Below are 41,719 nucleotides of genomic sequence, written 5' to 3'. Positions count from 1 at the left end.
CCGGCCCGACCGAACAACCAAGTGGAAAAGCTGGACAGACCAGCAGCCACGCCCTACCCGGTGAAAGCCAGCCACCGCCAACTCCACAACAAAGATCATCACATCACCGGGCCCACGGATCGAGGCTTAGGGTTGCCTGGAACCAGAACGCGGGGAGTGCCTGCCCACGGCGGGACGTGGCAGTACGGGGGGAAGTCACCATGGGTCCGGCGTCGTCGGCTCCTACGCCGGATCGCGCCGAGAGCCGCCGGTTGCGCGGAGTGCTCGCCGCGGCAGCGCTGGCGATGTTCTGCGTCCAGCTGGACTTCTTCGCACTCACCCTCGCCCTGCCGCGGATGGCCAGCGACCTGCGGGTGACGACGACCGACCTGCAGTGGGCGCTCAGCGGCTACATGCTCGCGCTCGGTGCCTTCCTCGTTCTCGGTGGGCGGCTCGGTGACATCTTCGGGCGGCGCCTCGTCCTCGTTGTCGGCCTCGGCGTCTTCGGCGCGGCGGCCGTACTCTGCGCGCTGGCACCGACGGCCGGGCTCCTGATCGCGTTCCGCATTCTGCAGGGCATCGGGGCCGCTCTCATCTTCCCGATGACGGTCTCGGTGTTGTCGAGCAGCTTTCCGGAGCAGTCCCGTGGCCGGGCAATCGGCCAGGTGTTCGGGCTCGCCGCCGTCGGGACCGCGCTGGGCCCGTTCGTCGGCGGCCTCCTGACCGCCGGACCCGGATGGCGATGGATCTTCTGGTTCCTGGTGCCCTTCGTGGTGGCGGCCGCTGTCGTCACTCTCGCGGCGACCCGTGAGTCACGCGACGAGTCGATGCCGCGTCGACTCGACCTCGTCGGCGCGATCGTTCTCAGCGCCGGGGTCGCGCTGGTCACCTATGCCGTCGACCGGATGCCGACCTCCGGGCTTGCCTCACCCCTTGTCTGGGCGACTGGTCTCGCCGGGCTGGCGCTGCTCGTGTCCTTCCCTCTGGTGGAGGGGCACGTCCGCCTGCCACTGATAGACATGGGCCTGTTCCGCAACATCGCCTTCGTTCTCGTCACCGCCGTCGGGACGATGGCAAACGTCGCCTACGCCGGAACCGTCTTCCTCGCCACCCTGTACCTGCAGGACGTCCGCGGCCTCGGCCCGCTCACGGCCGGCCTCGTCTTCCTCGGCCTGTCGGTCGCCACGGGTTTCGCGGGGCCGCTCGCCGGCTGGCTCGGCGTACGCTACTCGGCCCGGGTCGTGATGACGATCGCCAACAGCATCGGCGGGCTGAGCCTGCTCGCCCTGACCTTCAGCCGGGCCTGGGGTGCGTACGTCCCGGTCTTCTGCCTGTGTGGGCTGGGCTTCGGGCTCGGCTGGTCGTTCGCGAACATCGGCACCCAGCGGGTGGTGCGACCCGGACGCAGCGGCGAAGCCGCAGGCGTCACGCAGACCGTGCTCATCGTCATCGCCGGCATCGGGCTGGCCGCGACAGCGACCACGCTGGAGGCACTCCAGTCGGCTGGCCACGCGCCCTCGGCATCGATCGAGGTCATCCTCCGCGTCCTCGCAGGCGGGTTGCTGCTCTCGGCCGCCCTCCTCGGGGCGTTCGGCCGCCACGCCCGCTGACGCCGTCGCAGGTGTGGTCGCGGTCGTTGGCATGCTGAGGGCGTGCACGCCTTCCGCCTTCCTGCATACGCCTGTTGGATCCGCTATCTCGACCTGCCGGGCGGCCCGGACAAGCCGACGCCCGAACCGGTGTGCGTCTACCTCGCCGGGCTGGGTTCGGCTTCGACTGTGGACTTCCCGGAGATCGTCGCCCGTCCCCCGCTACGCGGGCGGCGGTCGTTGCTGGTGGACCTCGCCGGCACGGGCTGGAGTGACCCCGCCCCGGCGTCCTTCGGCTACACGATCGAGGAGCACGCGGACGTGGTCGCCGCGATGCTGGACGCAGCGCACCTGCGTGGATGCCACATCATCGGGCACAGCCTCGGTGGCTCGGTGGCGATCGCCCTGGCCGATCGCCGGCCGGACCTGGTCGCCCGGCTCGTGGTCGCCGAACCCAACCTCGACCCGGGCGTTGGCACGTTGAGCAGGCACGTCGCCGACCAGTCCGAGGACGCGTTCGTCACGCGCGGATACAGCGCTCTTCGTGCCGTCCTCGCGAGGGAGGAGGATGCCGCCGTCACCTCGGTGTTCCATGCGACGACGGGTCGCTGGTCGCCGGCCGCGATGTACCGGACCGCGGTCTCGCTGTTGGCCGAGCGCACACCGACGTTCCGCGACATGCTCGCGTCCGCCTCGATGCCGCGCGCGATCCTCGTCGGCGAGCGTTCCGAGGACGTCGACCTGGAAGGCCTCGCGGACTCAGGCGTGGCGGTTCACGTCGTGCAGGGTTCGGGACATGTCATGACCTACGACAACCCGGAGGTATTCGCCCGGACCATCGCAGCGGCACTTGACGGGCCTACCGACCGCCCTTGAGGCAGCCGGATCTCGAACGCGTCAGAGGGCGCCACCAGCCGCCGCCGGAGCGGCACTGGGCGTACCGCTGTCGCCCACCGTCTCGCGGGCCAGGAACTCCTCGACGTGGAACAACGTGTCGCCGGCCCGGTCCATCACCGTCAGCAGCGTGGACATGGACGAGACCTCCTCGACCTGCTCGTGCAGGAACCACTGCAGGAACTGCTCGCCGATGTAGTCATCTTCCGCACGCGCCGCCTTCGCGAGCGCGACGAACTGGTCGGTGACTTCCTTTTCCTGGGCGAGTGCGAGGGCCACCAGGTCGCGTGCGCTGGTGAAGTCGTTGCGTACGGGATCAACGCCTGGAATGACGACTTTGACGCCTTGGTCGAGGAGGTACCGCACAATCATCATTGCGTGGTTTCGCTCCTCCAACGCCTGCCGATAGAAGTACGCGGCGAGCCGAGGAAGATCTTCGGCGTCGAACCACACCGCCACAGCGATGTATTGCTGGTGGGCGTTGAACTCGTGGCGGATCTGGGCCTGCAGCAGCTCGAGGAACCGGGAGTCGCGTGCTGAGTTCTGCTGGGGATTCTGCTGGAGGACGGACATACCCGCATGCTAGCGCCGCCCACGGACGCGGCCACGCCGGCGAATTTCGCCGCCTCGTCAGCCGAGCCCGCGCCAGATCTCGCCGAGGCTTGATGCGGCTGCGACAAAGCGACCGTACGCGTCATTCAACACCGCCGTACGCGCTGCGACCGGGTGATAGCGGCGTGCAATTCTGCCGGTGTTCGCCGCCTCGTCCAGGTCGGAATACACACCGATTCCGAGACCGGCAAGAAGGGCGGCACCGAGGGCACCGGTCTCGGCGCAGTCGGGCACCTCGATCTCGACGTCGAGGGCATCGGCGAACATCTGCGACCAGACGCCACTGCGGGCTGCGCCACCGGTGAGCCGAACCGGTCCGGACAGGGCGAACCCCTCGCGCAGGGCGTCGACATGCACCCGATGCCCGAGCACGACTCCTTCCAGCACTGCGCGTACGACGTCGGCTCGGCGATGCCACCCCCGCAGACCGAGCAGCCCGGCGCTCGCCGTCTCGCCGTACGGAGAGCCGTACAGGAACGGGTGGTACAGCAGCGTGCTCGGACCATCGAGCGCCCCCGCGGCCTCGCGCTCGAGCAGGGAGTACGCCGACTCGTCCGCAGGCAGTCCGAAACTTGCTCGCCACCAGTCGAGGTTCGTCGCCGACGACGCTGACGTCGACATGTTGAGCCAGCGCCCAGGTTGGACGAAGCTGCGCGCCTGCCAGCGTTCGTCGAGGGCGACGTCGGCACTTACGACCTGGTTGATGCTGAACGTGCCGGCGGCCAGGCTGAGCATGCCCGGCCGGACCGCGCCCGTGCCGACCGCACTGCCGTCGACGTCATGGGCACCGGTGACGACCGGCGTGCCCGCGGCCAGGCCGGTCGCTGTCGCTGCGTCGGCGCTGACCTCCCCGGCGATCGCCTGGCTCGGACGAAGCGGCGGCAGCTTGCCCGCCACCATCGTCAGGCCGTAGAGGTTGAGTGCCTCGTCGGCGTAGTCCTGCGTCCGCACGGAGGTGAAGGCCGCGCTGGCCTCACTCGGGTCGGTCGCGATCGCGCTGGTGAGCCGGAACCGCAACCAGTCCTTGCAGAACAGCACCCACCGGGTGCGGTCGAGGGTCTCCGGGGCGTGCCGTGCGAACCACGCCAACAGGGTCGAGGGAGAACCCGCGAACGGCACCTGGCCGGTCACGTCGAGGACCCGTGCCCACATGGGCGTCGTACGCCATGTGTCGAGCACGTCGTGCGCACGGGTGTCCATCGCGGTGACCGCGGCACGCACGGGGTGGCCGGCATCGTCGACGAGGTAGAGACCGTCGTTGTGGCCGACGATGCCGACCGCTGCAATGCGGTCACCCGGTGTGCGTGCGTCGTCGAGGGCGGCGCGGATCGCCGCGGCGGTCGCCTGCCAGACCTCGTCCATGTCGCGTTCGACCCAGTGCGGGTGTGGACTGGCGACCTCGACGCGGGCGCTGCCCGAACCCCGCTCCTGACCCTCGCGATCGAAGACGCACGCCTTGGTGACGGTCTGGCCGGCGTCGACGCCGAGCAGGAGGGTCTCGTCCGGTCGGGCGGAATCAGTCACCGCTCACACCCTCCACCCGAGCGCGGCGGCGTTCACCGCCGTGGTGATCCGCCCGGTGCGGTCCAGCTCGGCGACCGCTTCCGCCACGAGGTGGGCGGACCGGGTGATCGTGGTGGTCGTGTCGCCGCCGAAGTGCGTGGTGATCGTCACGTTGTCGAGGCGACGCCACGGGCTGTCGGCCGGCAGCGGTTCGGTATCGAAGACGTCCAAGGCCGCGCCGGCGATCCGATTCGCCTTGCAGGCAAGGAGAAGAGCGGCGTAGTCGACGAGCCGGCTGCGTGAGGTGTTGACGAAGTAGGCCGTGGGCTTCATCGACGCGAAGTGCTCGGCGGTGATGAACCGCTCGGTCTGCGAGGTGAGCCGGGCCAGGACGTGGACGAAGTCGGACTCGCGGAACACCGTGTCAAGGCCGGCTTGCCTAGCGTCATGGGCGCGGAGGACGCCGGCGTCGACGAACGGGTCGTGGACCAGCAGTCGTACGTCGAAGCCACGAAGCTTCCGGGCGAGCTCGCGCCCGACGTGGCCGAAGCCCACCATTCCGACGGTGCTGCCACCGAGCTCGCGGCCGGGACCACCGAAGTCCTTGCGCCAGCCCCCGGATTTCACCGACGCGTCAGCACGGGCGATGTCACGTGCTTCGCTCAGCATCAGGCCGATCGCGAGTTCGGCGACGGCGGAGGCGTTGCGGCCGTGGACGGGGACGACCGCGACTCCCCGAGCCGTCGCCGCATCGATGTCGATGTTCTCCAGCCCTGTGCGGGCGACGACGACAGCTCGCAGGCTCTGGCCGGCGTCCAGCACCGACGCCGGAACGGGCGCGAAGTGCAGGGCGAGCACCTGTGCGTCGCCCACGGCATCGCGCACCTCCGCCGGCGCCGGAACCGCGTCCGGTCCCTTGTGTTCCATCTGCTGCTGCGCTGCGTGCTGGTCGGCCTTGCTGCCGGCCCAGTCGACGGTACGAATGCCCGCGGAGTCGATGCCGACGTCGCTCAGGGCATCGACGTAGTGCTCGGCCGGGATGAAGTGGTCACCGACCACCAGGACCCGCGTGGTCATGAGACCTCCTTGGTCGGTCCCATGACCGGGGTGCTGTACCTGTTCATGACTTCACTTCGTCCGGTCACGACAGCCTCCGGTCAGGATCGGGGGCGGTGTGCATGCGTACGCTCCTCCGGTCGGCGTCACCCACCCGCCGCCCGAGGCTGCCTTCGGACCGGACGGCGACCGAACCCCACGCCACTGCCTCGCGAAGTGCACCCGCTCTGCCAGCCCTGTCCCTCCTGTCAACTCGGGCTTGCGCCGCGGCACTGAGGTACCCAGCCAGGAAGTTGTCACCCGCACCCACCGAGCTTCGGACGGTCCCCACCGGCAGTTCGGCATGCAGGACTGGCCCGTCACCGTCGACCAGGACGCCACCATCGGTGCCCAGGCTCACCAGCACGACTCCCCCGGCCCGTTTCCGTACCGTCTCCGCCGCCGCGATCACCTCGCCGAGCGTCCGCAACGGCGTACCGACAAGTTCGGCGAGTTCGTCGCGGTTGGGCTTCACCAGGTCGGGCCAGGCCTCGAGACCTCGACGTAGCGCCTCGCCGCTGGAGTCGAGCGCGAACCTGGCGCCTGCCTGCCGGGCTCTGGTGACGAGCTCGGCGTAGAAATCGGCCGCCACGCCACCAGGCAGCGCTCCGGACCCGACCACCCAGTCGCCGCGTCCGACCACTCCCAAAACGCCGTCGGCAAGTGTCTCGGCGTCGGCCCACGTCAGTGTGGGACCGGGTTCGTTGATCTTCGTGACGATTCCGCCGGGACTACGAACCGAGATGTTGACTCGCACCGAGCCGGTGATCGGCAGGGCGACGTATGGCACGTCCTCGTCGTCGAGCAGGCCGGCGAGCTGGCTACCCTCCGGACCGCCGAGGGGAAGTACGGCCGTCGACCGGATCCCGTTACGCAGGAGGGCCCTGGTGACGTTGACACCCTTCCCGCTCGGCTCCACCTGCCGGCTCGCGGACCGGTTGACCTCGCCCAGCCTGAGTGCCGAGACCTCGAGGGTGCGGTCGATCGCGGGGTTGGGTGTGACCGTGATGATCACGCCCGGACCACCTTCGGGCCGCACGACTCCAACTCGGCCGCGGCGTCGTCGTCGACCTCGGTGCCGGTCACGATGACGTCGAGGTCCTCCACGCCGGCGAACTTGCAGAAGCTGTCCCGCGCCACCTTCGAGTGATCGGCCAGCAGGATCCGGCGCTTGCCGGCCTGCACCATCGCCGACTTGACGGCCGCCTCGGTGGGCAACGGAGTCGTGAGCCCGCGGGCCACGCTGAGCCCGTTGGTGCCGAGGAACGCCACCTCGACGGAGATCTCGGCGAGTTGCCGGCGGGCCCAGTCGTCGACGGCGCTGTGCGTACGTCCGCGAACGAGGCCGCCGAGGCACCAGACGGCGAGGTGGGACCGGTCGGCGAGGAGGGTCGCGATGGGGAGGGAGTTGGTGACGACGGTGAGTTCGCGGTCACGTGGGATCAGCCGCGCGAGTGCTTCGGGCGTCGAGCCGCTGTCGAAGAGCACCGCACCTTCCTCGGGCAGTTCCTCCAGCGCGGCCCGGGCGATGCGCAGCTTCTCCTCGGCGTACTGCTCCCGGCGGGTGGCGAGCTTGGGTTCGTAGTCCAGGCGTTCGACCGGGATCGCACCGCCGTGCACCCGCTTCAGCAGGCCGCGACGCACGAGCACGCTGAGGTCTCGCCGGACGGTCTCCTGAGTCACGTCCAGCGCGCCGGCGAGCCCGGCCACGTCGACCCGGCCGACCGCGCGTGCGCGGGACAGGATCTCGAGCTGCCGCTCTTCGGCGTACATGAGGTTGTGCCCGTTCGTCTGTGGCTCTGCCCGGTCGTGGTGTGTGCGTTGAGCATGACAGCGAAGTGAACGCGGACGCAAGCGGAACCTCACGTCAGTCCAATGTCTGTTCCCACCCGAATCTGCCCGAATCTCTTGACTTCGGTTTGAGTGCGGGTCCAGGCTGGAAATCTCCCACACGGAGGGTGCCTCCCCCATGACTCACTCGACCGTGACTCCCTCGAACCAGACCGCCATGCGCCCGCTGACCCGCCGCAGCGTGCTTGCCGGCTCTGTCGGCGCGGGCGCGGCGCTGCTGCTCGGTGGCTGCGGCAGCCGGCGCGACGTGACCAGGCGTACGACCGACGACCCGTGGCGGCAGTTTGCCGGCACCACGCTCAACTTCATCTCCGAGAACACCGCACCGACCGCCGCGATCGCCGCGGACCTCGCGCCGTTCACCGAGCTCACCGGCATCCGGGTCAACATCGTCACCCTCGAGCTCAGCGCGCTGGTGCAGAAGGTCGCCCTCGACCTCGCGTCCGGCCAGGCGCAGTACCAGATCGTCTACGCCGACCCCTACCAGGTGCTCGCACCGTATTCGAAGGGGCTCGTCGACCTGCGCGAGCTCGCCGACGATCCGTCCCTGCCCCGGCAGGAGGGCGGCTTCCGCGACTTCATCCCGACCCAGCTCGACGCCGCGGGGCGATTCGTCGACCAGGACAAGGTGTTCGCGCTCCCCTACGACTGCCCCACGATGATCTGGCAGTACCGCGCCGACCTGTTCGACAAGTACGGCGAACGCATGGCCGACGACCTCGGCTTCGACACCACGCCGAGCAACGACAGCACCTGGGCGCAGTACGCCGCGACCGCCCGGTGGTTCAACGACAACGCCGACGAGGTGCTCTTCGGCACCGGGCACCAGGCGAAGCAGCACGACTCGTTGATGTGCGACTTCTCCAACGTGTTGTGGGCGTACGGCGGTGACTACTTCGACGACGGCGACGCGGTGGGGCGGCTCGGCCGGGTCGATCCCGGACCGTGCCGGCTCGGCAGCGAGGAGGCGGTCGCGGCCGCGGAGTTCTACGCGGACCTGCTCGCGGTCGCCGACCCGGCGTCCCGCACGTGGGACTGGGACGGTGTGGGTGCGGCGTTCAGGGCCGGACGGATCGCGATGTGCCCCAACTGGCACGAGTTCGCGGCGAGTAACGAGCAGGCCCTTCCCGGCAAGGTTGGCTATGCACGTCTGCCGAAGGGCCCGGCACGCTCTGCCAACCACTACGGCGGCACGGGGATCGGCATCAGCGCCAACACCCTGCCCAACGAACGCAAGGCCGCCTGGCTGTTCCTGCTCTGGTCCACCGCACCGGACAGCCAGCTCGCGAACCTGGAGAGCAAGGCGGGCGGCGGCACGCCGACCCGCACGTCGGTCTATGAGCTGCCGGACGTGGTACGAGCCGAACGCCGGCCGTCGGCCATGCCCAACATGCTGACCGCGGGTGCCGTCCAGCAGGCATGGAGACCTGCCAACATCGGCCTGCGCCCGAAGATCCCGATGTGGAACGAATGCGACACGGCCATCTACACGCAGCTGTCCCGCATGCTCGTCGGTGACGCGACGCCGGCCGAGGCGATGCGCGAGACGGCCAGCCGGTTCGATCGGATCGTCGCGCGAGGGTGGGTGGGATAGATGAACGCGACCGTTGCCAAGACATCGCAGCCGGCGCCGACACGGCGGCGGGCCGCTCCCCGACGCAGGCTCGCCTTCGAGGGTCGCATGATGGTGCCCGGCGTGGTCATGCTGGCGGCTCTCTCGATCATCCCGTTCCTCGCCATCGTCTGGATGAGCTTCTCCCGCGTACGCCTGCTCGGCGGTGTCGCCGCGGACTGGGTGGGCTTCGCTAACTGGGGGCGCTTCTTCACCGACGCCGACCTGGCCTGGGCCTGGATCCGTACCGCCGTCTTCTTCGTCCTCACCGTCGGCCTGGAGATGGTCGGCGGCGTCGTCCTCGCGCTGTGCCTGTGGCGGGTGTTCCGCGGGCGCAACCTGCTGCTGAGCCTGCTCCTGCTGCCGATGTTCGTCGCGCCGGTCATCGTCGGGCTGCTCGGGCGCTTCCTCACCGACTCGACGTTCGGTCTGTACGCATGGATCCTGCGCCAGCTCGGCTACCAGGGCGACATCCTCGGCAGCACGTTCTCGGCATTCACCGCCGTCGTCCTCATGGACGTCTGGGAATGGACGCCGCTCATCGCGCTCATCACCCTCGCCGGCCTGTCGTCGGTGCCGCTGGCCGTGCGCGAGGCGGCCGCGATCGACGGTGCCGGCGGGTGGAAGGAGCTGCGATACATCGTCCTGCCGTCGATCTCGAGCATCCTCCTCGTGGCACTGCTGATCCGGTCGATGGACGCGATCCGCTACTTCGACATCATCTGGGTGACCACGAACGGTGGCCCGGCCGACGCTACGAAGACTGTGCCGGTGCGGCTCTATGAGACCGCGTTCCGGTTCTTCGACCTCGGCTACGCCGCCTCGATCGGGTTGGCGATGCTCGTCGTCTCGATCCTCATCGCCCGGGTCTTCGTCCGCCTCCTCGACCAGAAGGGACTCGCCCGATGAGCGCAGTGCCCTCGCCAACCCCCCGCGGGCTCCGCCCGCCTACGCCCGCCCCCACCGCCAACGCGTCGATGAGTCCGCTGGAGCGCGGCACCCGGCGGACGCGCATCCTCGCCTGGGCACTGCTCGGGGTCGGCCTGGTCTGGACCCTCGTGCCGCTGGTCTGGATGCTGGCGTCGTCGTTCAAGTCCGACGCCGATGTCACGGCCGCGACACCGCAGGTGTTCTTCGTACCGACGCTCGACAACTATCGGGGCCTGTTCAGCGGCGCGAACGACCTCACGCCGTATCTCTGGCACAGCATCCTCGCGGCAGGTCTCTCCGCGGTGCTGGCCGTCGCACTGGGAGCGCTCGCCGGCTACGGCCTCGCGCGGACGGCGATGCGCGGCAAGAAGCACATGTCGTTCTGGATCATCTCGACCCGGATGGCCCCGATCGCCGCCGTGGTGCTGCCGCTGTTCCTGATCTTCCGGCAACTGGGGCTGATCGACTCGATCCCGGGCCTGGTGCTGGCGTATCTCACGTTCGACCTGCCGTTCGCGATCTGGTTGATGAGTGCGTTCTTCGCCGACATCCCGCCGTCGCTGGAGGAGTCGGCACTCGTGGCGGGATGCTCGCGCTGGCAGGCGTTCTGGCAGGTCGTGCTGCCGCTCACCAAGGCGGGTCTGGTCACGACGTTCGTGCTGTGCCTGGTCTTCGCGTGGAACGACTACGCGTTCGCGCTGGTCTTCTCCGGGCCCAGCTCCCAGACGCTGCCGATCGCCGCGAGCCAGCTGGTGACCCAGACCGGCATCGACTGGGGACAGTTGTGCGCGATCGGTACGTTCGTGGTGGTCCCGATGATGCTCGCGGGGCTCGCCGTACGCCGGTGGCTCGTCACCGGCCTGACCCTCGGAGCAGTGACAGGTGAGTAAACCGGACACGATGCGGGCTGCCGTCCTGCGGGACGTGAAGGATCTCGTGCTCGAGGAGCAGCCGGTGCCGGAGCCGGGACCGCGGGAGGTGCTCATCCAGGTCACCTCCGTCGGCACCTGCGGCTCCGACATCCACTACTACGAGCACGGCCGGATCGGGGACTTCGTCGTCCGTTCGCCCCTGGTACTCGGGCACGAGGCGGGCGGCGTGGTGGTCGCCCGCGGGTCCGAGGCGCGGCGGCACGAGATCGGGCAGCGGGTGTCGATGGAGCCGGGAGTGCCCTGCTTCACCTGCGCGCAGTGCCGCGCCGGGCGCTACAACCTGTGCCCGGACATGCGGTTCTTCGCGACACCGCCGATCGACGGCGCCTTCTGCGAGTACGTCGTGCTGCACGAGGAGTTCGCCTACGCCGTTCCCGACTCCCTCTCCGACGACGCCGCGGCCCTGCTCGAACCCCTGTCGGTCGGTGTCTGGAGCGCCCGCAAGGCCCGGATCGCCCCTGGCACACGGGTGCTGATCACCGGCGCCGGACCGATCGGGCTGGTCGCGTTGCAGGCCGCGCGGGTGTTCGGTGCCAGCGAGGTCGTGATCTCCGACGTACGCCCGCAACGGCTGGAGATGGCCCGCGCCCTCGGTGGTACGCCGATCGACGTGAGCACGACCTCGCTCGCCGACGCGGGTGTGGAGGCCGAGGTCCTGATCGAGTGCTCGGGCTTCCCGCCGGCGATCGGCGAGGCGATCCGGCGGGTGGGCCGCGCCGGACGGGTGGTGCTGGTCGGCATGGGTGGCGACGAGATCCCGCTCCCGCTGGCGCACGTCCAGGGGTACGAGATCGAGGTCACGGGCACCTTCCGGTACGCCAACACCTGGCCGACCGCGCTGGCCCTCGCGACGTCCGGCGAGGTGGACCTCGACCGGCTGGCCACGCACCACTTCGGGCTCGCCGACACCGAGGCCGCGCTCACCGTCACCGCGAACGACCCGACCACCATCAAGCCCATGGTTCATCCTCAGCAGTGATACCTCAGCAAGGGAGTTCAGCGTGAAGGCTGCCGTCATCAGCGAACCCGGCAAGGTCAGCGTCGAGTCAGTGCCCGACCCGTCGCCAGGTCCGCGGGACGTCGTCGTCGCTGTCGCCGGCTGCGGGATCTGTGGAACCGACCTGCACATCCTCGAAGGCGAGTTCGCACCCACGCTGCCGGTCGTGCCGGGGCACGAGTTCGCCGGCGAGGTCGTCGCGGTCGGGCAGGACGTCACCGAGGTCGCGACGGGCGACCAGGTAGCTGTCAACCCGTCCTTGCACTGCGGCGAGTGCCACTACTGCCGCCGCGCCCGAGGCAACCTGTGCGAGAACTGGGCCGCGATCGGCGTGACGACAGCGGGCGGCGCCGCGGACTATGCCGTCGCACCGGTGAAAAACTGCTACCAGCTCCCCGAGGGGGTGGCGACCGCGGACGCCGCACTCATCGAGCCGCTGTCGTGTGCCGTTCGCGGTTTCGACGTACTCCCCCGCGTTCTCGCCGACCACTACCTCATCTACGGCGCCGGCACGATGGGGCTGATGATGATGGAGCTGGCGAAGCGTGCGGGTGCCGGCAGCGTCAGCGTCGTCGACATCAACCCGGCCCGCCTCGAAACCGCGCGGGAGCTCGGCTGCACCGCCACCGCGACAAGCGCCGACGAGCTGGCTCCGAGCCATCCGCGCGGCTGGGAGGTCGTCATCGACTGCACCGGTGTGGCCGCCGCGATCAGGGACGGGTTGGCGCGGGTCGACCGTGGCGGGACCTTCCTGCAGTTCGGCGTCTCGTCCTACGACGCACGGGTCGAGATCGAGCCGTACAAGATCTACAACCAGGAGATCACGATCACCGGGTCGATGGCGGTGCTGCACAGCTTCGAACGTGCGGGCGACCTGTTCGCGAGCGGTGTGCTGCGGCCAGACGTCATGATCAGCGACCGTCTCCCCCTCGCCGACTACGCCACCGCACTGGAGCAGTTCAAGGCCGGCGTGGGCCGCAAGATCCAGGTCGTTCCCACCGTGGAGCCGTGACCGCCGCTGGCCCGCGGGGCGCTACTCGTCCTCGGTGGTTGGACGGTGGTCGGCGTCATCCGCCGGCCGGGTTCCGGCCTCCCGCGCGACCTGGTGGCGGAGCCGCCGGCGGAACCGCCTGTCGGCCACGATCATCGGGTCGTTGCGCAGGTCACGGGCGAGGGCGACGCACAACCCGACCATGATCACGGCGAACGGTGCGCCCGCCAGGATCGTCAGTGTCTCCAGCCCGCTGAGAGCCTTCTCGCCTCCCAACAGCAACATCACGAAGGCGACCGCGCCGACCAGGACACCCCAGAACACCACCGCCCACCTCTGGGGCCGGTGGGTGCCGCGCTGGGAGAGCGTGCCGAGGACGAGGGAGGCGGCGTCGGCCCCGGAGACGAAGAAGATCGCCACCAGGATCACGACCAACGTGCTCGTCACGCCGGCCAGCGGGAACGTCCCCAGCAGCGCGAAGAGCTGGCCCTCCGGGTCCGCGACATCGGCAATGTCGCGACCGCCGCGTTGGGCGTCGATAGCCGCGCCGCCGAAGATCGCGAACCACGCCACGCTCACCAGACTGGGGACCGCGATCACTCCGAGGACGAACTGGCGGATGCTCCGACCGCGGCTGATCCGCGCGATGAACGTCCCGACGAAGGGCGCCCACGAGATCCACCACGCCCAGTAGAAGATCGTCCATGTGGTCAGCCATCGGGTCACGTCCTCCCCACCGGCCGGGGTGCGGGCGGACATCGCCGCGAAGTCGCGGAAGTAGTCGCCGACGGCGGCGGGTACCAGGTTGAGGACGAAGGCGACCGGCCCGACGACGAACACGAAGACGGCGAGCAGGATCGCCAGCACCATGTTGGTGTTGGACAGCCACTGGATTCCTTTGGCGACCCCGGAGACCGCCGACGCCACGAAGGCCACCGTCAGGACCGCGATCAGAGAGCCGAGGACGAGCGATCCCGCCGTGCCCAGCCAGCCCAGCTCGACCAGGCCGGCACCGATCTGGAGAGCGCCGAGGCCGAGCGAGGCGGCCGAGCCGAACAGCGTCGCGAAGATCGCCAGGATGTCGATCACCCGTCCCGCCGGCCCCGTCGCGCGGCGCTCGCCCAAGAGCGGCGCGAACGCCGCACTGATGAGCTGCGGCCGCCCTTTCCGGAACGTGCCGTAGGCCAGGGCGAGACCGACCACGGCGTAGATCGCCCACGGGTGCAGGGTCCAGTGGAACAGCGTGGTCGCCATCGCGGTCCCGGCGCCGGGACGGGCATCTGGTGGAGTCTCGACGAAGTGGGTCAGCGGCTCACTGACCCCGAAGAACATCAGGCCGATGCCCATGCCCGCACTGAACATCATGGCGACCCAGGAGATCGTCCGAAACTCCGACTTCTCCCCGTCCTGGCCGAGCGGAATCCGCCCGTATCGGCTGACTGCGAGCCAGACGGAGAAGACCACAAACCCCGTCGCCGCCACGACGAAGAACCACGCGAGGTTGTCGACGAGCCAGGTCAGCGATGCGTTCGCGGCTCTTGCGAGTGAGCCGGTGCCCCGAACACCCCAGGCGACGACGGCGACCGACACCGCGGCGGAGATTCCGAACACGACCCAGTCGGTAATGGGCGGTGGGCTCGTGACTGTCGGTGGTGGGCCGTCACCCTCGGGCTGGTGAGTCCGTTCCGGCTCAGGCTCCGCGTTGCTCTCCTGCTGATCGGACACGGGATCGCGACCCCTTTTTAACCTCGGCGCGGCTGGCCTCATCGGAAACCAGGTGCAGACTGTCGGAACCCACGTGCCCCGCCGGTCGGATTACAACCTTTCAGTGCATCTTCCGGACGTCCGACGCATTCAGGGTGCCTGTGCGGCCGGAACCTGTCCGTCGCCCGCGCTGCGGAGAACGGGAGCACCGGCGACTTCCTCACGAGTCACCTGGCGGGTCAGTCCTTCGATCAGGAAGGCGTGCGTCTCCCCTGGCAGCAACGTGACCAGCATGTCATCCACTCTCGCCGCTGGATCGAGCCGGTCGGCAAACAATGCCAGGTCACGGACGAAGGTCCGGGCTGCCACCCGCACCTGCGTGCCGCTGGGGTTCGGGACCACCTCAACGTCGAGCTCCGGCTGCGGGTAGGCGAGGTCCTTGTCCTCTGCGAAGTACCAGGTCGTACGCCGGTCTCCGGCCGTGACGACCAGCACCTCACTCGCCGCATCCACCGGTGTCGCGACGTCGGCAGGTATGCGGACCGCTGTCGTGTCTCGTGGATCGACCTCGAGCTTCGCCGTCCACTGCGCGTACACCTCGCCACCGAACGCACGACGCTCGACGACGACCTCGGCGTTCCACGCCTCCGCTCCGTCGTTGATCCCGATGATGTCGAGTCCGCCGTCGCGGGGCTGGACGGTCACCAGGCGAGGGTCATAGACCTTCCGCAAGGCGTACCACAACGGCTTGCGCCGGGCGTCACCGTCGACCGCGGCCCACGACGTCACCGGCCAACAGTCGTTGAGCTGCCAGATGACGGTGCCCATGCAGCGACCGCGATGCGAGCGGAAGTGCTCGATGCCGTACGTCAGCGCCCTCGCCTGGTTGAGCTGCGTGACCCAGTGCCAGTCGGCCACCGTCGTCGGCTCGTCGAAGTGCGGCGCCAGCCCGCGGGCGAGCTTGCCGTTGCCGTCGGTCGCCTTCTGGTGGCTCAACACCCCTGGCGAGTCGGACGCGAGCGGCTCGTCGTGCACGGCCCTTGTCAGCGTCGCCCAGGTCGGCGGGCCCTGCCAGCCGAACTCCGCCAGGAACCTCGGCACGTAATCGCGGTAGACCGCGTAGTCCTTCTGGTTCCAGGCGTCCCAGATGTGTGTGCAGCCGTGGTCGTCGGCGTTCGGATGGATGTCGAACGAACCGGAGTAGGGGCTGCCGGGCCAGTACGGCCGGGTCGGGTCGGTCTCGGCGACCACCCGGGCGAGCACGTCGAGGTAGTAACCCTTGCCCCAGGTCCGGCCGTCGAGCCTCGCCTGCCAACCCCAGTCGAAGTAACCCCAGATGTTCTCGTTGTTGCCGTTCCACAGGACGAGACTGGGGTGCGGCATCAGCCGGGCGACGTTCTCGCGGGCTTCGGCCTCGACCTCTTCCGCGATCGGCGACTCCTCCGGGTACGCCGCGCAGGCGAAGAGGAAGTCCTGCCAGACAAGGATGCCGAGCTCGTTAGCTGCGTCGTAGAACGCCTCCTGTTCGTAGATCCCGCCGCCCCAGACCCGCAGCAGGTCGATGTGGGCGTCCTTCGCCTGCTGCAGCCGCGCGCGGTAGCGCTCCGGACCGATCCGGCTGGGGAAGCAGTCGTCGGGGATCCAGTTGGCGCCGCGGGCGAAGATCGGCACCCCGTTCACGACGATGGTGAACGCCGAACCGGTCTCGTCCGGCGTGGTGTCAAGGCGTACGTGACGAAAGCCGATCCGGTGCGACCAGCTGTCCAACGCCGTACCGTCGCCCGCGGCCAGGGCGACATCGAGGTCATAGAGCGGCTGGTCGCCGTGGCCGTGCGGCCACCAGAGCCGGGGATCGGGGACTTCGAGCGCGACTGTTGCCGACGTCTCCCCGGGCGCGACGTCAACCCGCCCCCGCACCCCGGCCACCTCAGCGGTCAGCGTCAACGGTGCATTGACATCGGCCCGGTCCACCTCGACGACCGCCCGCACCTTGCCCACGCCGCCCTCGACCGTCACCAGCGGGCGTACCTTGGCCAGTCGTGCCGTCTGCCAGGAGTGCAGCCGGATCGGCTTCCAGATTCCGGCGGTGACGAGGATCGGTCCCCAGTCCCAACCGAAGTTGCAGGCCATCTTGCGGATGAAGTTGAACGGCTCGGGGGTGGCGGAGTTGGGTCCGGGCAGGTCACCGAGCTGGTCCTTGAGGTTCTCGGCGTACGCCTGGGCGGAGGTGAACGTCACCACCAACTCGTTCGCGCCCGGGCGGAGGTGCTGCCCGACATCGAACCGGTAGGACCGGTGCATGTTCTGCGTCGTGGCGACCGGCGACCCGTTGAGCTCGATCCTGGCCACCGTGTCGAGGCCGTCGCAGACCAGGTCCACCCGATCGGTGCCGCCCGGCTGCCAGTCGAAGGTCGTCGCATAGCGCCAGTCGGTCCGACCGATCCAGCGCAACTCGTGCTCGTTCCGGTCGAGGTACGGATCAGGGATGAGGCCGGCCGCCAGCAGGTCCGTGTGCACACAACCGGGCACGCTGGCGGGAACCGTCGCCGACGCCAGCGCCGCCGGGATCTTCGGTTCACCCCCGGTGCCGCCGGAAGCGACCGCGTTGAGCACCCAGTCCTGGTGCAGATCCCGCCACTCACCCATGTACGCCTCCTGTCGCAATGCCAGCTTGCTCCTCTACCCTCTCCCACGACCGACGGCCGGCCGCCTGCGCGGTGACCCGCACGCCGATTTCCGCCAACCGAAACTTTCGCCGCATCCGATCTCATGGGGGTTGCATGGCAAGGATCGCTGTCGACAGCGCAAGCCGAACGCCGCCCTGGCGGCAGGTACGCGACCAGATCCTCGCGCAGATCGACGAGGGGCACCTGGCAGTAGGCACCCGGCTCCCACCGATCCGCCAGCTCGCCGCCGACCTGGGAGTGGCGCCTGGCACGGTCGCACGTGCGTACAAGGAGCTCGAGGCCGAAGGGGTCCTGCACACCGCGCGCCGGCACGGCACGGTCGTCGCCGCGGCCCTACCGGGCCGCGACGATCCGCTCCGTACCGCCGCCGAGACCTACGCCGCAACCGCCCGCGAACTCGGCGTCGACGTGCGTACCGCCCTCGCCACCGTGCAGTTGGCGTTCGACCTCACCGCCGGGACTCCACCCAAGCGGCCAGCTCGGTGAGCTTGAGTCCCTCGCGGGTGCCTCATCTCTGCGCGCTCGGCGCCGAACTCACCGCGGTGCCGGGCACGGTTTCGGTCTGGTGCGGTCGCCCTGGCGCGGGTCCGGCGTACTCCCTGAACGCCGATCACACCCACTACGCCGCCAGCACGATGAAGGTCGCGGTCATGATCGCGGCGTACCAGCTGGCGGAGACAGGTGAGCTCGACCTCGACGCAGAGGTGGCCGTTCACGACGAGTTCGTCTCTGCGGCCGGGGGCGGGGCGACGTACCGGTCGACCGCCGACTACGACAGCGACCCTGAGCCGTGGCGGTTCCTCGGCGGGACCGCACCGCTGCGCTGGCTTGTCCGCCGGATGATCGTCAGGTCGAGCAACCTCGCCACCAACCTCGCCCTCGAACGCGTCGGCCTCGAGCCGGTCGCGGCGGCCTGGCGCGCCGCAGGTGCACGGCACGCAGTGGTCACCCGTGGCATCCAGGACGAGCCGGCCCAGCAGGCCGGCCTCGCCAATCTCGTCACGGCCAGCGACCTCGCCGGCCTGATGGGAGCGCTGGCCCTCGGCGCGGAGGCACGGACGCGGTGGGGCCACGTCTCCCCCGCCGGGTGCCGGGAGATGCTCGATGTGCTGCTCGCCCAGGAGATCACCGAAGACGTCGTACGCGGTCTTCCTCCCGGCACGCCGGTCGCGCACAAGAACGGCTGGGTCGACGGGATCCGGCACAGCGTGGCCCTCGTTCATCCTCCCGACGCGCCGGCGTACCTCCTGGTGAGCTGCACGACGGCGCCGCTCTCCCACGACGATGGTTGTGCGCTGGCCGCACGCGTGGCGGCCGCGAGTTGGGCCGACAGGTTCAGCCTCTGACCCTGGAAGCCAGGTGGCCCGGAGGGCCGGCGGGCCGTGATCGAATCGAGTCGGGATTCTGTCCCGTTTCGGTTGCGGAGATCATGCACTCTTGGTAGTCGTATGACCACCTAAAGTGCAAGATCGAGAGGGCGTGGGGTCAGTGCCACCGGTCAGACTCCGCGGAGACAACCTGACGAACCTGGTCTCGGAGCTGATCGTTCGCGTCTCAGGACGCGTCTGGCAGATCCGGGCCGGTCACCCGTTGCACTCCGCGCTGCCTGCCGACCGGCCGAGCGACCACCTGGTCGACCGCACAACCGACCACACGTCCGACCTGGTCGGTCCGCAGGACGGGGGCGGGGCCGCGGGTGGGACGCTGTACGTGTCCGCGACGCCTGAGTCGGTGCGGACCGTCTTCACGCGTGCCATCACCATCCTCGCCCGACGGCGGGTGCCCTTCTCGTTCGCGTCGACGGTCGAACGGGTGCGCTGGCTCGGACAACCCGACTGTCCCAAGGCCGACTTCGGCCGATGTCTTGCCGTCCACGCCCGCGACGACGCGGAGTTCGCCGACCTTGCAGAAGACCTGCACCTCACGACCGCCGGGCTCGCCGGACCGCGGATTCCGGGGGCTCGGCCCGTCCGGCCACGCAGCCTGGTGGCCGTCGCGGTCACCGCCGATGGCACAGGCGCCTGCGGTGGTTCGGGCGAGTCCACCGATCCCCGCCACCACGGCCTCGACGGCGCCATCGACGGCGGCATCGGCATCGGGCAACGCCTCGGCGCTCGGTACGTCGTGCACCGGACCCTTCGGTTCGATCCGACGGGTGGTGCGTACCTCGCGACCAACGAACGCCCGACAGCCGGCAGGTCCACCGTCGTGCTCACACATGCCCGCGCCCACGCCGACGTCGACGTCCACGGGCGCGACGCCCGCGCCCGACTCCTCCATGAGGTACGGCTCGCCGCTCGTGTCCACGGCAGCGTCCCGGTGCCGCTCCCCCTCGACCTCTTCGCGGCGGCGGGCGACCTGGTGAGTGTCCAGGAGCGCATGGCCGGCGTGCCCCTGCGTCAGTGGGTACGCCAGCACACAGGTGCCGGCGCGGGCCTGCCGGCCGAGCTGGCCCTCACCATGGCCCGCCGACTCCGCCTCCTCCTCGCCTCGGTGCACGAGGCCGGACTCGTCCTGCGTGACCTCAATCCCGACCGGCTCCTTGTCAGCCCCGGCGGGGAGCCGATGCTCCGCTACCTCGCCGGAGCGACCGACCGGGGATCGGTGCTGTTGCACCGAGGAACACCGGGCTACACCGCACCCGAGTCGCCTACCCGCCATCTGCCCCTTCCCGCGGCACCGTCGGAGGATCTCTACAGTCTGGGCGGGCTGCTGTTCTACCTGGCAACCGGAAACGATCCGGTGCTGGCCGCCGACGCACCGGCGCAGCGACCGGTCCGCGAACGACTGGCCAACTGGCTGGCTCTCGTCTCGCGCTACAACGACGCGGCCAGGGTCCTGCGGCCGGCGATCATGACCCTGCTGTCCGCGCAGCCGAGCGAACGCGGTGACCTGGCTCAGCTCGACCGGCTTCTCGCCGGCAGGTTGCCTGGTGGCGAGCTCGGGTCCGGAGACCGGGTCCTGCCTCGCGGTCAGGCACTGCCACCCGCCGAGGAACTGCTCGCCGATGGGCTCGACCACCTGACCGCCGCGATGTGTCCCGACGAAGAGACACTGTGGCCGCCTGGTCCGCACAGCGCACGCACGGATTCGGCGAGCATCCAACACGGAGCGGCGGGCGTCCTCGCGGTCCTGCTGCGTGCGCACAGCCAGGACGCGACCGACGACATCGCTCCGCTCGCGGTCGAGGCGGCTGCCCGCAAGGCCGCGTCCTGGCTGTCCGCCCGGTGCACACCCGCCGACACCCAACCTCCTGGTCTCCTCCACGGCCCCGCAGGAGTCGCATGGGTCCTCACGGACGCTTCAGCGGTCCTCGGCGAACCTCACCTGCACGCGCAGGCCGAACACATCGCGCTCACGCTGCCGACGAGTTGGCCCGACCCGGGACTTGCCGACGGGCTGGCAGGCGCTGCGTTGCTCCAGCTCCGCCTCGCCCGTCTCACCGGCCAGCGGCGTTGGCGGCGGGCAGGCGCCCATCCAGCCGGTCGAATGCGTCAGGACGGCGACAGCCGCTTCTGCGACCGCGCGGCCACTTATGCAGCGGCCCTCCGCGACACCGCCGTGCCGGGACCTGGTGGACCGACCTGGCCCGTCGGGTCAGGCACCCCACCCGACACCAACGGCACGCCGACCTCGCAGATCCCCAGCGGACGCCTCGGACTCACTCACGGCATCGCGGGCATCGGCTATGCCCTGCTCGCCGTCGGTACTGCGCTCGGCGACTCCAGCTACGTCACGTTGGCCGGTGAGGCCGGCTACACGCTCTGCCGCTCAGCGCGGATGGACGACGACGGTTCGGCATGGTGGTGCGGAGACCTCGATGCCACCACGTCGGATCGGCCACACCGGTGTGACGGTCCCGCGGGGATCGGGACGTTCCTGCTCAGGCTCGCCATGGTGACGGGCGAGCAGAGATTCGGTGAGTACGCGAGAGCCGCCGCCGGCGCCGTCCACCGGGCCCGCTGGACGTCACGGCCAGGGACCTGCCACGGCCTTGCCGGAGACGGGGAGTTCCTCCTCGATGCCGCGGACTTCCTCGCCGACGGCACCTACCGGGTCTGGGCCGAGGACATGGTCCCGCTGCTCGCCGTACGACACTGCCGCCGCGACGGAAGGGTCCTGCTCCCGGACGACTCGCTCCAGGACGTCTCCGCCGGCTACGGAGGCGGTCTGGCAGGGACGCTGGCGTTCCTCCTGCGGCTCCGGCACGGCGGATCGCGACTCTTCCTCGTCGACGAGCTACTGACGGAGGACACCGCTCCCCCACCCGACCTCAACCGTTGTGGATGGCCCGGCTACCTCGGCGGCGTGCCCACCATCTATCCCACCTGATCTCCCTCGTCAGCTGCGTTGACCGGCCGGGTGCCTCGCTCACCTGGTCGCGACGGTGCGGAATCGCGAAGCCGAGGCTGGGAACCACGCCAGCGGTGGTGTCTCCGGTACCGTGACGCCATGTCAGCGCCTGACCTCTCCGTCGCGACAAGCACAGCGATCTGCGTTCCGGCCACCACCCTGTGGACCGACCCGGGCGCGGTACGAGAGATCGACGCGCACATCGTCGCCCCTCTTGCCGACCCTCGACGGTGGGCCGAGAGCCTCGACGTGCCCGCCCGGCGAGACCTGCACGACCGGGTCCTCACCCAACTCCTGCTCGGCGAGCCGGTCGAGGTCATCGAGGAGCGAGGCGACTGGCTGAAGGTCGTCGCGCTCTGGCAACCCTCTGGCCTGGACCCGCGGGGTTACCCCGGCTGGGTTCCACGCGCCCACGTCGCGGCCGCGGCAGCGCCGTCGGACCGCGAGGCCGTCGTGGCGGTCGAGGCCACGCCGGTGCGTGCCGCACCCGAAGGCACGGCCACCCTCACCGAGGCTTCGTACGCCACCATCCTCGCGGTGACCGAAGAGGCCAGCGCCGGCGTCCGGGTCCGCCTCCCTGGGAACCGAGAGGGCTGGCTGGACACCTCGGCCTGCGTCGTACGTCCGTCCGGTGCGGGTCGATCGGTCGCCGGTCAGGGCGCGCCGGCGCCAGGACAGGCCGTCCTCACCGCGGCGCGCCGATTCATCGGGCTCGACTACCTCTGGGGTGGCATGTCCGCATTCGGGCTGGATTGTTCGGGGCTGGTCCACCTCACGTTCCGCGCCCTCGGGTTGATCGTTCCCAGGGACGCCCACGACCAGGCCGCTGCCGCCAAGCGAGTCCCGGCGGAGCGGGCGGTCGCTGGCGATCTCTATTTCTTCGTACGTCCTGACAAGCCGGTCCACCATGTCGGGTTCGCCATCGGTGAGGACCGGGTCATGCTGCACGCGCCCGCCACCGGCCAGCAGGTGGTCGAGGAGCCGCTCACAGCAGACCGTCGCCGCACGCTGGTCGGCGATGCCGGCCGGGTCATCTAGGGCTTGCTCTTGGGATCAGCTCGACGCCCCAGTGTCTGACGTCGACGTAAGGTCAAGGCATGTGCCGGAACATCACCGTCCTGCGAGGACTCGAGCCGCCCGCGACCAACGAAGAGATCCACGCCGCGGCTCTGCAGTACGTACGCAAGGTCACAGGCGTCGGGAGTCTGAGCAACGCCACTCGGGGCCCGATCGAGAAGGCCGCCGCCGAGGTCGCCAAGATCACCGAAGCTCTGCTCGAGGAGATGCCTCCGCGTCGGGTGCCACCTCAGAAGGCCCCTCCGTTGCGTCGGCTGAGGGCCGCGCGCGACTCAGGCTGACACCGCGCGGAACACCGCTCATCTAGCGCTGGTCGCTCTTGCTGAGACTTCGGCTTCTCACGAGGCTCGCCACCGTCGTGACCGCAAGCGTGCCGATGATGACGGTCAGGGACCATCCGATGCCGATGTCGGGAACGCCCTCGAGCGGCTTTCCGCCATTGATGAACGGCAGGGTGTTGTCGTGCACGGCGTGCAGGATGAGCTTGACGCCGATGAAGCCGAGGATGACCGCGAGGCCGTAGGAAAGGTAGACCAACCGGTTGATCAGCCCGCCCAGGAGAAAGTACAGCTGCCGCAACCCCATCAGCGCGAAGACATTGGCCGTGAAGACGAGATAGGGCTCTTTGGTCAGGCCGTAGATCGCGGGAATGGAGTCGAGGGCGAAGAGCAGGTCGGTCGTACCCAACGCGATCATCACGATCAGCATCGGTGTCGCCAGGCGCTTGCCGCCTTCGATGAGGGTGAGCCGGACGCCGTTGTACTGGTCGGTGATGGGGAGGTTCCTCTTCGCCCAGCGGATGACCACGTTCTCCTTGTAGTCCGACTCGTCCTGCTCGCCCTGGCGTACGAACTGGACCGCCGTATAGACCAGGAACGCGCCGAAGAGGTAGAAGACCCACGAGAACGCACTGATGGCCGCGGCACCCACGGCGATGAAAAACCCTCGCATCACGAGGGCCAGGATGATGCCGATCAGCAGTGCCGTCTGTTGGTACGCGCGAGGGACCCCGAACCTCGTCAGGATCACCAGGAAGACGAAGAGGTTGTCCACCGACAGGCTGTACTCGGTGATCCAACCGGCGAAGAACTCGGCGGCATACTGGCCGCCGGAAACAACGAACACGCCCAAGCCGAAGAGCATGGCGAGCGCCACGTACATCGAGATCCACATCGTGCACTCGCGCATCGACGGCTCATGAGGTCGCCGGCCGATCACGAACACGTCGACGGCGAGGATCACGCCGAGAACACCGACTGTGGCGATCCAGACCCAGGGATGAATGCTCACGCGTCAACCTCCGAAGAAGAAAAATGTCGCTCCCTCGGAGGTCTCTTCCGCCTGAGGCGCTGAGGCCGCCGGCACCGGGTGCCGGACAACCTGCCCGGGAAACCGTGATGACGATGCCGCCGCGAAGGAATACTCCCCTCCTGCTGCCCGGACATTCTGTCCTACGTCCGGCCCACGGGCCCAACCGGGTGTCCAGGCCCACCGTAAAGTGGGCCCATGGTGGCCACGCTGCTCGAACTCGACCTCACCCAGCCGCTCCTGGAGGCTCCGCCCCAGGATCCGATCTCCGCCGCGCTGGCCCGACGCCGGCCGTTGCTGCGGGATCTGGTCGACGGTCTCCGCCTCGCCACCCGGGACCCTGACGTGGCCGGCCTCGTCGCGCATGTCGGCGGCCACCCCGCGTCGCTCGCGCAGGTGCAGGAGCTGCGGTCGGCGGTCCGAGCGTTCGCGGCGACCGGCAAGCCCACCGTGGCATGGGCGGAGTCCTTCGGCGAGTTCGGGCCGGGAACCGTCCCCTACTATCTCGCGACGGCCTTCGACGACATCTGGGTCCAGCCGTCCGGCGATGTCGGCCTCACCGGGTTGATCGCCGAAGCGGTCTTCGTCAAGGACGCCTTGGCGAAACTGGGCGTCCTGCCACAAATGTCCCAGCGCTACGAATACAAGAACGCCGCCGACACCTTCCTCGCCAGCGAGATGACCGACGCCCACCGCGAGGCCGCCGGCCGGTTGGCCGCCTCCGCCATGGAGCAGATCGTCGCCGGTATCGCCGACGGGCGAGGACTGGAGAGCGGCCAGGTCCGCGGGCTCGTCGACCGCGCTCCACTGTCGGCATCGCAAGCCAAGGACGCCGGACTGGTGGACGAGTTGGGCTACCGGGACGAGGTGTACGCGCAGCTGCGCCGCCGGTTGGGTGGGGTACGCCTGAGGTTCGTCCACCGCTACCGCCGCGCCCGTCAGCTGGAGCCCCGGCACGCGCTGAGCCGACTGTCCAAGGGTCCGGCCGTCACCGTCGTCCATGGCACCGGCGACATCCATCTCGGGCGGTCGACCCGGCGCGGCCTTGGCGGAACCTCGATCGGTTCGGACACGATGGGCGCCGCGCTTCGGGCCGCCGCGAGCGACTCCGATGTCCGTGCCGTGGTGCTGCGCGTGGACAGCCCTGGTGGTTCCTACGTCGCCTCCGACGCTATCCGGCGGGAGGTACGCAGGGTCCGCGACGCCGGCAAGCCGGTGATCGTGTCGATGGGGAGCGCGGCCGCGTCCGGCGGCTACTTCATCGCGATGGCGTCGGACACGATCGTCGCCCAGCCCAGCACCCTGACCGGCTCCATCGGCGTCCTCGGCGGCAAGGCCGTCGTCCGGGATCTGCTCGACCGGCTCGGCATCGCCCGCGACGGGGTCGCGGAAGGGCGGAACGCCTGGATGTTCTCGGCGTACCGGCAGTTCTCCGACGACGAGTGGCAGCGCCTCGAGAGCTGGCTCGACCAGGTCTACGACGACTTCACCGCCAAGGTCGCCTCCGACCGCGGGCTCTCCCGCGAGCATGTCGAGGGAGCCGCCCGCGGGCGGGTCTGGAGCGGCGCCGACGCGCAGGCCCGCGGTCTCGTCGACGAGCTGGGCGGTTTCGAGCGCGCGCTCGAGATCGCCTGTGCACACGTCGGCATCAGCCGGGACGAGGCCGATGTGCGCATCGCTCCCCGGCTCGGCATTCTCGAACGCATGCGGAGCCCGGAGTCGAGCGAGGACCTGGCCGCGGCGGCGGCGACGTCGGTTGGTCCCGGCGCGCTGCGTGGGCCGGTCGATCTCTTGACGGCCGCGTTCGGTGTACCGAGGATCGGTGTCCTCACCACCCCGGTGCTCTGGCAGCTCCGCTGAGACAAACCCCCTGCCCCCTTCAGCGCCCCCGGCCCCGTCCCCCGACGATGGCCGTCCCGACCTGGGGTGGAGAGAGAGCGCCCCGCTCGGCGGTGGCCACAAGGGGTCGGGAAGGATGACAGGCATGGCCACCCGCAACGATCTCCGCAATGTCGCGATCATCGCTCACGTCGACCACGGCAAGACCACGCTGGTCGACGCGATGCTGTGGCAGTCCGGGGTCTTCCGGGAGAACCAGGACGTCAACGAACGGGTCATGGACTCGATGGACCTCGAGCGCGAGAAAGGCATCACGATTCTCGCCAAGAACACCGCGGTCCGATGGGAGACCCCCGACGACGGGCCGGTGACGCTCAACATCGTCGACACCCCCGGCCACGCGGACTTCGGCGGCGAGGTCGAGCGGGCCCTTGAGATGGTCGACGGCGTACTCCTGCTCGTCGACGCCTCCGAAGGACCACTCCCCCAGACGAGATTCGTCCTTCGCAAGGCGCTCCGCAAGAAGCTCCCCGTCGTCCTCGTCGTCAACAAGGTCGACCGCCCCGACGCGCGGATCGCCGAGATCGTCGATCAGACCTACGAACTGTTCCTCGACCTGCTCGACGACCCGTCGACCGACACCTCCGCGCTGGACTTCCCGATCGTCTACGCCTCGGCGCGGGCTGGCCGGGCCACGCTCGAGCAGCCCGAGGACGGCACGATTCCCGCGAGCCCCGACCTGCGACCGCTGTTCGAGACGATCCTCGCGACAGTGCCGGCTCCTTCCTACGACGAGGGCGCACCACTGCAGGCACACGTCACGAACCTCGACGCGTCGCCATATCTCGGCAGGCTGGCGCTCTGCCGCGTCCACCAGGGCGAGCTCACCCGGGGCGCCACGGTGGCCTGGTGCCGGGCAAACGGCACCGTCGAACGGGTCAAGATCACCGATCTGTTGATGACGCAGGCCCTCGACCGCGTACCCGCGGACAAGGCCGGACCAGGTGACATCGCCGCGATTGCCGGCATTCCTGACATCACCATCGGTGAGACACTCGCCGATCTCCACGACCCGCGTCCGTTGCCGGTGATCCGCGTCGACGAGCCGTCGATCTCTGTCACGGTCGGCATCAACACGAGTCCGCTGTCGGGCAAGAGCGGCGGCAAGTTGACTGCCCGACTGGTCAAGAACCGCCTCGACGCGGAGATCGTCGGCAACGTGTCGATCAGGGTCCGGAACACCGAACGTCCCGATACCTGGGAGGTTCAGGGCCGTGGCGAACTGCAGCTGGCCGTCCTCGTCGAGCTGATGCGTCGCGAAGGCTTCGAGCTCACGGTCGGCAAGCCCCAGGTCGTCACCCAGGTGGTCGACGGCAAGGTCCACGAGCCGGTCGAACGCGTCACCATCGACGTACCCGAGGACTACGTCGGCGTCGTCACCCAGATGCTCGGCCTGCGTCGTGGTCGGCTGGAACAGATGGTCAACCACGGGACCGGATGGGTACGCCTGGACTACCTCGTACCGGCACGTGGGCTCATCGGCTTTCGTACCGAGTTCCTCACCGAGACTCGCGGCACCGGGCTCATCCACCACGTGTTCGAGGGGTACGAACCGTGGGCGGGTGACCTGAGGACCCGGCCCCGCGGTTCGCTCGTCGCGGACCGGCGCGGGAGCGTCACGGCGTACGCCTGCTTCAACATGCAGGAGCGCGGGACGCTGTTCGTGAAGCCCGGCACCGAGGTGTACGAAGGCATGATCGTCGGCGAGAACTCCCGGCCGGAGGACATGGACGTCAACGCCTGCAGGGAGAAGAAGCTCACCAACGTCCGGTCGTCGACCGCCGAGGAGCTCGAGCGGCTGGTTCCGCCGAAGGAGATGGCCCTCGAACAGGGGCTGGAGTTCTGCCGCGAGGACGAGTGCGTGGAGGTCACGCCAGCGGCGATCCGGCTGCGCAAGTCGGTGCTGGCGCAGACCGACCGGGAGAAGCTCCGCGCCCGGGCCCGGAAGGCCTGACGCACCGCCCTGCGGCTCTGCCACGCAGATGAATGACCACGCTGCCCATGCTTGTGGTAGCCGGAACAGGTACCGACACCTGTCCGGACGCCACAAGCATGGGCAGCGTGGTCATCTGCGGCACGGCGAGCCCGGTCAGGGCTCGGTCGACGGAAGGCCCTCACAGCGCGCCGACACGACCATGACCGGGCTGTGCGCGTGTTGCAGGAGCGTCTGGCTGACGGAGCCGAGCAGCATGCCGGTGAAACCTCCCCGCCCACGTGCGCCGACGACCACGAGCACGGCTCGCTGCGACAGGTCGACGAGGGACCCCGCGGCATGACCGGACAGAACCCGCTCCTCGATGGGAAGGTCCGGGTGCTTCTCCCGCCATCCGGCGAGCACGCCGTTGAGCAGCCGGAGTCCGGCGGACGTGTCGGGCGCTCCGGACCGTGCCGAAAGACCATGACGTACAACGTGGACGGCGAGCAGCCGACCGCCTCTGCGGGCGGCCTCCTCGACGCCGAGCCCGATCGCGGCAGCGCCTAGCTGGGAACCGTCGACACCCACCACGACGAGCTCCTCCTCACGTGGGGAGAGATCGCCACGGACAACCACGACCGGGCAGTGTGACCGGCCGACGAGCTGGATGGTGGTCGAGCCGACGATCGCCCTGGCGACGGCGCCGGCTTCTCTGGTGCCGACGACGACCCAGGTCGCGTTCCTGCTCTCGTCCTCCAGCATCGGCAGGGCGAAGTCGGTACGGACTGCGGTCGTGATCTCCACGCCCGGGGCGGTGACCTGTGCGGCCTCGGCGGCGTCGGCGAGCAGTTGTTCCGCGTGCGCACGCAGTCCACCCTCCGGTCCCATGCGCCACATGCCAGCGGGCACGTGCATGAGCGGCCAGGCGAACGCGTGGACGAGCCGCAGCGGGAGGTTCCGTCGATGCGCTTCGGCGGCGGCCCACCGTGCGGCGTCGAGCGATCCCGTCGACTCGTCGATCCCCACGACGAGCGGGAGTTCGGAGTTCGCGTCGTTTGCCGGCATGTTCCTCACCGTCCTTGGCTGGGGACGGACGGAAGGTCATCCCCGGCGCATCCGTCGTCGCCAGGTCCATCGCCTCTGGTCGCGCTGCTGCCTGCCACGTCGCCGGACGGCCGCTGCTCGTCGTCGAGGATGAACTCCTCGACTGGTCGCCTCGGCGTCGGTGCGACCTCGGGACCGTAGCCGAACCGGATCACCACCTGAGGTTCGATCCAGCCGGACGAGGGATCCCGGACGAGCCAGCGAAGTTCGGCGTGTTCGATCGGCTGGTTCACCAGCGAGGCGGCAAGCCCGTGGGTCGTCCCCACCACCAGGACACGCTGCAACGCCTGTCCCGCGCACACCCAGGTCTGCGGGTCGTCCCGCTCGGTCCACAGGACGGCGAGGGCCGGACGTGCCTCGAAGTGGGCGGACCCGCGCAGCTGATCGTGCGGTTCGACCGCCAGGTCGCGCACCGCTGACGGTTCCGCCGGCCGTGGCCCAAGGGCACTCGAGGGCACGCCGTCCCGGTCCCGATCCCCGCCCACCCACCGCTGCCGCTCCGCCAACCGGCGCGGGTCGTCGGCTTCGGCAATCTCGGCGTCTCTGGCGAGCTCGAGCAGCCAGCGGACCCGGTGGTCGTCCTCGACCCATTCGAGCTTGGCGCCCTCGCGTTCGGCGGCGTCGGACAGCTGCTCGCGAATCTCCGCAGGGATGGGCCGGTCGGCGAACGGCCATCTGTTGGTGTGGCGCCGGGAGAGGTAGGCGAACAGTTCGGCGGGGTCGGTCAGATCGCTGGTCGGTGGCTCGATCGTCACCTCGGCCGCGAGGGTGTCGCGCTCGGGATCAGGTGCCAGCCGGGTCGTGGTCTTGTGTCCGAGCGAGGCGGCCGCGACCCGGATGTTGAAGACGGCGGCACCCACGCCGATCATCGTCATCCGGCCCTCGGGGTCCTCGGCACGCAGTTCCCGGTCGGGGTCGCGGTGCACTTCGACGGTGCGGTGCCGGAAGCGGAACCGCCATGGCTGGGTGTTGTGCATGGACGGCGCAAGGATCGCCGCCGTGACGAGGATCTCGCGCTCGAGCGGCTCGAGTTCCTGGACGAGCACGATGACACCTCCACCGGGACCGGGACCACCGAGACAACCGAGCACGAAACTCAGGGACGGCCAAGCACGAATACCAGGGCGGCCGGCCTGCTTCTGCAGGGTACGACGGTGAGGACCGACCTGACCCCCGAACGGACACGGCGGCGGAGCCGCCGTTGCGACGTTTCGCCCGATCCGGCCGGATCCGTTCACTTCCGTCCGTACGGGGTCAACCGCTCCGTGCCTTCCCGTCGTCCCGCCTCATCAGCGATGGTGGACGCCTCTCAGCGTCGTTCGGCGTGACTTCCTCGTTCAGCAGGCGAAGGTCCCACCCCGCCATGACCGAAGCCTCTGCGGTCCCGTCCCAGGACCCCACCACGCTAAGAAGGTGCGAAACGAGTCCCGGGCGATGACCGCTGCCCTGACCGCGCGGCGCTGAGGTCTGCACCTATGAGCAACAACTCTCCGACCCTTCACCTGGACCGCATCGACGCCGTACTGGTCGACGCCGACGACGTGGTGGTGGATACCGCACGTCTGCACGGCGCTGCATGGCAGAAGGTCTTCGACGGCTTCTTGCACCGTTACAACCAGCGGTCGGGCCTGGAGATACCCAGTTTCGAAATGTCGGCGGACTATTGGCGTTACGCCGACGGCCGTACCGGCACCGAAGCGGTCCGCAACTTCCTGACCGCCCGCGGCATCGCTCTGCGCGAGACCTCGACCGATCGCAACGCCGACACCGTGCAGTCACTGGCCGCCCGCAAGAACGCCAGGTTCCTCGAGGAACTCCGTGAATGGGGCGTGCGTACGTACGCCTCCGCGGTCGCACTGCTGCGCGACTTCAAGGATCGCGGGGTACGCACGGCGGCCATCTCGTCCAGCCGCAACTGCGCACAGGTTCTCGCCTGCGCCCACGCCACCGGGTTGTTCGACATCCGCGTGGACGGGATCGACGCCGCTCTTGCGGGTCTGCCAGCCGCTCCCGACCCGGCGACGCTGCTCGAAGCGACGCATCGTCTCGGTGTCTCGCCGCGACGCAGCGCGGTGGTCACCACGACTCCTCTCATGGTCGAGGCGGCTTGGAACGGCTGCTTCGAACCGATCATCGGGGTCGACCGGAGGGACGAGCGCAGCGAGCTCTACCGGCTGGGTGCTCACGTCGTGGTGAACGATCTCGACGAACTCACCGTCTCCGGTCGGCGTCAGCACCAGGTGCTCGCCCACCGGTAGTTCCGTCGCCGGCGGCCCGGAGCTCCCGCCACCTGCGACTTTCCCGTCATTGACCCGGCGTGCCGGGTTGCCCTCGGGTAAGGAGCAGCCGATGACAGCTGAGCAGCCTGCCATTCCGCTCGACCGGATCAGTGCGGTGGTTTTCGACACCGACGGCGTAGTCATCGACTCGGCGCGGGTCCATGCGGCGGCCTGGAAGCGAAGCTTCGACGAGTTCCTGCGCCGGCGGAACCGTGAGGCGGGCGCACGGCTGCGACCGTTCGACATCCGTACCGACTATCTCCACCACCTCCATGGCCGGCCCCACATGGACGGGGTCCGCGCCTTCCTGGCCTCACGTGGCATCACCCTGCCCGACGGGACCGCGCGGGCAATCGCGGCGCACGCGACACGGTATTTCCTGCAGGAGATCGACCGGTACGGCGTCGCCGCGTTCCGGAGTGCGGTCACACTCGTCCGTGAGGTGCGTGGCCGAGGCGCCCGCACCGCCGCCTTCTCTCCCAGCCCACACTGCGCCCGCGTCCTCGCGGCCGCCAAGGTGCAGAAGCTGTTCGATCTCCGGGTCGACGCCAGCACCACCGTCGGTCTCGACCCGACGGGCAGGCCGGAGGCTGTGCTGCTGCTCGAAACGGCCCGCCGGCTCGACCTCCCGCCACGCCAACTGGCCGTCGTCGCGGACTCCCTCGCCGGTGTGGAAGCCGCGCGGCGCGCAGAGTACGGCTTGGTCATCGCCGTCGCCCGCGACCCCGATCCCCCACGTCGCGACTGGGCGGCCACCCTCCGGGCGCGCGGTGCGCAGATCGTCGTACGTGATCTCGCCGAGCTCGCGGTCGTCGGCAGGAGACGTGACGTGGTGGTCCTTGACCCGTGACGGCGCTGGGCGGTCGGACGCAGGTCAGGCACACAGGTCACGGGCGCAGGACGTCGCACACCGGTCGGCGGGGAGTCGGAACCGGCCAACCTCCGACCGGGCGGCCGAACCGCAGGATGAGCTGCGGGAACCCCGGCAGGCCGAGCTCGTCCCTGACACGTGAGCGGAGGTCGGGCAGCTCGAGCGGTTGGTTGAAGTACGACGCCCCGAGGCCTTCCGCGGTCGCGGTCAGGAGTACGCGCAGCAACGCCTGACCCGCCCGCAACCAGTCCGCCGGCCGGTCGCCGCCGGTGGTGAGGACCGCCACCGTCGGTTCCGGCTCTGTCGGGTCGATCGCGGGCGTGGGGTGCGGTCGACCGCCGTGGTCCCCTCCGCCGCGGACGTCCTGGCCAGCGGGCGTCATGTCGCCTCCGGCCGAAGCGTCCGGTCCGGGTGCTTCCGCCGGTATGCCCGAGCCGTACCTCGGCGCCTCGCCGCCCACCCAGCGGTCGAGTTCGGCACGGATCCGGGGGTCGGCCTGCTCGCGGCGATCGGCGAGGGCGACCAGATGGGCGAGATGTCGCCGCGCCTCAGGGTCACCGACCCAGCTGAGTGTCGCCGCCTCGAGCCTGGCGGCCGCGGTGAGGCCCTCGCGTACCGGTGCCGGAACCTGAGGAGTCATGCGTTCCCGGATCGTCCGGCGGGACGACACCTGCTCGGCGAGTAGCGTCTCCGCTTCGGTCGGCCGGTGCTCCGGTCCGACCGTCACCAGCGCGGCGAGATCACCGTGTTCGGCGCCGGGGAGCAAGGCGAGGCTTGGCTCTGCGCCGAGCACGCTGATGCCGAGCCGGATCGCGAAGACCGCGGCACCGACGCCGACCAGGAGCTGGCGGTCGTCGGGGTCGAGGACCGGAATGGCGCGCGAGCGGTCCGCATAGATCTCCACCGCGTTCGACCTGACCCGGAACGTCCAGGGTTGGGCGTTGTGGAGGGACGGAGCCATCCGCGCCTTGTCCACCAGGTCCTCCGCATGCTTGCGGAGGTCGAGGCTGACGAACATGCGTTCACCATGGTCGCGGCCCGCCGCACCCCGCCAGTGCCGAAGGTCCCTCAGGGTGTGTCCGCCACGGGCGTCCTCAGGTCCTGCCGGAGCAGGCTGCCGTTCCGGTTCCGCGGCAGCCGTGGCACGAACTCCACCTCCGCCGGTGCGAGCGTGCTCAGTCGTTTCGCCGCGAACTCCAGCACCTCAGCGCGCATGTCGTCATCGGGCGAGCGGTCCGGGTGGAGCGTGAGGTAGGCCTTGACGGCCTCGCCGCCGGCTGGATCGGGCTTCGCGACCACGGCGGCCTCGGCGACTGCCGGATGTTCGAGCAGGATGCGTTCGATGTCGTACGCACCGATCGGCGGCCCGCCGTCCCCGCCGGTGGCAATGGCGTCAGCCACCCGGCCGGCGTACCAGAAGTAGCCGTCGTTGTCCCGGCGGGCCAGGTCCCCGGTGAGGTGCCATCCCGCTGTGAGGCAGGAGTCGATGCCCTCCGGTTCGCCGTCGCCGAGATAGCCGCGGAACAGCGACGGGCAACCCGGACGTACGGCGATCTCCCCCACCTCGTACGGGTCGTTGATCTCGCGTAGCTCACCGTCGACCAGCTCCGGGCGGCCGTCACTTCCGCGGCCCAGCAAGGCGACCTTGACACCGGGCATCGGCCGGCCCATCGACCCCGGCCGGATGTCCATGCTGGCGAAGTTGCTGATGGTGATCGTGCCGGTCTCCGTCTGGCACCAGGTGTCGTGCACGGGACGGCCGAACGCGTCCTGTCCCCACAACACCAACTCCGGATCCAGCGGTTCGCCCACGCTGGCGATGAAACGTAGCGCCGACAGGTCGTAGGACCGGGCGAGGTCGCTGCCCTCGTGCCGCATCGCACGCAGCGCCCCAGGTGTGGTGTACCAGACACTCACCCGCGCCTGCTGCAACAGTTCGTACGTCCCGCGTACGTCGAACGCGGTGGCGTCGGCCACTGCCGTCGCGCCGTGGGTCAGCGGGGCGACGATGCCGTAGGACACGCTGGCCGCCTCGACGCAGTCGGCGGCGCACCACACCACGTCACCCGCGTGCAGGTCCAGGGCGTACGCAGCCGTCGCATGCTGGGCGACCACGGCCTCGTGCGGGAAGAGCGTCGCCTTCGGGGGACCGGTCGTCCCTCCGGTGAAACAGACCAGGGCCGGATCGCTCTCGTCAGTGGGGGGAATCACGAACGACTCGTCCATGTCCGCGAGTGCCGCGTGCAGGTCGATCGTCTCGACACCCTCAGACTCGCCCACGACCAGAACGTGGGTCAGGTCCGGCAGACTGTCACGCATCGGCGCGATCCTGCGCTTGTACAGCTCTGCCGTCGTCACGAGCACCCGGACACCGGCGAGCTCCATCCGTGCACGGATCGCGTCGGAGTCGGAGTCAACGGGCAACGAACCGTAGACTCCACCGACCTTGAGGGCGCCGAGCGCGGTGAGATAGGTCTCCGGAACCTTTCCCAGCAACGAGAAGACCCGATGCCCCGCTTCGACGCCGAGAGTTTCCAGCAGACTGGCGAACCGGTTGGTCGACGTCCGCAGCTCCTCGTAGGTCAGCTCGGTCAGCTGGCCATGCGCGTCCCGGCAGCGCAGCGCCGCCTGCCGGGCGCGTTGCCCGGTGGCGTGCCGATCCACCGCCTCGTAGGCGATGTTGAGTCCGCGGCCCTCGGGGAGACCGGTCAGCCAGGTACGGGCGGCATCCCAGGAGAAGTCGCGCCGAACTCGTACATAGTCGCCCAGGTTGGGTTGCAGGCGCGCGCTGGCGGCCTTCGGCGCCCGCGGTCTCGGTATGCCCTGTCGCGGGACCGCTCTCAAGGCCATCCGTCACCTCCGGCGCCCTGCCTGCGTGGCAGGCGTGTGTGGATTGTCGGCGCAGCCTGCCTGCGTGGCACTGTGGCGGACGCCAACGCCAGGGTCCGTGCTGGGAGCGGGTGTCGGTAGAGACGAAGGTCCCCACGGGCCGGGAAGAGCCCCTGGCAGTTTCTCATCGGAGCTTCCTGGTCCAGCGCGGAGCGACCCGCTGCCATTCGGCCTCCCAGGAGGCGAGCCTGCGCCGGTCGAGCAGCCAGCGCAGCAGCAGGAAGCTCACCACCACGCCCAGCTCCATCGCCATCCAACTGGTCAGTCCGGTCGCGACGGCCTTGTCCGACACCTGGTCCGTACGGGGAGGGGGCCGGACGGCCTGGCCGGACTCGTTCACCCAGACGGGCACCTTCGTCCCGGCCGCCGTACCCGCCTTCGCCGGCACCTTCGCCTCGCGGAGTGACCCGTCGGGTGCCTTCCACCGCGCGCGGGCCAAGGTGGTGAGCGTGGTCGGCGCGGCCGGTTCGGACACCGCCGTCTCCGGGACGGTCTCGACCAGCGTCGCGCGAATCCAGTGCCCCGCCGCGGTCAGCTGCGCCGACTGCCGCAGGCCGTCGTCGTACGCCGTCCGTCCGACGCCGACCGCGAGCGGGATCGCCACGAGGGCGGCGACGAGCACGGTCAACAGGAGTAACCCCTCTACCCGGTCCGACGTGCGGTACATCGGGTTGCGCGTCCATGCGAGCCGCCGGGCGAAGGCCACCGCCCACCGGCCGCTCCGTCGACGAACCCGGCGTCGGACCATGACGACCTCCCCCGTCGCGCGCCTGTCGGCACACGCCCCCGAATCCAGCATTTCCCGACCGCCCGGGGCTCGAATGGGCCCAAGGTCTGCTCTGGGCCCGCCGAGGGACCCACGGACTCGCAACCCGCTCATATGGCCGGAGGCGGGTTGCGAGGCTGGGACCGACGGCGACTGACCTTTGGTGAGAGGAACACCCACATGCCGCGTCCGAACAGCAAACCGGCGATCGTGGTCGGGGTGGACGGTTCGGACAACGGCCTCCGGGCCCTCGACTGGGCCATCGACGAAGCCGCCCGACGCGGCGTCCGGGTGCGGATGGTGCATGCGTACCAGCGCACCGGAGTCCGCCACCACCTCAGTCCGCAGGCGAACATGAGCCAGATGTACGACGAGGGCAGGGAGGTCTTCACGGCGGCCCGGGCGCATCTCGCAGGAGGGCGGAATGCTGGTCGGGTCGTGGGAACGGCGCTGTACGAAGGGCCAGCGAGCGAGGTCCTGATCGACGCATCCAACCGATCGCCGCTCTGTGTCGTGGGGCGGCGTGGCCGCGGGCGGCTCGCGTCACGTGTCCTCGGCTCGACGTCGACGACGCTCGTGGCAAAGAGCGCGATCCCGCTGGTCGTCGTCCCGCCCGAGTGGGTTCCGGGCCAGGACAAGGGACGGCATGTGCTCGTCGGCGTCGACATCCCGCCTCACGACATCGGGCCGCTGGACTTCGCGTTCGCGGCGGCCCGGCAGGCCTCCGCGCCACTCGTCGTCCTGTGTGCGTGGGACCTGGGTGCCTCCGCAAGCCGCGGGGTGCGCAGTGCACTCGGCGATGTCCTCGGCGAGATCCTCGCGCCCTGGCGGGCCAGGTTCGCCGACGTGGACGTGACGGTCGTCGTCGAGCACACCCATCCCGCGCCCGCGTTGGTCGCCCACGCCGAGCATGCACGCCTGCTGGTGCTGGGCACCTCCACCCGCCCACCCCGTCCGAGGTCGAGCCTCACCGCCCGGCCCGCGAGCCACTTCGGCGACCGGCAGGGCGGCGCGGTGGCCCGAGCCGTCCTGTGCGACGCGGCCGTACCTGTCGCGGTCGTACCGGCTCCGTGCGCAGTCGCTCCAGGTGCCCTGGGACAGGATGGCGTGACCCAGGAAGCCTTCCACCGGACCGACCCGCTGGCTCAGAGGGCCGGGTACTTCGCGAGGACCTCCTTGAGCCGGTCCACGAACGCGAGCGAGTCGTCGTAGGAGCGCTGCCAGATGTTCCGGCCGAAGATCAGGCCGACCGCGCCGGCCTCCATGGCGTGACGGGCCTTCTCCAGCATCGCTTCGTCGCCGGACTTCTCGCCGCCGGAGACGAGGACATAGGTGCGGTTCGCCGACCGGACAACAGCGTCGATCGCCTCCTGGGTGGAGAAGTCGCGGGCGTACTCCTGACGGACGGCCGTGCGCAGTTCGGGCCTCGGGAAGTTCACCTTCACGATGTCAGCGCCCAACTCGCTCGCCGTTCGTGCGGCGTAGTCGACCGCGTAGAAGGAGTCCTTGCCACCCTTGGAGTCGATCGCCGACCCGCGCGGATATGCCCACACGATCAGCGGAAGCCCGTAGTGGTGGGCGTCCTCACGGACCTGGTGGTACTGCGCGAAGTCCTGTTCCTGTGCGGGAGTGCCGACGTACATCGTGTATCCCACCGCGTCCGCGCCGAGCCGGACGGCGTCCGCCACGCTCGCGTGCACCGGTGAGAGGGCCTCGGCGTCGGACGGAATCTCGGTCTTGCCGTTGAGTTTCAGGATCAGCGGCACCTCGCCCGCGTAGTCCCAGTAGAACTTCTCGGCGAGACCGATCTGAAGAGCGATTCCGTTGAACCCGCCCTTCACCGCCAGCTTCGTGATGTAGGCGGGATCACCCGCTGCCGGGTTGACGAAGAAGTCGCGTGGGCCGTGTTCAAGACCCTGGTCGTAGGGCAGAAAGATGGCCGTCCCGTTGCCGAGACCGTGCCGGAAAAGGATGCGGTGCAGACGCGCCTTCTTGCCGGTGCTCAGACCGAGCTGGCGCAGTGGTGGACGGGTTGGCATCGCGTGGGCCTCCGGGTGCGGACTCGTGGTGCGGGTGTCCCCAGGTTTGTTGTCAGACAGGACTTCCCGCCAGGGGCGAAGGTCAGTGGTTCCCGGTCGTGTGTCCGGGCCGTTCGGCCCCTTGGCCTGGATCCGCGCCACCGAGGTCCATTCGGAAGGGTGGGTACTCGTCCCGCATCAGGAGTGCGTAGCCACTGACGCGGTAGATCCAGCGCTGCATGCCCATCTGGAAGTCGAAGAGACCGTCCGGATAGCGCGCCCGGAACAACAGGACGACGCCGGCGAACAGCGCCATCAGTCCGGTCAGGCCGATGTGCGCCGGCTGCCAGGGGGCGGACCACACGTGACCGTCCTCTGCGTACATTCCGCCGCCGGACCAGCCCGAGCTCACACCGTTGGTGAAGACACCGACCACCAGGTAGTGCGGTATCGCGAGCAGCCACCACTTCACCAGGACGAGCCCACGGGAAAGGCGCTGGGGATAGTCGACCGACAGGTCGGCCGGATAGTTCGGGTCACTGCCCAGCCGGAAAGGCGGATAACGGTCTGTGCCCAGCACAAAGGCGTAGAAGGTGACCCGCCAACTCCACCGGAGAACACCTTCGTTGAAATGAAAAATCTGCCACGGATAGCGGCCAGTCACAAGAATTGCGAACCACGCAACGATGGTCAGGACCAAGAACACGAACCACAGGACGAGCAGCACGATGTAGTGCGGCAGCGCGAGCAACCACTTCACGATCCACAGCCAGCGGCTCAGATCCACGTCACGCCGGCCCGCCAGGTGCACGGGATAATTCTGCATCTCATCGTTCCTTCCAGTCACGTGTCACGTCACTATTGCGACCGGCCGGATTCGACATCACTTCTCATCCCACATGGAGACATCCCTGGTGCTGCATCAAGCTACCGGGGTAATCGTCGCGATGTGCAACTGTCTGCCTGACTCGGACTTTCGTTTGAGGACACAAGCGCATCGGGCAGCGTTGAAACGTCAGCTGGAGCTGAGAAGAAGCTGAAAGAAAAAGGAGCGACAGAGCCTATGTCCAAGAAGTTCCTCGGCAGGATGGTCGCTGGCGCCGCACTGGCCGGTGCATGTCTGCTTAGCACTGCTCCGGGTGCCGCCGCCGCAACGGCCGACGGCGGCGGAGGCGATCATCACGAGAAGGGCATCATCAAGACCTTCCCGCAATGGGCGAAGCCGGGTCACGAGGTCAAGGTCCTGCAGATCTGCAGCAAGCCGCAGCCCAAGGCCTGGGCGTGGTCGGAGGTCACCGGCAAGGTCAAGCTGTGGCCGTGGAAGGGCCCTCTCCGGCCCGAGATGGTGGAAGAGTATGCCGCGCCGCCGAACGGCGATGCGATGTCTGAGCCCCGCAACGCCGTCCCCAACGGTGAGAAGAAGTGGGACAAGAAGAAGGCTGAGGCTAACGGCCTGAAGGACGGCGTCGGTGGCGACGAGGTCGACGGGCAGAAGGACGGCGTGAAGCGCAAGCACTTCGTCTACTGGGGAAGCGCGGAGATTCCCTCCTACGCTGACCCGGGCAAGTACAAGCTCAAGGGCTCCTGTGCATACGGTCACCTCTACGTCGTTCCCAACGGCGGGGTCGACGGTGGCGACGGTGGTACGAGCGACACCAACACCAGCCTTGCCGTGAGTGGAGCGGGCGTGCTCGCAGCGGCAGGCATTGGCGGCATCGTGATGATGCGGCGGCGTAGGACAGATGGCAGCATCGCCTAGCAAGGCGGCGCACAAGGCCGGCGCCGGTCATGGGTTCCCATGGCCGGCTGCCGGCGTCGCCGTCATCATCGCCCTCGCCATGGCCGGCACCGGTCTGCTGCTGGCGGCGTTCAACGCGCCCGTCCGCCAGCCACCCCAGCCCGTATCCGAAGCCGCGCCCACCGCATCCGCTGTCGCCGACGTCAACCGCGCGAAGGCAAAGCCCGCTGCTGGACTGGCCCGATCGGTGCCCATAGAGGTCACCATCCCGTCGATCGGCCTCGAGACGAGAATCATGACCCTCGGATTGAACGACGACGGCTCCGTGCAGGTCCCGCCCAGGAGCAAGGCCAACTTCGCCGGGTGGTACCAACGAGGAGCGAGCCCGGGCGAGATCGGTAACGCGGTCCTCGTCGGTCACGTCGACACGGCCAAGATGGGTCCGGCCGCGTTCTACAACCTCGGACTGTTGGAGCCTGGCGACACAGTTGAGATCACCCGCAAGGACGGCAAGGTCGTCGAGTTCACAGTCGACGGCGCTCAGTCCTACCCCAAGGACGAGTTCCCGTCCGGACTCGTCTACGGTCCGGCCGACCGGGCCCAGCTCCGATTGGTCACCTGTGGTGGCACGTGGTCAGAAGAAACCGCGTATCCGAACAATATCGTCGTTTTCGCCACCCAGACCGACGTGACGTCGTAGCAGCGCGTCGAGGGTGTCACGGTGCGTGCAAGGCCCACCTGCTCAGTAGTGCAGGTGGGCCGGTTCGGCCGTGACACTCTCGATGTCGTCGGCGGCGGCGTGGAGTAGTTGGTGTGACAGCTCCGACAGTGCCCTCGCGGCTGCCAGCTCGTCACCGATCATGGGCACGTTCCGGTCGCTCGGGTTGAGTCGGGCGGTGCCCTTCCCGGTGCGTGCGGTCCCGTTCGTCACCAGCCGCGCCACCGCACGGGTGCGGTTCTCGTGTTCGTCGATGGAGATCTCGACAGTCCAGGTCTTCGTGGCCGTCATGGTGATCGCCTCGTCCCTTCCTGGTCGACCGTCACGTGACGGGAGCGGGGTGGGCCGGATCGACGGTACGTCGATCCCGGAAAGGGAAGCGGGTGCGGCTCCGGTGTCGAAGCCGCACCCGCTGGCGCTGGTCGCCCCCCAGTGACCGGCGCGCTCCCTGGCACGGTGCCCATGTCCCATGCCACCGGGTATCTGTCCCCGTCACCCGGTGCCATGCCCCCCATCACCAGTGCCCTCCTCATGCCACCGGGCATCTGTCCCCGTCACCCGGTGCCATGCCCCCCATCACCAGTGCCCTCCTCATGCCACCGGGCATCTGTCCCCGTCACCCGGTGCCATGCCCCGTTCCCCCGCTTCAGCTCCCGTCGCGCACCCTGCTGGTCGGTGCCCAGCTGGGAAGTGCCGTCCGTTCAGGCTGTTCGCTGCACGGGGTCGGCACGCGGCTCCGCTCGCTCCTCGTGGACGGGAACCGACATCTCGTGAAGGGCTGCAGATACGTCGTAGTGCGGAACTTCCGGGCATCGACCCCCGAGAAGGACATCGGGAGGCCAGACAGGTTGCGCCTGCCCGGACGTCGCATCGTCGCCATCTGTCATCCCTCCTCGTTCACGTGCCAGCCGACCACGGATGCGCTACCGCCCTTCAGGGGCGACAGGCCCGTCATGGTGGGCCTTTTGCCAGTCGGGCAGCCGCGACCGCTGCCTGCCCGAAGCTGATTCCTCCGTCGTTCGTGGGGATCCGCTCGTTGAGGAAGACGTCGAAGCCCTCAGCCCGAAGCGCGCCGACCACCGACGACGCGAGAAGGCCGTTGGTGAGGCACTCCCCCGAAACGCATACCGTGTGCAGGCCGGACTCCCGTCGGGCGTCGACGCACAATGCCGCCGTCACGGTGGCGAACGTCGCGTGCAGTCCGGCGGCCATCATGCTCGTGGGCGCACCGTCGGCGACTCCGGCAAGAACGGCGGCGAGGGTCGGTACCGGGTCGTACACCCGAAGCCCCGCCGCTGACACGATCCGCCACGGGAGTTCGGGCGCTCCGCCGCGCGCGGACAGCCCCCGCGCCGCGGCCTCGACGGCCACGGAGGGTTCATCGTGATACGTCGCGTCGTCGCGCAGT

General features: G+C 69.2%; 36 protein-coding genes (1 of these 36 only partly in view). 19 read left to right on the top strand and 17 right to left on the bottom strand.

What is annotated here, in order from left to right; all coding sequences use genetic code 11:
- Window positions 1-200: 200 nt before the first annotated feature.
- Together ABN028_RS16730 and ABN028_RS16725 are read left to right on the top strand one after the other, a co-directional pair.
- A complete protein-coding gene (locus tag ABN028_RS16730; RefSeq protein ID WP_349697212.1) occupies window positions 201-1,589 on the top strand; it encodes an MFS transporter in 1,389 nt (462 codons plus the stop codon).
- 42 nt (window positions 1,590-1,631) lie between these two features.
- Window positions 1,632-2,444 carry an alpha/beta fold hydrolase gene (locus ABN028_RS16725; RefSeq protein WP_349328620.1) on the top strand — a complete coding sequence of 271 codons (813 nt, stop codon included), beginning with the start codon at window positions 1,632-1,634 and terminating at the stop codon, window positions 2,442-2,444.
- A 21-nt stretch (window positions 2,445-2,465) separates the two neighbouring features.
- Here the strand turns inward: ABN028_RS16725 and ABN028_RS16720 are convergent, their stop codons facing one another.
- From ABN028_RS16720 to ABN028_RS16700, 5 genes are all read right to left on the bottom strand, one after another.
- Window positions 2,466-3,035 carry a ferritin gene (locus ABN028_RS16720; RefSeq protein WP_349328621.1) on the bottom strand — a complete coding sequence of 190 codons (570 nt, stop codon included), beginning with the start codon at window positions 3,033-3,035 and terminating at the stop codon, window positions 2,466-2,468.
- Window positions 3,036-3,092: 57 nt separating this feature from the next.
- Window positions 3,093-4,598, bottom strand: a complete 1,506-nt coding sequence (locus ABN028_RS16715) for an FGGY-family carbohydrate kinase (RefSeq protein ID WP_349697211.1) — start codon at window positions 4,596-4,598, stop codon at window positions 3,093-3,095.
- A gap of 3 nt (window positions 4,599-4,601) precedes the next feature.
- Entirely contained in the window at window positions 4,602-5,654 is a 1,053-nt protein-coding gene (locus ABN028_RS16710; protein WP_349697210.1) for an NAD(P)-dependent oxidoreductase, read from the bottom strand.
- A 64-nt stretch (window positions 5,655-5,718) separates the two neighbouring features.
- On the bottom strand, window positions 5,719-6,687 hold the full coding sequence (locus tag ABN028_RS16705) for a 1-phosphofructokinase family hexose kinase (RefSeq protein WP_349328624.1): 969 nt from the start codon (window positions 6,685-6,687) through the stop codon (window positions 5,719-5,721).
- On the bottom strand, window positions 6,684-7,445 hold the full coding sequence (locus tag ABN028_RS16700; RefSeq protein ID WP_349328626.1) for a DeoR/GlpR family DNA-binding transcription regulator: 762 nt from the start codon (window positions 7,443-7,445) through the stop codon (window positions 6,684-6,686). The genes ABN028_RS16705 and ABN028_RS16700 overlap by 4 nt, the downstream gene beginning before the upstream one ends.
- A gap of 196 nt (window positions 7,446-7,641) precedes the next feature.
- Between ABN028_RS16700 and ABN028_RS16695 the strand changes: the two genes are divergently transcribed.
- The 5 genes from ABN028_RS16695 to ABN028_RS16675 are packed head-to-tail and all read left to right on the top strand — an operon-like array spanning window position 7,642 to window position 13,006.
- Entirely contained in the window at window positions 7,642-9,117 is a 1,476-nt protein-coding gene (locus ABN028_RS16695; protein WP_349697209.1) for an ABC transporter substrate-binding protein, read from the top strand.
- Complete coding sequence (locus ABN028_RS16690) at window positions 9,118-10,044, top strand: carbohydrate ABC transporter permease (protein WP_349328628.1); 927 nt, start codon at window positions 9,118-9,120, stop codon at window positions 10,042-10,044.
- Window positions 10,041-10,955 carry a carbohydrate ABC transporter permease gene (locus ABN028_RS16685; protein ID WP_349328629.1) on the top strand — a complete coding sequence of 305 codons (915 nt, stop codon included), beginning with the start codon at window positions 10,041-10,043 and terminating at the stop codon, window positions 10,953-10,955. The genes ABN028_RS16690 and ABN028_RS16685 overlap by 4 nt, the downstream gene beginning before the upstream one ends.
- Complete coding sequence (locus ABN028_RS16680) at window positions 10,948-11,976, top strand: NAD(P)-dependent alcohol dehydrogenase (RefSeq protein ID WP_349328630.1); 1,029 nt, start codon at window positions 10,948-10,950, stop codon at window positions 11,974-11,976. The genes ABN028_RS16685 and ABN028_RS16680 overlap by 8 nt, the downstream gene beginning before the upstream one ends.
- 22 nt (window positions 11,977-11,998) lie before the next feature.
- Window positions 11,999-13,006: a zinc-dependent alcohol dehydrogenase family protein gene (locus tag ABN028_RS16675; protein ID WP_349697208.1), complete on the top strand. Its 1,008-nt coding sequence runs from the start codon at window positions 11,999-12,001 to the stop codon at window positions 13,004-13,006.
- Between the two features lie 21 nt (window positions 13,007-13,027).
- Here the strand turns inward: ABN028_RS16675 and ABN028_RS16670 are convergent, their stop codons facing one another.
- Complete coding sequence (locus ABN028_RS16670) at window positions 13,028-14,710, bottom strand: BCCT family transporter (protein WP_349697207.1); 1,683 nt, start codon at window positions 14,708-14,710, stop codon at window positions 13,028-13,030.
- Window positions 14,711-14,839: 129 nt separating this feature from the next.
- On the bottom strand, window positions 14,840-17,335 hold the full coding sequence (locus ABN028_RS16665) for a glycoside hydrolase family 2 protein (RefSeq protein WP_349697206.1): 2,496 nt from the start codon (window positions 17,333-17,335) through the stop codon (window positions 14,840-14,842).
- Between the two features lie 134 nt (window positions 17,336-17,469).
- Between ABN028_RS16665 and ABN028_RS16660 the strand changes: the two genes are divergently transcribed.
- The 5 genes from ABN028_RS16660 to ABN028_RS16640 all read left to right on the top strand — a co-directional run bounded on the left by ABN028_RS16660 (window position 17,470) and on the right by ABN028_RS16640 (window position 23,087).
- Window positions 17,470-17,862: a GntR family transcriptional regulator gene (locus ABN028_RS16660; RefSeq protein WP_349697205.1), complete on the top strand. Its 393-nt coding sequence runs from the start codon at window positions 17,470-17,472 to the stop codon at window positions 17,860-17,862.
- Between the two features lie 17 nt (window positions 17,863-17,879).
- Window positions 17,880-18,722: a serine hydrolase gene (locus ABN028_RS16655; protein ID WP_349328635.1), complete on the top strand. Its 843-nt coding sequence runs from the start codon at window positions 17,880-17,882 to the stop codon at window positions 18,720-18,722.
- Window positions 18,723-18,864: 142 nt separating this feature from the next.
- On the top strand, window positions 18,865-21,708 hold the full coding sequence (locus ABN028_RS16650) for a protein kinase/lanthionine synthetase C family protein (RefSeq protein ID WP_349697204.1): 2,844 nt from the start codon (window positions 18,865-18,867) through the stop codon (window positions 21,706-21,708).
- A 120-nt stretch (window positions 21,709-21,828) separates the two neighbouring features.
- Window positions 21,829-22,767 (top strand): C40 family peptidase, encoded by a 939-nt coding sequence (locus ABN028_RS16645; protein WP_349328637.1) that lies wholly within the window; start codon window positions 21,829-21,831, stop codon window positions 22,765-22,767.
- A gap of 59 nt (window positions 22,768-22,826) precedes the next feature.
- Window positions 22,827-23,087, top strand: coding sequence for a DUF2277 domain-containing protein (locus ABN028_RS16640; RefSeq protein WP_349328638.1), 261 nt, complete (start codon window positions 22,827-22,829; stop codon window positions 23,085-23,087).
- A 22-nt stretch (window positions 23,088-23,109) separates the two neighbouring features.
- Here ABN028_RS16640 and ABN028_RS16635 read toward each other — a convergent pair whose 3' ends face one another.
- Window positions 23,110-24,096 (bottom strand): TerC family protein, encoded by a 987-nt coding sequence (locus ABN028_RS16635; protein WP_349697203.1) that lies wholly within the window; start codon window positions 24,094-24,096, stop codon window positions 23,110-23,112.
- Between the two features lie 216 nt (window positions 24,097-24,312).
- Here ABN028_RS16635 and sppA point away from each other — a divergent pair, with 216 nt between their 5' ends.
- Together sppA and typA are read left to right on the top strand one after the other, a co-directional pair.
- Complete coding sequence (sppA, locus tag ABN028_RS16630; RefSeq protein ID WP_349697202.1) at window positions 24,313-25,974, top strand: signal peptide peptidase SppA; 1,662 nt, start codon at window positions 24,313-24,315, stop codon at window positions 25,972-25,974.
- 124 nt (window positions 25,975-26,098) lie between these two features.
- A complete protein-coding gene (gene typA / locus ABN028_RS16625) occupies window positions 26,099-27,967 on the top strand; it encodes a translational GTPase TypA (RefSeq protein ID WP_349328641.1) in 1,869 nt (622 codons plus the stop codon).
- A 135-nt stretch (window positions 27,968-28,102) separates the two neighbouring features.
- Here typA and ABN028_RS16620 read toward each other — a convergent pair whose 3' ends face one another.
- Both ABN028_RS16620 and ABN028_RS16615 read right to left on the bottom strand, forming a co-directional pair.
- A complete protein-coding gene (locus tag ABN028_RS16620; protein WP_349697201.1) occupies window positions 28,103-28,993 on the bottom strand; it encodes a universal stress protein in 891 nt (296 codons plus the stop codon).
- A 5-nt stretch (window positions 28,994-28,998) separates the two neighbouring features.
- Window positions 28,999-30,078 (bottom strand): Acg family FMN-binding oxidoreductase, encoded by a 1,080-nt coding sequence (locus ABN028_RS16615; protein ID WP_349328643.1) that lies wholly within the window; start codon window positions 30,076-30,078, stop codon window positions 28,999-29,001.
- A 429-nt stretch (window positions 30,079-30,507) separates the two neighbouring features.
- On the opposite strand from ABN028_RS16615, the gene ABN028_RS16610 reads away from it, so the two are divergent.
- Together ABN028_RS16610 and ABN028_RS16605 are read left to right on the top strand one after the other, a co-directional pair.
- Window positions 30,508-31,290 carry an HAD family hydrolase gene (locus ABN028_RS16610; protein ID WP_349328644.1) on the top strand — a complete coding sequence of 261 codons (783 nt, stop codon included), beginning with the start codon at window positions 30,508-30,510 and terminating at the stop codon, window positions 31,288-31,290.
- 91 nt (window positions 31,291-31,381) lie between these two features.
- Entirely contained in the window at window positions 31,382-32,161 is a 780-nt protein-coding gene (locus ABN028_RS16605; protein ID WP_349328645.1) for an HAD family hydrolase, read from the top strand.
- Window positions 32,162-32,198: 37 nt separating this feature from the next.
- Here ABN028_RS16605 and ABN028_RS16600 read toward each other — a convergent pair whose 3' ends face one another.
- From ABN028_RS16600 to ABN028_RS16590, 3 genes are all read right to left on the bottom strand, one after another.
- Complete coding sequence (locus ABN028_RS16600; RefSeq protein WP_349697200.1) at window positions 32,199-33,200, bottom strand: Acg family FMN-binding oxidoreductase; 1,002 nt, start codon at window positions 33,198-33,200, stop codon at window positions 32,199-32,201.
- A 50-nt stretch (window positions 33,201-33,250) separates the two neighbouring features.
- Window positions 33,251-35,032, bottom strand: coding sequence for an AMP-binding protein (locus tag ABN028_RS16595; RefSeq protein ID WP_349697199.1), 1,782 nt, complete (start codon window positions 35,030-35,032; stop codon window positions 33,251-33,253).
- Window positions 35,033-35,195: 163 nt separating this feature from the next.
- Complete coding sequence (locus ABN028_RS16590) at window positions 35,196-35,819, bottom strand: Rv1733c family protein (protein ID WP_349328649.1); 624 nt, start codon at window positions 35,817-35,819, stop codon at window positions 35,196-35,198.
- Between the two features lie 198 nt (window positions 35,820-36,017).
- Here ABN028_RS16590 and ABN028_RS16585 point away from each other — a divergent pair, with 198 nt between their 5' ends.
- Complete coding sequence (locus tag ABN028_RS16585) at window positions 36,018-37,049, top strand: universal stress protein (protein WP_349697198.1); 1,032 nt, start codon at window positions 36,018-36,020, stop codon at window positions 37,047-37,049.
- On the opposite strand, the gene ABN028_RS16580 is transcribed toward ABN028_RS16585, so the two are convergent.
- Together ABN028_RS16580 and ABN028_RS16575 are read right to left on the bottom strand one after the other, a co-directional pair.
- Window positions 36,983-37,876, bottom strand: a complete 894-nt coding sequence (locus ABN028_RS16580) for a class I fructose-bisphosphate aldolase (protein WP_349697197.1) — start codon at window positions 37,874-37,876, stop codon at window positions 36,983-36,985. The two genes, ABN028_RS16585 and ABN028_RS16580, sit on opposite strands and share 67 nt — an antisense overlap.
- Window positions 37,877-37,958: 82 nt before the next feature.
- Window positions 37,959-38,681: a DUF4389 domain-containing protein gene (locus ABN028_RS16575; protein WP_349328652.1), complete on the bottom strand. Its 723-nt coding sequence runs from the start codon at window positions 38,679-38,681 to the stop codon at window positions 37,959-37,961.
- Between the two features lie 237 nt (window positions 38,682-38,918).
- Between ABN028_RS16575 and ABN028_RS16570 the strand changes: the two genes are divergently transcribed.
- Window positions 38,919-39,614, top strand: coding sequence for a GVDTG sorting domain-containing protein (locus ABN028_RS16570; protein ID WP_349328653.1), 696 nt, complete (start codon window positions 38,919-38,921; stop codon window positions 39,612-39,614).
- A complete protein-coding gene (locus tag ABN028_RS16565) occupies window positions 39,598-40,293 on the top strand; it encodes a class F sortase (protein ID WP_349328654.1) in 696 nt (231 codons plus the stop codon). The genes ABN028_RS16570 and ABN028_RS16565 overlap by 17 nt, the downstream gene beginning before the upstream one ends.
- A 42-nt stretch (window positions 40,294-40,335) precedes the next feature.
- Here the strand turns inward: ABN028_RS16565 and ABN028_RS16560 are convergent, their stop codons facing one another.
- Together ABN028_RS16560 and ABN028_RS16555 are read right to left on the bottom strand one after the other, a co-directional pair.
- Window positions 40,336-40,602: a DUF1876 domain-containing protein gene (locus ABN028_RS16560; protein WP_349328655.1), complete on the bottom strand. Its 267-nt coding sequence runs from the start codon at window positions 40,600-40,602 to the stop codon at window positions 40,336-40,338.
- A 660-nt stretch (window positions 40,603-41,262) separates the two neighbouring features.
- A protein-coding gene (locus tag ABN028_RS16555; protein ID WP_349697196.1) for a Kae1-like domain-containing protein crosses the window boundary here: on the bottom strand, window positions 41,263-41,719 show its end. Its footprint extends 2,105 nt past the window's final position; the window shows 457 of its 2,562 coding nt (coding positions 2,106-2,562); its start codon lies beyond the right edge, outside the window; its stop codon occupies window positions 41,263-41,265.

The organism is Actinopolymorpha sp. B17G11, from assembly GCF_040196095.1.
In the GTDB taxonomy this organism is placed as follows: Bacteria; Actinomycetota; Actinomycetes; order Propionibacteriales; family Actinopolymorphaceae; genus Thermasporomyces.
The sequence above is the reverse complement of the archived record's forward strand: the minus strand, read 5'-3'. Positions and strand labels throughout refer to the sequence as shown.

Coding starts and splice junctions, on each gene's coding strand:
- ABN028_RS16730 (WP_349697212.1), top strand. CDS start 201: ATGGGTCCGGCGTCGTCGGCTCCTACGCCGGATCGCGCCGAGAGCCGC.
- ABN028_RS16720 (WP_349328621.1), bottom strand. CDS start 3,035: ATGTCCGTCCTCCAGCAGAATCCCCAGCAGAACTCAGCACGCGACTCC.
- ABN028_RS16710 (WP_349697210.1), bottom strand. CDS start 5,654: ATGACCACGCGGGTCCTGGTGGTCGGTGACCACTTCATCCCGGCCGAG.
- ABN028_RS16700 (WP_349328626.1), bottom strand. CDS start 7,445: ATGTACGCCGAAGAGCGGCAGCTCGAGATCCTGTCCCGCGCACGCGCG.
- ABN028_RS16695 (WP_349697209.1), top strand. CDS start 7,642: ATGACTCACTCGACCGTGACTCCCTCGAACCAGACCGCCATGCGCCCG.
- ABN028_RS16690 (WP_349328628.1), top strand. CDS start 9,118: ATGAACGCGACCGTTGCCAAGACATCGCAGCCGGCGCCGACACGGCGG.
- ABN028_RS16685 (WP_349328629.1), top strand. CDS start 10,041: ATGAGCGCAGTGCCCTCGCCAACCCCCCGCGGGCTCCGCCCGCCTACG.
- ABN028_RS16665 (WP_349697206.1), bottom strand. CDS start 17,335: ATGGGTGAGTGGCGGGATCTGCACCAGGACTGGGTGCTCAACGCGGTC.
- ABN028_RS16660 (WP_349697205.1), top strand. CDS start 17,470: ATGGCAAGGATCGCTGTCGACAGCGCAAGCCGAACGCCGCCCTGGCGG.
- ABN028_RS16645 (WP_349328637.1), top strand. CDS start 21,829: ATGTCAGCGCCTGACCTCTCCGTCGCGACAAGCACAGCGATCTGCGTT.
- ABN028_RS16640 (WP_349328638.1), top strand. CDS start 22,827: ATGTGCCGGAACATCACCGTCCTGCGAGGACTCGAGCCGCCCGCGACC.
- sppA (WP_349697202.1), top strand. CDS start 24,313: ATGGTGGCCACGCTGCTCGAACTCGACCTCACCCAGCCGCTCCTGGAG.
- typA (WP_349328641.1), top strand. CDS start 26,099: ATGGCCACCCGCAACGATCTCCGCAATGTCGCGATCATCGCTCACGTC.
- ABN028_RS16620 (WP_349697201.1), bottom strand. CDS start 28,993: ATGCCGGCAAACGACGCGAACTCCGAACTCCCGCTCGTCGTGGGGATC.
- ABN028_RS16610 (WP_349328644.1), top strand. CDS start 30,508: ATGAGCAACAACTCTCCGACCCTTCACCTGGACCGCATCGACGCCGTA.
- ABN028_RS16605 (WP_349328645.1), top strand. CDS start 31,382: ATGACAGCTGAGCAGCCTGCCATTCCGCTCGACCGGATCAGTGCGGTG.
- ABN028_RS16600 (WP_349697200.1), bottom strand. CDS start 33,200: ATGTTCGTCAGCCTCGACCTCCGCAAGCATGCGGAGGACCTGGTGGAC.
- ABN028_RS16595 (WP_349697199.1), bottom strand. CDS start 35,032: ATGGCCTTGAGAGCGGTCCCGCGACAGGGCATACCGAGACCGCGGGCG.
- ABN028_RS16590 (WP_349328649.1), bottom strand. CDS start 35,819: ATGGTCCGACGCCGGGTTCGTCGACGGAGCGGCCGGTGGGCGGTGGCC.
- ABN028_RS16585 (WP_349697198.1), top strand. CDS start 36,018: ATGCCGCGTCCGAACAGCAAACCGGCGATCGTGGTCGGGGTGGACGGT.
- ABN028_RS16580 (WP_349697197.1), bottom strand. CDS start 37,876: ATGCCAACCCGTCCACCACTGCGCCAGCTCGGTCTGAGCACCGGCAAG.
- ABN028_RS16575 (WP_349328652.1), bottom strand. CDS start 38,681: ATGCAGAATTATCCCGTGCACCTGGCGGGCCGGCGTGACGTGGATCTG.
- ABN028_RS16570 (WP_349328653.1), top strand. CDS start 38,919: ATGTCCAAGAAGTTCCTCGGCAGGATGGTCGCTGGCGCCGCACTGGCC.
- ABN028_RS16565 (WP_349328654.1), top strand. CDS start 39,598: ATGGCAGCATCGCCTAGCAAGGCGGCGCACAAGGCCGGCGCCGGTCAT.
- ABN028_RS16560 (WP_349328655.1), bottom strand. CDS start 40,602: ATGACGGCCACGAAGACCTGGACTGTCGAGATCTCCATCGACGAACAC.